Origin of the sequence: Nocardia sp. NPDC019323 (genome assembly GCF_044389845.1) — a bacterium.
Classification (GTDB): domain Bacteria; phylum Actinomycetota; class Actinomycetes; order Mycobacteriales; family Mycobacteriaceae; genus Nocardia; species Nocardia implantans.
In genome coordinates this window covers 169,274-216,132 of sequence record NZ_JBIRYN010000009.1, presented here as the reverse complement: position 1 = coordinate 216,132, position 46,859 = coordinate 169,274, and the positions used below count along the sequence as shown (strand labels likewise).

Below are 46,859 nucleotides of genomic sequence, written 5' to 3'. Positions count from 1 at the left end.
AGTCCGAAAACCCAGCAAAACAATCGCCAGCCGGAAATTAGCTGACTAAAAATGTCCGACCCTCCACACGGGGGTATGAAGAGCCGAAACCAAAAATAATTGGCACTGACATTCATCGACACACTATTGAGTTCTCAAAGAACACACGCACACACATCCGGGCCAGACTCGACCGGACCTTCTGTGAGGCAACTTTCCCAGCCTAACCAAGCAACCAACCGAAGTCAAGACTCGCGGTCGATCTGCGTCATACTGGGCTGACAGGCGCTCCTCGTCCTACCTCGTTTCCCGGTCCCGCTCGGCGTTTCCGCTTCGCTTCGGCTCCGGGTTGGTGTCCGTGTCGCTCTGACTTGGACTAAGTTACGCGGCGGAAAACGCTACGTCAAATCGCCTGGACAACTTGGCGTTTCCGCAGGTCGATGGCGTGCGATCGGTGTGATCGGCGGCCTGAATCACACGGATGTGATTCAAGCCACCGCGATCGTCATGCCCCTGCCCGCAGTACTCCCGCCAGGTTCTTCTTGCCACGCCGCAGCACGAGCCAGCGTCCGTGCAGGTAGTCGGTCTCGGCGGGGGTCCATTCGATATCGGAGACCTTCGTGTTGTTGACGGCGGCGCCGCCCTCGTTCACCGCACGCCGGGCGGCGCCGCGGCTCTCGCACAGCCCGGTCGCGACCAGCAGGTCCACGATGGTGTTCGGCTCGCCCGCCTCGATCTGCGCGACTTCGCCGTCGACAGCGGCTTCGCGCAGGGCCGCGCCGAGGGTCGCCTCGTCGAGATCGCGCAGTTCGCCCCGGCCGAAGAGGGCCTGGCTGGCCAGCTGCACCGCGCGGGTGTGGTCCTCGCCGTGCACCAAGCTGGTCATCTCCGCGGCCAGCCTGCGCTGCGCCTCCCTGGCGTGCGGACGTTCGGCGGTCGCCCGCTCGAGTTCGTCGAGTTCCTCACGGGACAGGAAGGTGAACCAGCGCAGGTAGCGCACCACGTCGGCGTCGGCCGTGTTCACGAAGTACTGGTACCAGGCGTAAGGGCTGGTCATCTCGGGATCGAGCCACAGGCTGCCGCCGCCGGTGGACTTGCCGAACTTCTTGCCGTCCGCGGAGGTCACCAGGGGAACGGTCAAGGCGTGCACGGCCGCGCCGTCCACCCGGCGGTTGAGTTCGACGCCCGCGATGATGTTGCCCCACTGGTCGGAGCCGCCCACCTGCAGCGTGCAGCCGTAGTCGCGGCGCAGCTGCAGGTAGTCGTTGGCCTGCAGGAGCATGTAGCTGAACTCGGTGTAGGAGATTCCTTCGCCGTCCAGGCGCCGTTTGATGGTGTCGCGCGCCAGCATCACGTTCACCGAGAAGTGCTTGCCGATGTCGCGCAGGAAGTCGACGGCGGTCAACTGGCCGGTCCAGTCCATGTTGTCGACGATGACGGCTCCGGTCGGCGAGTCGTTCAAGTCGACGAAGCGCTCCAGCTGGGAGCGGATCCGCTCGGCCCAGTTCGCGACGGTGTCGGTGGAGTTCATGGTCCGCTCGCCGACGTCGCGCGGGTCACCGATCAGTCCGGTGGCGCCGCCGGCCAGCACGATCGGGCGATGTCCTGCACGCTGGAAACGCTTCAGCGCGAGCAACGGCACCAAGTGGCCCGCGTGCAGGCTGGCGGCGGTGGGGTCGAAGCCGGCATACAGGGTCAGCGGCCCGGCGGCCGCCGCCGCACGCAAGGCATCCAGGTCGGTGGACTGCGCGATCAGACCGCGCCAGGTCAGTTCGTCGATGATGTCGCCGCTCACGATGTCCTATCTTTCCGCACGGAGTTCCGGCCCACGTGTGCACCTCGGTGTCCTGGCGTGCGACGGTGCGCGTCGAACGAATTCGGTTCACCCGGTCGAGGTGTCCCCCCGAATCGTGCGCGACTCGGACCGCGGCCCGAGTCTCGCGTCGTTCGGTGAACGACCACCGGCGAAGCACGGCCTGGTTGTCGGCCGGCGAAACCTGCATCGCGAGGAGGCCGTCGCGGTCCGGGCGCGCGGCGCTTCGTGGTGAGTGGTCGGTCGCGAATCCACGGCGCCGCGGCGAAGGCCTTTCGGTGATCCGTCAGGCCGACCGCGTCGTGGGCAGTGGAGCGCGCGGACTGCGCCGGTACACCGATACCGCGCGGGAATCCGGCAGCCAGAAACGCCACGGCACATCCGCCGCGCTGCTGACGCCGACCCTCGGGCCGGTGGCGATCGCGGCGTCGGCGACGGGGCTGTTCAGCTCCAGCCGGATCGGCGACGACGGATCGAGCAGCGGAGTTCCGTAGTCGCTCAGGGTGATTCCCAGCGCGCTGCCGAGATTGCCCGGCCCACGGGCCAGGTCGAGGTCGGATCGAGCGCTGGGACGCCGCTCACGTGCCGTCTGCAGTCCCGCGACGACCTCACCGGAGCGGATCAGCGCGGCGCTCGCGACGCCGTCCGGTCCGCTCGTCACGTTGATGCAGGTGTGCATGCCGTAGCTCAGGTAGACGTACAGCACACCGGCCGGGCCGAACATCACGTCGTTGCGCTTGGTGCGGCCGCGACCGGAATGCGACGCAGGATCGGGCCACGGTCCGGCCGGATCTCCCCCATAGGCCTCGACTTCGACGATGCGTACACCGACCGGGCCGGACCACAAGGTCGCCCCGAGCAGACGGCGGGCGGCGGCGGGGGGTTCGATGGCGAGTTCCTCGACAGACTGGGCACACACAGCCGCCATTGTCCTCGACGGGGATGACGACGGCCGGGTTCACCCAGTTGCCCGGCGGCCGTACCGTCCGCGCGAGCGATCGCAGCCGACGACGTGGCGGAGTGGCAGGTGAGGCGCTCGCCGATGCTCACGCGCCTGCCGAAACCCGCGACGACCGGCGGAAATCGCCGGCCAGGCCGATCGGACCACCGGCCGTGGCGCATTCAGAAATACGCGCTGTGCTCGCCGGACCGCAGTGTGAGCAAGTCGTCGGCGATCACCGCGGCGTAGCCGACGACCACGATCGCGGCCAATTGCGCCCAAGCGACCCAGTAGACGCCGATCGGAGTGGTGGCGGCCACGGCGAGCGCAGCGAGCAGGCGCGCTCGGGGTCGCGGCAGCCGCAGGGCCAGGCGGAAGAAGAACTGGCCGAGGAAATACAGCGTGACGCCGCCGGAGAGCGCGGCGGCCACGGCGACCGGACTCGCTTCGCCGCCGCGGGCGATGCTCATCTGGATCCCGGCCGCCGCCACGATGACTCCGACCAGCAGCGGATACAGGGCGTAGCCGTAGGCCAGCACGGCAGGCCGGGACCGTTCCCGGTCCGGCACCGCGGCCAGCGCGTGCTCACCGCGCTCGTCGTCGACGCCGAAGTACGCCCACCACAGCACATAGGCCAGGCAGAGGCCGAGGCCGACGGTGGCGATCAATCCCGGCGTGATCCGCTCGCCGGCGAGCCCGGCGCCGATCGCGACGATGGATTCGCCGATCGCGACGATCACGACCAGCCCGTGCCGCTCGCAGAAATGACTGGCTCGCACCACGAAGTCCCCCGTATCGACCAGGTAGGGACTGATCACCTGCACCGCGAACGCGGCTGCCCAGCAGGCGTATTGCGCCCAGTCGTGCACGAAGCCGCCCGCGAGCACGAGCGCGGCGGCCAAGGCGTTGAGCGGACCGATCCGCCGGATCGCGATCGCCGCCGATGCGCCGCCCGCCGAGGCGAACAGCGCGGTGTGCACAGCGGTGACCAGGACGTACCCGAACCCGAAGGCGATACCGGTGCCGTGGAAGGCGTCGGGGATCGCCAACGCGAGGACGAAGAAGGCGAACATGCCTACCAGCAGCCAGGTCCGGCGGGCGGAGCTGTTCGGCGCGACCTCGTTGGTGAGCCACACGTAGCCGGAGTACATCCACCAGATCACCCCGAACAGCAGCGCCACCTGCGCGAGCGCGGGCCAGCCGGGATGGTGCGTGTAGACATGCGACAGCTGGGTGATGGTGAGAACGAAGACGAGATCGAAGAACAGCTCGAGCGTCGAAGCCCGCACCTGCCCGCCATCGGCGGACAGGGCACTCTGGTTGGTCACGGCTGGAGCCTAGAACGGCAGGGCGTCATCCGAGCGCGTCGGTGCCCATGGACAGGCCCTTCAGCTTGTCCGGGTTGACCTGGAACCGCAGATTCTGGATTCGTCCGTCGGCGATGTCGTAGGTGAACGCGGCCACCGGGGTGCCGCCGATGGATACCAGCGCGCCGAGTTCACCGTTGATGCAGGCGGATTCGAATACGAACCCGGCGACGATCGGCTTGGCCAGCACGCCGAGAATCCAGCGGGCCACGTGATCGGGTCCGTACAGCGGGCGGCGCGCCGCGGTCACCACGCCGCCGCCGTCCGACCACGATGTGACGTCCGGAGCGAGCAGGTCCATCAGCGCGTTGAGATCGCCGCCGGAGCACGCGGCCATGAATCGGGCGGTGATGTGGTCGCGCTGCGCCTTGTCGGTGTCGAAACGCGGCCTGCGCGAGTGCACGTGACGTTTGGCGCGGTGGGCGATCTGCCGGATCGCCGGTTCCGGCCGGTCCAGGGTCTCGGCGATCTCGGCGTGCGTATAGCCGAAGACCTCGCGCAGCAGGAAAACCGCGCGTTCGACGGGACTGAGCGTTTCGAGCACCACCAGCATCGCGGTGGAGACGGTGTCGGCCAAGTCGGTCTCCTCGGCGATGTCGGGTGAGGTGAGCAACGGCTCGGGCAGCCAGGGCCCCACGTAGTTCTCGCGGGTGGCCCTGGCCGAGGTGAGCCGGTTGAGCGACAGGTTGGTGACCGTGCGCACGAGGTAGGACTTCGGCTGCCGCACCGTCGACCGGTCGGTGTCGTTCCACTTCAGCCAGGCGTCCTGCAGGACGTCTTCGGCGTCGGTGACGGTGCCCAGCATCCGGTACGCGGTGGCGAACAGCAGACGCCGATGCTGGAGAAACGGGTCCTGCCCGGTTGCGCGGTCGATCATGGCTGAATTCTCCTGGTGGCGCGGCCACCCTTCGACAGGGTGACCGACACCGTCATCCGCTTGCTCAGCGCGAAGACCGGAATCGGGCTGCTGCTGACGGTTTCCTTGTAGAAGACCGCGGCGCGGCCGGTCAGGTAGCCGCGGCGCGGGCTGTCGTCTGCCTTGGTGAACTGGATGACCGCGTCCTTGCGACCGAGGCTGACCGGCTGGTGGAAGTACCCGAAACGGAACGGGCGCACGCGCTTGCCGCGCAGTTGCCGCGCGATGAGATCCGCGGTGTAGGCGGCGGTCGGCATCCCGCTCTGGCAGGTGCCGTGGATCTGCCCCCAGGCTTGGCGGACCGCGGCGGCGTCGCCGACGGCGTGCACGGCCGGGTGCGACACCGACCTCAGGGTCGGGTCGACCACGATCAGCCCGTGCGCGTCGGTCTCGATGCCGGCCCTGGCGGCCAGCGGCGACACGCGAACGCCCGCCGTCCACAGCGTCAGGTCGGTGTGCACGAGTTCGCCGCCGGCCAGTTCGACCGCGTCGGGCAGCACCTTGACCACGGCCCGGCCGGTCTCGCGAGTGACGCCGAGGCGGTCGAGCGCCCGGTGCAGATAGGCGCGGGCTTTCGGCCCCATCATGGCCCCTGGCTCGCCGGTGCTGATCAGGGTGACGCGCGCGCCGGGATGGCTCTCGGCGATCTCCGCCGCCGCCTCGATGCCGGTCAGGCCGCCGCCGCAGACCGCGATGTCGCCGCCACGCGCCGCCACCTCGGCGAGGCGCTCGGCGAACCGGTGCGCGGTGGCGGGGTTGTCGAGGGTCAACGCGTGGTCGGCGGCGCCGGGCACGATGCTCGTGTCGGCGGTGCTGCCCAGCGCGTAGATCAATTCGTCATAGGGCAGGCGCGTCGTATCGTCGACGGTCACCTCTTGATTCCGCGGATCGATGGCCGTGGCCCAGCCCTGGACGAAGGTGATACCGGTGCCCTCCAGCAGCGCGGGAATCCGGTGGTCGGCGAGCTCCTGGCCGGCGGCCACCTGGTGCATGCGCAGCCGCTCTGTGAAGCGGGGCGAGGGGTTGACCAGCGTGATCCGGACGTCGAGCGCACGGGTGCGCCGGGCCAGCCGCACGGCGGCGAGCATGCCGGTGTAGCCGCCGCCCAGGACGACGATCCGATGTTCGGTGTTCATGGCAGTGCTCCAAAGGTCGGGTCACCGGGGCAGGAATGGCGGATGGTGACGACCATGGGACAACTGACCGTGCTCGAACGTGACACCACAATATGTGTTCTGGGTCACACGAGATGGGCGGCGCGTCAGCCGGCACCCTGAATATCCGTGCCACGCAGATCAGGGCCGGACCGGGGACGAAATAGGGACGGTCCCGGATGTGTTGGCACGCTCGCAATTTCTACCGTCGGTCCATGTCTTCGGATTTCCGGCCGCGCAAGCGGCGGTGGTTGCTCATCGTTCTGGTCTGCGTCGCGGCATTGCCGGTTCTCGTCGTCGGTGGCGTCGCGTGGGTCTACGCCCGGGCGGAGGTGTCCGCCGCCGGGAAAACGGAATTCCGGAACGAACTCGCCATTCCTCCGCTGGCGCCGTCACGGCTGAGCGCCGACGGCATACGGACGTTCGAACTCGAAATGCGGACAGGTCAGAGGGAATTCCGTCCCGGCCGGGCTACGCAGACGTGGGGTTTCAACGGCGATTACCTCGGGCCGACCCTGCGGGCGCGACGCGGGGAGAAAGTGGCGGTCACCGTGCGCAACGCGTTGCCCGAGGCCTCCACGGTGCACTGGCACGGCATGCACCTGCCCGCCGAGATGGATGGCGGCCCGCACCAGATGGTGGCGCCCGGCGCGGCGTGGACGCCCCGATGGACCATCGATCAACCGGCCGCGACGCTCTGGTATCACCCCCATCCGCACGGCGCGACCGAAGCTCACGTACGCCGGGGGCTGGCAGGGATGTTCCTGCTCGACGACGAGGTGTCCGCCGCCGCGTCCCTGCCCTCCGACTACGGCGTCAACGACCTGCCGCTGATCGTCCAAGACGTGCGGTTCGACGGCGCGGCGTTCGGCTCGACGCACGCGATGTTCCGCGATGTCGGATTCCTCGGCGACCGGACGATGGTCAACGGCACGCTCGCGCCGTACCGCGACGTCGGCGACGAACTGGTCCGGTTGCGCCTGCTCAACGCCTCGACCGCACGGATCTACACCTTCGTCTTCGCCGACGGACGGCCGTTCTCACTCGTCGCCACCGACGGCGGCCTGACGGAGCGGCCGAGCACCGTGGACCGGCTGCGGCTGTCGCCGGGCGAGCGGGCCGAGATCGTGGTGCGGATGCGGCCGGGCGAGCGCGCCGTACTGCGCGGCGGGAAACTCGACGCCGGGCTCGATTTCTGGACCCAGCGCTTCTCCGGCGGCGACGACACCTTCGACATTCTCGAACTGCGCGCGGCCGAGACCTTGCGGCGTGCGCCGGAACTTCCCGCCGTACTGGCCCCTCCCACCACCCCGGACGGCGGCGACTCGGTGCGGGAACGGCATTTCGATCTGAACCTCGCCGGGATCAACGGCACGCCGATGGCCATGGACCGGATCGATTTCGCGGTCACCCGCGGCACCGCCGAGACCTGGGTGGTACGCAACAACGACGGCATGCCGCACAACTTCCACGTCCACGACGTGCGATTCCGGGTGCTCGCGGTGGACGACGCCCCCGCGCCCGCGGCTTCGGACGGCCCGAAGGACACCGTCTTCCTGCCGCCCGGCAGCACGGCAAGGCTGGCCATGCGCTTCGACGGACCGGCCGATCCGGACGCGCCGTACATGTTCCACTGCCACCTGCTCTGGCACGAAGACCTCGGAATGATGGGCCAGTTCGTCGTCGTGGAACCGGGCCGGACGGCAGGGACGCCGCCGAGGCACCACGGTCACTGATGTCGCCCGGCGCTCTTGCCGGCGCCGCGCGGCCGCGCTAAATTCATCACATAGTGAATTCAACACTCGATGAATTGAGGCGACCGTGTCGCAAGCCATCCCCTCCCCCGCCGTCGAGGTCAGAGACCTGCGGGTGCACCGCGGCGGCCGCGAAGTCCTGCACGACGTCTCGTTGACCATCCCGCGCGGCACGATCACCGGGCTGCTCGGTCCGTCCGGGTGCGGCAAGACGACGCTGATGCGCAGCATCGTCGGCACACAGATCGTCGAATCAGGTGAGGTCACCGCGCTCGGCCACCCGGCGGGCTCGCCCGCGCTGCGCCACCTCATCGGGTACGTCACGCAGGCGCCGAGCATCTACAACGACATCAGCGTCCGGGAGAACGTCGCGTACTTCGCCGCGCTCTACGGCCGCGACCGGGCCGACGTGGACGACGCGATCACGGCGGTCGGCTTGGCCGACCACGCCCACCAGCGCGGCGACGAGCTGTCCGGAGGCCAGAAGACGCGGGCCTCGCTCGCCTGCGCGCTGGTCGCCCAGCCCCGCCTACTGGTGCTGGACGAGCCGACGGTCGGCCTGGATCCCGTACTGCGCGTCGAGCTGTGGAAGCAGTTCCACGAACTGGCCGCGAACGGGACGACGCTGCTGGTGTCCAGCCACGTCATGGACGAGGCCGAGCACTGCGACCGGCTGCTGCTGATGCGCGAGGGGCAGCTGCTCGCCCAGCTCAGTCCCGACGAACTGCGCACGCGGACCGGTGAGCAGAACCTGGAGACCGCCTTCCTCACCCTCATCACGATGGGACAGAACGCATGACCGCCGTATCCCGAGCCGCACCCCGGCGGACGCCGACACTGCGCCCCTACGCCGCGACCACCGGCCGCATCCTGCGGCAGCTGCGCAACGACCACCGCACCGTCGCCATGATCCTGGTGGTGCCCGCCCTGCTGATGGCGCTGCTGTATTTCATCTACAAGGACACTCCGACCAACCCGCTCGACCCCGTCTCGCTGTTCGACCGCGTCGGCATCAGCATGCTCGGCATCCTGCCGTTCATCGTGATGTTCCTGATCACGGCGATCGCCATGCAGCGCGAACGCACCTCGGGCACGCTGGAGCGGCTGCTGTCGACGCCGCTGACGAAACTCGATCTGCTCGCCGGATACGGCACCGCGTTCTCGCTGGCCGCCGCCGCGCAGGCGACCGTCGCCTGCCTGGTCTCCTTCGGTTTGCTCGGGCTCGGGTCGGCGGGCAGCCCGGCGTGGGTGGTGCTGATCGCGGTGGTGGACGCGGTGTGCGGAGTGGCACTCGGTCTGCTGGCCAGCGCGTTCGCCCGCACCGAATTCCAGGCCGTACAGTTCATGCCGGTCGTGGTCGCCCCGCAGATCTTCTTGTGCGGCTTGCTCGTTCCCCGCGGCCAGCTGCCGGATTGGCTGGAGGTGATCAGCAACGTGATGCCGTTGAGCTACGCGGTCGACGCGCTGCAACAGGTTTCGACGCATCCCGAGGTCACCGGCGCGATGTGGCGCGATCTGGCCATCGTGGCCGGGTTCGCGATCGTCGCCCTGTGCCTGGGCGCGGCCACGCTACGACGGCGGACCGCATGACGGCAGCCAACGGCTCCGGCGGCACCGAGCGACCCGCTCGCACCGGCCGCCGACCGGGGCAGTCGGGCGCCCGCGAGGCCATCCTCGCGGCCGCCCGCACCCGATTCGCCGACGCGGGGTTCGACAAGACCTCGGTGCGCGCCGTGGCCACCGACGCCGGGGTCGATCCGGCCCTGGTGCACCACTATTTCGGCACCAAACAACAGCTTTTCGCCGCGGTGGTGGAACTGCCGGTCGACCCGGAGACGACCCTGCGCGTCATCGAGGCCGCACCGCTGGACCGGTTGGGCGAGACCATTCTCCGCACGGTGGTCGCCGTCTGGGATTCTCCCGCGGGTGCCGGCGTGGTCGCGATGGTGCGCAGCATCCTGGCCGGCAGCCACGATCTGTCGCTGGCCAGGGCGTTCCTCTTGGAAGTCGTGCTGGAACGCGTGCGCAAGCGGATCGCCACTCCGGAGGACGACGGACGCGTCCGGATCGGTCTGGTCGCCTCGCAGATGATCGGCGTGCTGGTGGGCCGCAAGATCGTCGGAGTGGAACCGCTTGCCTCGATGCCCGCGGATGATCTGGTCGCCGCGGTGGGCCCGACGCTGCAGCGCTATCTGACCGGAGAAATCGGGCCGGGCCCGGCGTCCGGGTGACCGCGACGATCACCGCCGGACACCGGGGCCGTCACTCCACGACTTCGACGACGTCACCCGGCCACAAGTACTCGTAGAACGCCTTGGCCCCCTCGTAGGTCATCCGGACGCAGCCGTGCGACTGCTTCTCGATCGGGCCCACATGGAAGGCGATGTCACCGTTGAAGAAGGTCGCGTACTCCATGGGAGCGTTGTGCATGGTGCTCCAGTGGAACTCCTTCTTGAACGAGACGTGGAAGACTCCCGGCGGCGTCTCGTATCCCGGCATCCCGTGCGAAATCGGCGTCGGGCCGTAGACCACCTTGCCCCCGTCCATCAGCCAGGCTTCATTCGTCGACAACCGCATGCACGCACGGGCCGCTGTCGAACACGGCGCCACGACCGGCGCGGGCGGCGGGGGTGGAATAAGCGCTGGCATACCGGGGATATCCGGGCCGCCCGGCCACAGTGGCTCGGCCTGCGCCGGCGCCGCGGCGAATCCCGCCGCAGCCACCGCGCAGGCGATCGCGCATCGAGCCGTCCAGTTCCGTAAACGCGAATCGCTCATGACGTTCCCGACCTCTCTCTCATACGCCACCGGTGCGCTGATCAGGTCGGCCGCAACGCCCCTTGACTGGAGCGAGTTGACCGTCTCGAAGTGCAAATGATCATGGCGGACCCGGCTCAGAACGGTCAATGGACGCAAAACGACCGTGACGCATCCGTTGCCGCACGGCGGGCGAGTCGTGAGCGGAAGGGAATGTCGGTGCGGAGAGGGTCAGGCGTCGCCCTGGGCGATGAACGCTTCGTGCTCGGCGTCGGTGACGTCCCTGGCTTCGTCGACGAGCAGCACCGGGATGCCGTTCTCGATCGGGTATGCCCGGCGCAGGCGCGGGTTGTAGAGCGACTCGCTGCCGTCGGCGGCGCGAACCAGCCGCAGCGGGCCCTTGTCCTGCGGGCAGGCCAGCAGACTCAGCAGTGTGGCGTCCAGGGTGGTGTGCTCAGGCATACCAGGAACCTACCTTCCGGCCGGGCCGGAGCGAGAACCGTCCGCACCGGCAGCGGATGTCCGGCGGAACGAGATGTGGCGATGGCCGAAGAAGCTGGCCCCCGCCACCAGCGCCATCACCCCGACCGCCGACGGGATGCTCGGCAGATGCAGCACCGAGACGCCCAGTTGCAGCAGCACCATGTTCAGCACCAGTCCGCCGGAGTTCACCGCGACGAACGCGACGAAATCCCGCGCCGCGCGCCCCCGGACCCGGAACACCAGGGTCCGGTGCAGGACGAACGCCACGACCACGCTCACCGAGTAGGCCAGGGCGGGCGCGAGCGCGGCGGGCGCCCGGTCGCCGAGCACCGCCAGCCACAGCACCGTCAGCGCCATGCCGAGTCCCGTGTTCACCATGCCGACGACGGCGAAGGCGATCTCCTGGCGACGCACCAGGCGCAGCAGGGGGCCGGGGTCGGCGGCGGGCGTCACGCCGGGTCCCGGGCCCGTCGTCGCGCCCGCGGCATCGAAACGCCGCGCATCCGATTCCGGTGCGCCGACGCCGTCCGCCGCACCCGCGCTCATCGGGCGGCGTCGGCCAGGTCGGTTTCCGCGGGCACGCCCGCGTCGGGCGGGGACGACCCGGCTCCGGCCGCCGCGTCCGGCCGCCGCCTGCCCCGCAGGTACGCCCACTGCGACAGCCCGACGACGAGCAGGCCGAGCAGAGCCGCCGCGACGCCGATCCGCCAGCCCGGCGGCTGCCACGACACCACGAGCTCACCCGAGCTGCCGGCCGGGACATCCACGGCGACAAATGTTTTGGCCACCAGCGTGGAAGGAAGTTCGCGCCCGTCCAGCGTCACCCGGTAACCGGGCCAGCCCAGCCGCGCGAAGACGATTCGCCCGCCCTCCGGCGAACTGACCCGCACCCGGCTGGTCGTGTCCGACTCACCGACCGACGTGGCCGTCGCCCCCTGCGTGGCCGCGATCCGGCCGTCCCGCACCGAGATCAGCCCGTCGGTGCGCTCCAGCACCGAGATGTACTTCTCGTGCCCGGGGTAGTCGACCCATCGCCAGCCGGGCGGCGCGGGCTGGTCGCGCGCGTCCGGATACAAGGCGCGATGCAGCACCACCCGATCGACCTTCATCAGGTCGACGATGGTGCGGCCGGTGGTCGGCTCGGTGGCGAACGCGCGCCGGTAGGCATCGGGACAGACGCTGGTGTCCCAGCGCATGCACAACGTCTCGCCGAACCAGTAGTGCCCGTTGGGGGTGTATCCGCTGACGTAGGTCAGCTCCAGATTCTTGGCGTAGTTGCCGAAGACCAGCGATCCGTACGCGCCGGGCAGATTCCGCTCCTGCGGCGGGATGAGCATCCGGTCGCCGAGTTGCAGTGTGGTGCCGGGGAAATCGGGGAACGCGGCCTTCATCTCCGACCGATTCTCCGGCAGATTCCAGCCCATCGGGGTCGGTTGCGCACCCCACACCTGGAGGTAGGCGATGGGGAAGACGGAGACGACGATCAACGCGCACGCGGCGACCGCACCGCGGCGGCGCCCGAGCCACACCGCGGCGGCGCCGAGCGCGGCCACGCCGAGCGCCGCGACGATGTGCGGGATCACTTCGTGCGGCGCGGCGGAGAACGTGCGCACCCACAGCAGACCGATCAGCACCGTGGCGGCGATGCCGCGCCGCCGCCAGTCCTCGACGGTGGCGAAACGTCCGAGCAGCACGCACACCAGCACCAGCAGGCCGAGCGCGACCATCGGCAGCACCCGCGCGGGCCAGCGCAACGGTCCGACCGCGCCGGGACCGGCCGTCCACATCAGTGCCATCACCGCGAACAGCGCGGGCGCGACGAGCTCACGCGCCGCGCCGAGCGCCTTGCGCCAGTCGACGAAGGCCAGCGCCGGAACCAGGAACCAGGCGATGTAGACCACCGGCATCGGCTGCACGTAACCCCACCAGGAACTGAACGCGGGCAGCGTGCTGGGCAGGCTGGCGTTGAGCGACTCCGACCACGGCACCGTGAGGAACTGGTCGTTGTTGATCTGCGCGGTGCCGCGCCAGGTCACCTTCGCCGACAGCATGCTCGGCAGGTAGGTCGCCAGTCCGGCCAGCGCCGCGGCGGCGGCGACGATGAGCAGGCGCGCCGACGGCCGCCACGCCTTCTGGTACACCAGTTCGCCGATGGCGACGGCGCCCACCATCAGACCGGCCTCCACCGCGGGGAAGATGTACTGCACCGAGATGGCCAGATACAGGAACACGAAGGTCGGGATCGGCCCGCTGCGCCCGCGGGCATAGCGCACCCCGGACGCCCAGGCATGGGCCAGCCACGCGGTGCCGGTGAACGCGGTCATCCAACTGGACTCGTCGAAGAACAGCAGCCATCCGGTGAACGGAATCGCCGCGCCCGCCACCGCCGCCCACGGCGCTTTCGCCCCGTAGGCCAGGCAGATCCGGTACACACCGAGCGCGAGGACGATCGCGAAGATCAGTTTCACCACGCTGGCGTACAGCGCGAGGTTGTCGACCGAGGGCGCGATCAGATCGATCAGCAGTTGCGGCGGATTGAGCAGCCCGGCCTCTTCGATGGTGTAGTTGCCCGCCATCCAATGCTCGGGGATCATCGCGGGCAATCGTCCCTCGCGCAGGTACCGGCCGAGCATCACCCACAGCGGGGCGTACTGCGATTCGGTGTCGTCGGTGTAGAAATGCCGGGCGTTGGCGAGTAGCACCGCACCGTAACCCGCGATCACCCCGAGCGCCGTGATGACGCCCCATGTGCGGACTTCGCGCGAAGGATGAGTGCTACGTTCGGCCACGAGTCCCAGACCCTACCGTCACCGCGATGCGGCTCCGGCAAGCCAGTGCCGCCGATGACGTCCGGAACGGGTCATCCGGCCGCGTTCTCGGTCGGCGCCTGCGGGTTACGGCGGAACGAGATGTAACGATGGCCGAAGAAACTCGCGACCGCGACCAGGCCCATCACCACGACGGCCGAGGGAATCCGCGGCAGGCCAAGCACCGAGACCGCCAGCGACAGCAGCACCGTATTCATCAGCAAGCCACCGGAATTCACCACGACGAAGGCGGCGAAGTCGCGCAGCACCCGGCCGCGAACCCGGAACACGAGCGTCCGGTGCAGGACGAAAGCGACGACGATGCCGACGGCGTAGGCCAGCACGACCGCGACGGCGGGCGGCCACGCGTCACCGAGCACCGCGAGCCACGCCACGGTCAGCCCGATGCCGAGCAGGGTGTTGCACGCGCCGACCAGCGCGAAGGCGACCTCCTGCCGCCGGACCACTCGCATCAGCAGTCCCGCCGCGGGACCGTCGCCCACCGCGTCGGGACCCATGGCCACCGGAGGGGTGTTCGTCTTCACGAAACGGCGTCCGCCAGTTCGCGATCCGGCTCGGTGGGCGCGGGGTCGGCGCTGTCCTGCGGCTCATCGCGGCGCCGGGAACGGACGTACAGCCATTGCAGGACGCAGATGCCGAGCACCCCCGCCACCGCCGTGGCGATGCCGATCTTCCAGCCCGGCGGACGCCAGGTCAGCACCAGCTCGGCGTTCTGGGCGCCCGCGGGAACATCGACGGCGATGAAGGACTTGGCGACCGTGGTGATCGGAAGCGACTTGCCGTTCAGTGTGACCCGATATCCCGGCCAGCCCAGCCGCGCGAACACCACCTTGCCGCCCTCGGCCGAGGAGACGCGCACCCTGCTGGTGGTGTCGGTCTCGGAGATCGAGGTCGCGCTCACGTTCTTGGTCGCCGTCACGCGGCCGTTCGTGGTCGAGATCGGCCCGCCCACGCGTTCCAGCACGGCGATGTAGCGCTCGTGGCCCGGGTAGTCGACCCACTGCCAGCCCTCGGGCGCGGGCTGGCCGGGCGCGTCCGGGAACAGCGCCCGCTGCAGCACGACGCGGTCGAGGTTCATCAGGTCGACCAGCGGCCGTCCGGTGGCCGGCTCCGGCGCGAACATGCGGCGGTAGGCGTCCGGGCAGACGCTGCCGTCCCAGCGCATGCACAGCAGCTCACCGAAGTAGAAGTGGCCGCTGGGGGTGTAGCCGTTGACGTAGTTCAGTTCCAGTCCACGGGCGTAGTTGCCGAAGACGAGCGAGCCGTAGGCGGCCTCGATGCTCTTGTCCTGCGGTTGCAGCAGTCCGCGGTCGCCCAGCTGGATGGTGTTTCCCGCGAAGTCGGGGAACGCGTCCTTCGCCACCGAACGCTTCACCGGCAGGTTCCACGACATCGGCGTGGGTTGCGCGGCGTCGACCTGGAAATAGGCGATCGGGAACATCGCGACGATGGTCAAGGCGCACGCCGCCGCGGTGCCCTTGGTGCGCCCGAGCCACACCGCCGCCGCAACCAGCGCCGCCAGCGCCAGCGCCGCGATCACGTGCCAGATCGCGTCGTGCGGGTCGGCGGAGAACGAACGCACCCACAGCAGCAGGATCAGCACGCCCGCCGCGATGCCGCGGTTCTTCGGATCGCGGAACGTTCCGTAACGGCCCAGCAGCACGCACACCAGCACGAGCAGGCCGATGGCCAGCATCGGCAGCACGCGTGCGGGCCAGCGCAGCGGTCCGACGGAACCGGGACCCGCGGTCCACATCAGCATCATGATCGCGAAGATCGCGATCGCGCTCAGCTCCCGCCATGCTTCCTTGGCCCGCCGCCAGTCCACGAACGCCAGGGCGGGGATCAGGAACCAGGCGATATAGGTGACCGGTAGCGGCTGCACGTAGCCCCACCACGAGGTGAAGGCGGGCAGCGAGCTGGGCAGGCTGGCGTTGAGCGACTCCGACCACGGCACCGTGAGGAACTGGTCGTTGTTGATCTGCGCGGTGCCGCGCCAGGTCACCTTCGCCGACAGCATCGAGGGCAGGAAGGTCAGCAGGCCCGCGAGCCCGGCGCAGCCGGCCGCGAGCGCCAGCCGCAGCACCGGCTGCCATTTGCGCTGGTACACCAGCTCGCCCACGGCCACGGCCAGCAGCATCAGCACCGCTTCGACCGCGGGGAAGATGTACTGCGTCGAAATCGTCAGATACAGGTAGACGAAGACCGGAACGGGCCCGCCGAGACCTCGCGTGTAGCGCACCGATGCCGCCCAGGCGTGCACCATCCACGCCGTGCCGGTGAGCGCGGTCATCCAGCTGGCTTCGTCGAAGAACAGGAAGAAGCCCGACAGCGGCAGCGCGACACCCGCCACCGCCGACCACGCCGGCCGCCCGCCGTAGACGAGGCAGATCCGGTACACGCCGAGCGCGGCGATGATCGAGAAGATCAGCTTCACGACGGTGGCGTACAACGCGACGTTGTCCACCGAGGGCGCGATCAGATCGATCAGCAGCTGCGGCGGGTTGAACAGGCCCGCGTCGTCCATGGTGTTGTTGCCGGCCATCCAGTGCTCGGGGACCATGACCGGGAAATCGCCCGCGCGCAGCGCACGGCCCAAGCCGACCCACAGCGAGGTGTACTGGGACTCGGTGTCGTCGGTGAAGAAATGCCTGGCGTTGGCGAGCAGGACAGCGAGGTAACCCGCGACCACTCCGAGCGCGGTGATGACCCCCCACCGGTAGACATCTCGCCGCGAATAGGCATCCGGCGGCGAGTCGAGCACTGCACTGTCCGTCACGAGTTCCAAACCCTACAGGGCGGCTCCCGGCTTGGCATCGGTCGCGGACGCCGCCAAGATGAGGGCATGATCAGCTGCTCCGGTGGCCGCCGCGCCCACCGTGCTAGAGTCCACACCGGTTCGGGCTCCGCAGTTCTGCCACGAGTACCGGCACGCACCGTCATCGAAAGTCGATCCAGCTGATGCCGATCACCCCCGCCCGCACACTCCGTTCCGGCGCCCCGGCGACGAACGGTGACCCGGCACGGCCCGGCGTGGACCGGCCGCACACGGTGTCGGTGGTCGTGCCGGTGTACCGCGGCGAGGACACGATCGCCGGTCTGGTCGCCGAGCTGCACGAGCTCACCCGCGCCACCGAGACCGCGGGCGGCACCACGTTCACCGTCTCCGAGATCATCCTGGTGCACGACCACGGCCCGGACCGCTCCGACGTGGTACTGCAGGAACTGCAACAGACCTATCCCACCGTGCGCACCGTCTGGCTCAGCCGCAACTTCGGCCAGGATGCCGCGACGATCGCGGGGATGTCGGCCGCCGCCGGTGACTGGATCGTCACCATGGACGAGGACGGCCAGCACGATCCCCGCTTCATCAGCACGTTCCTGGACACGGCGCTGGCGCAGCGCGCCGATCTGGTCTACTCCAAGCCGAGCAACACCAGGCCGCACGGATTCCTGCGCAATCTGACCTCGCGCGGAGCCAAGCTGGTGCTCGCGACGCTGTTCGCGTTCCCGGATTCCACCCGGTTCGAAAGCTACCGGCTGATCCGCGGGGACATCGGCAGGCAACTGGCCGAGGTCGCGTCCAACGGCGTCTACCTCGACGTCGCGCTGACCTGGGTGGTCGGCGCCGTCGCGCAGGCGCCGGTGGTGCTGCGCGCCGAGGGCAGGGAGGAATCCGGCTACAACTACCGCAGGCTGTTCTCGCTGTTCTGGAAGATGGTGCTGTGCAGCGGAACCCGCGGGCTGCGGCTGGTCAGCCTGCTCGGCGTCACCTTGGCGCTGGCCGGCGGCGTGATGGCCGCCGTGGTGGTGTTCGAGGCGCTGACCACCGACGGCTGGGCGCCGGAAGGCTGGGCATCCACCATCGTGGTGCTGCTGCTGTGCTCCGGCGCCATCCTGTTCTCACTCGGGCTCATCGCCGAGTATCTGGGCGTGGCCCTGCACATCTTGGTGGGCAAACCCCTCTATCTCACCGTCGAGACGCCGACGCCGCGTCCGGCGGAAGCTTCGGAACTGACCGCGACCACCGCCAGCAGGGGGACCGACCGGGTTGAGCACTGACCGCGTCATCTTCAGCCGTCCGTACCGGGCGCGCCGGGAACTTGCGAATCTGGAGGCCGTGCTCGCCTCCGACCACAGCCACGGTGACGGGCAGTTCACCGCGTCGGCCACCGCGAAGCTGAAGGCGATCACGGGCGCGCCGCACGCCCTGCTCACCACCTCGTGCACGTCCGCGCTGGAGATGGCGGGCCTGCTGCTGGAACTGGGCCCGGACGACGAAGTGATCGTGCCCAGTTTCGCCTTCACCTCCACCGCCACCTCGATGGCGCTGCGCGGCGCCACCTGCGTGTTCGCCGACATCGATCCGGCCACCGGCAATCTGGACCCGGAATCGGTGGCCGCCGTGGTCACCGAGCGGACGAAGGCCGTGGTGGTCATCCACTACGGTGGCGTCGCCGCCGACATGGCCGGACTGCTCGACCTGGCGAACACCCACGGTTTCGCCGTCGTCGAGGACAACGCGCACGGGCTCGGCGGCGCCTGGCGCGGCCGCAAGCTCGGGACCATCGGCACGATGGGCACGCTCAGCTTCCACGACACCAAGAACGTGCACTGCGGCGAGGGCGGCGCGCTGCTGCTCACCGACGAGATCCTGATGGCGCGCGCCGAGATCATCCGGGAGAAGGGCACCGACCGGGCCCGGTTCCTGCGCGGCGCCGTGGACAAGTACTCCTGGCAGGACATCGGCTCCAGCTACTTGCCCAGCGAGCTGAACGCGGCCGTGCTCGACGCGCAACTGGACGAGTTCGACACCATCCAGGCCGGACGCCACCGGGTGTGGGACGCCTACGCCGCCGCGCTGCCGGATTGGGCCGCGCGCAACGACGTGCGCCTGATGTCCGTGCCCGCGGATCGCGAGCACACCGCGCACCTGTACTACCTGCGGACCCCGAACGAGCGCCGCCGCGACGACCTGATCGCCCACCTCGCCGCGCGAGGGATCTCCGCGCCGTTCCATTACATCCCGCTGGATTCCAGCCCGGCCGGATTCAAGCTGGGCCGCACGCCGCGCGCCTGCGTCCGCAGCGCGGAGTTCTCCGCGACCGTGGTGCGCCTGCCGCTCTGGCCGGATCTCACCGACGCGCAGGTGGCCCGCGTCGTGGACGCGGTCACCGCGTTCACCGTGTGAACCGGCCCGCGACGCCGGTTCACGGCCTCACGCGGTGAGCACATAGAGCTTCTCCCGCCCGCCCGCGATGAGGGTCTCCTTGGCCACGCGCGGTCGGTAGGCGGTGAAGAACTCGTCGAGCGTCCGCTCGGTGAAGCGGTGCGCCTGCTCGCCGTCGCCCGCGTCGGTGAACCGTTTGCCGATGGTGGCGAGGAACGGGTTGTCGCTGGTCGCCAAGTTGCGGACCGGTTCGGCGACGATCACCCGCTCGGTGGCGGCCGCGAGCATCCGGTCGAGCAGCGGGCGCGGCTCGGGCAGGAAGTGGTAGAGGCTGGCCTGCATGATGACGTAGTCGGCCGTGGGCAACGCGTCACCGGAACGCAGGTTCCACACTTTGCCCCGCCCGCCCGCCTCGTTCACCCGCGCCACGAAGCGCTCGTTGAGATCGAGCCCGGTGTAGTCGACCGACTTGTGGCGCAGGTAGCGGGTGTAGAGCGTCGCGGGGCCGCAGCACAGGTCGACCACGCTCGCCCCCTGCGGGACGAGTTCGGCGATAGCGCGATACCGAGCCGTGTAGTGCTTGCCGTACAACCCGCGCATCAGGACCTCGTAGACGGTCCCGCTGCGGTAAATGAGGCTCGTTCCCACAGGCACTCACTATGCCATCGGTCGGTGAATCCGGCTCTTCGGCAACATGTATCGCGTCAGCCGCCCAGCAGCGTGCGCGCCTGGTCCTCGGTGAGGATCTCGTAGGCGTCCGAGGCCCGGTTGTACCACCAGGTGTCCGGTCCCGGCTCCGGCCTGCCCGCCGCCTGCACCGCGCGGGCGGACGGACGATACGACGGGCTGCGCGGGATGTCGTCCACCACGTAGACCAGGTCGGGTCGCTGGTCGGGGTCGAGCACCCGCAACGCCTCGGTGACGTCCTCGGGGTCGAGACGGAAGCCTTCGCGCACGCTCACCGCGGCCACCGCGATGCAGTGGGAGTCGACGTTGAGGCCGTAGGTGACCTCCATGTCCACGGCGGTGATGTCGTTGAGCACGTCGACGATCGGCTGGCCGAAGACCGGTCCGCGCCGGGTATGGATCACCGTGTCCGTGCGGTCCATCAGCCAGTAGTCGCCGTCGCCGTCGCGGCGGAACAGATTCTCCGTCGGCATCCAGGAGTCGCCCGCCGTGAACACCCCGCGCAGTCCGCCCGCGGAGATGTCGACGCCGTCGGACGCCCTGCCGATCAGCAGGCCCACCTCGTTGTCCGCGCACCGGCGGGCGAAGCCGGATCCGTCTACCAGGATGCGCTGGGTGAGCGGATCGTAGGCGACCAGTTCCACCTTCGCGGTGCCGGGAACCGGCCTGCCCTTGCATCCGCGCTTCACCCCGGCCACGTTGGCCAGCACCACATCGCCCTCGATCGAGGCGTAGAACTCGAGTACCCGGGCGGGTTCGAATTGCTCCACGGTGCGCCGCCACAGCCCGGCGGGCATGCCGGAGCCGATGAACAAGCGGATCGGGTGGCTGTGGCCGTCCGGGAACACCTCCGCGTCGAGGATGTCGCGCAGCATGGTCCAGGTGTAGGTGACCACGGTGACGCCGTAGCGGTGCACCTCCCCGGCGAAGCGCTCCGGGTCCAGCGAGCGGGCCAGCGCGACCCGGCTTCCGCCCGCGACCGCACCGCCGAGACTGACCAGCAGCCCGGACGAATGGTGCAGCGGCGCCAGGCAGTACACCGTGTCCCTGCGATTGAGATCGGCCGTGGTCGCGGTGCCGAACGCCGACAGCGCCCAGCGGTGGTTGGTGATGTACTTCGTCTCCAGCCGCTCGCCGGTGCCGGTGACGAGCACGAAGGCCAGCTCACGGGCCAGGCCGGGGTCGGGCCGGTACCAGGCAGGCACCCGCACCCGCGCCGGGTCGATCTGCTCCAGGTCGATCAGGCGGTCGGATGTCGGCAGCGACAGCTCGCGCGTGGTACCGCCGCCGAGCACCAGCACCCTGGCGCCGGTCGCGGCGGCCTGGCGTAGATTCTCCGGATCGCAGATCAGGGTCTCCACGCCGGTGAGCTCGATTGCGCGACGCAGTTCGCTGTTGGGGGCCAGCAGCACCGCCACCGCGCCGAGCCGGGACAGCGCCGCGACCGAGGCCAGGGCGCTTGGCCTGGTCTCCATCACCACGCCGACCCGCATGGCAGGGCGCACGCCCACCGAGATGAGGCCGCGCACCACGTTGTCGATGCGCTCGTTGACCGCCGCGTTGGTGTGCACGCGATCGTCGAACAGGAACAGGTCCCGCTGCGGCGCGCGCCGCGCCTGCTCGGCCAGCAACCGGCCGAGCGAGATCCGGGTGTGCGGCTGGATCATGCCGAGGCGGGTCAGCCTCGGCAGCGCCCGCGCCGCCTCGCCCGCCAGTTCGATCGATCCGCGCACCGTGTTGTTCGCGATGCCTTCCAAGGCCTTGCCGACCCCGGTGCCCGCCTCGGCCAGCGTCGCGGCGGTGTGCACCACCCGGGTGGCCGCCGAGCGGGGGCGATTGCTGGGCACGTGCTCGGTCATCGGCACGATCTCCGGCGGCAGGGGCTTGTCGCCGTCCATCCATTCCACCCACTGCCGCACCAGCGGCCAGGTGTGCTTGCTGGCCATGCTTCCGGCCACCAGGCCGAAGTGGCCGGCGACCAGCGTCGCCTCGTAGACCTCCGCGTTCGGCGCGGCCCGCACGATGCCACGCACCGCGGCGGGCTGTCCGATGTCGTCGACCTCGCCGACGAACGCCAGGATCGGGCACTTCAGTTCGGCCAGCGAGATCGGGTGATCACGGATGACGAAGCCGCCGAGCATCAGCCGGTTGTGCGCGACGAACTGCTTGAGCAGATCCGCCGCCGCCGGGCCCGCGTAGCCGACCCAGCCTTCGCTGTTGAGGAAGCGGCGCTGGCGCTCCTTCGGCAGCAGCGCCTCGCGGTCGTGCAGCTGGCGGAGGAAATCGATCCTCGACTTGGCCGTCTTCACCGGATCGAGCAGCTGGAAGCCGATACGCACCATGGAGTCGGTGATCGGCAGCCGGGTGACCACGTGATCGGCCAGGAAGTCGGCGACGTCGGAGACCATGCCGTAGGGCAACCCGAACGGCATGCCCGCGACGATGTCGACCGGGCTGCCGAAGGTCACGATGCTGTCCACGCCCTTGCCGTCCCGGTAGGCGGCGGTCTGGTAGGCGAACATGCCGCCTTGGGAGTAGCCCATCAGGTGCACGCCGCTGCCGGTGGCCTCGTTGACGGTGTCGATCGCGCTGTTGACCGCCAGCACGTGGTCGGCGAGGTCGCGCTGCCAGCCGCCCTCCTCGCTGGCGGGCGAGCCGAAGTCGACCACCCAGCAGTCGACGCCGCCGCGGTGCAGGATGCCGACGGCGCCCTCCTCGGCGTTCACATCCCAGATGTCGGCGTTCACCATGAGCGGCGGCACCAGCACGGCCACCGGGCGGCCCGGGGTCGTGTCGTCGGGGAAGTAATGCCGCAGCCGGTACATGCGCCTGCGTTCCACGACCTCGAACGGCGAGGACGCGACGTCGGGAGTCAGCCCGCCGAAGCGGATGACCTCCAGGCCGTTCTGCGCGGTCGCCATCAATCGCTGTACCGAGCCCACCACAACCTTCGCATTCAACTTCACCATCGCTCCTGGCCTACCCTAGAACGTGACCCGCATCACATACCGCGACGTGTTCAGACGAGCTTCCCACACCACCTGTCCATTATGTGTCCGCTGTGACACGTCCCATGCCAGGTTGCCGCGGTCGGCTCTCCGGCGGTCACGTATCGACTCCGGGCACCCATGGCGGCGGCCCGGCCGCAGGCGCAGGTAGTTCAGCGCCATCGGCGTGCCCGCCGACCGGCTGTCACGCCACTCCGGGAGGCCGGCACCCAGCGGTCGAAAGATCGCGACCGGGTCCCGGCAGCACGCACGCGCCCGCCGGGGCAGTCTTCCATCCGGCGAGCACACCGGCTACGAACGTCGCCCGGCCGGATGCGCGGTCGGCCACGTTCGCTCCCGGTTACCGATCCACCCCGTCCGCGCCACCGCCGGACACGACACGCGGCTACCAGATAGCTAATTCTCCGCTATCAGAACGCATTCGGACTCGTCCGGATCGCGCAACCCGCCGTTACCGGAATCGACCGCGTGTCGTGACCATCCGGCGGGCGGCGGAACGATCTTCGAAATTTTTCTGCGCACAGCCGCTTTCGGCGTCTACCATCGATCTCGTCTGGAACGCCGTGGCGCGTAGGCAAATTCGTTCGATGAGCTCCCCGCGGGCACGCCCGCTGCTGTTTTGATGTGAACACCCGGCGACTCTGAACTATCGACGACCCTGCATTCCCCTGCCCCAAACCCGTCACCACGTCTCGGTGGCCGTCTCGAGGTGAGGACAACGCATGACCATTGAAATGCCAGTCCAAACGGAAAACAACGTGCGCAAGAGCTTGAGCACCAGCACGGCGGGCCTGCTCGCGCACACCACCAAATCCGAACCGCAGATGCAGGGCATCAGCTCGCGATGGCTCACTCGCGCCCTGCCGTGGACACAGGTCAACGGCGGTGTGTACCGGGTGAACCGCCGCCTGACCCACACCGTGGGCAACGGCGAAGTGGAATTCGTCGTCGACGGTTCCACCGCACGCGTCATTCCCTTGGAGTTGCAGGAGCTTCCGGCACTGCGCGGCTTCGACGACGAAGAGGTGCTGCGCGCCCTCGCGGACCGATTCGAACAGCGCGATCTCGAACCCGGCATTGTGGTAGCGGAATTCGGCAATCCGATGGATCAGGTTCTGCTCATCGTGCACGGCAAATTGAGCAAAATCGGTTCCGGTGAGTACGGCGAGCAGACCAAGCTCGGCATCCTCGGCGGCGGCGACTTCTTCGGCGACACGTTACTGACCGAGCCGTCGGCGATCTGGCCGGTCACCATCAAGACGGTCACGCGAACGACCGTGTTGGCCCTTCCCCGCCGAACGCTGACCGAATTCATCGACCGGACTCCCGCGTTGCGCGAGCAACTCTCGCGCGTGGCTTCCGCGCCCACTCGTCCGCAGAACAACAAAGGCGAAGCGGATATCACGATCGCCTCGGGCCATGCGGGAGAGCCCCTGCTGGAAGGCACGTTCGTCGACTACGACGCTGCGCCGCGCCAATACGAACTCAGCCTGGCGCAGAGCGTGCTGCGGGTGCACACCCGGGTCGCCGACCTGTTCAACGACCCGATGAATCAGGTCGAGCAGCAGCTGCGCCTGACCATCGAAGCGCTCTACGAGCGCCGCGAATACGACCTGGTCAACAATCCCGACTTCGGCTTGCTGCACAACTGCGATCTCAAACAGCGCATCTACTCCGAGTCCGGCGCGCCCACCCCGGACGACTTCGACGAACTGCTCAGCATGCGCCGCAGCACGAAGTTCTTCCTGGCGCATCCGAAGGCGATCGCCGCGTTCGGACGCGAATGCACCAAGCGCGGGCTTTATCCGGACCCGGTCGAAATGGACGGACATCGTGTTCCGGCGTGGCGCGGGGTTCCGATTCTCCCGTGCGGCAAGATCCCGATCAGCGACACCCAGACCACTTCTATCCTGGCCATGCGCACCGGGGAGAAGGACCAGGGTGTGATCGGCCTGCATCAGACCGGGATCCCGGACGAATACGAGCCGAGCCTCAACGTGCGTTTCAAGGGCATCGATGACCAGTCGATCATCTCCTACCTGATCAGCTGCTATTACTCGGCGGCCGTGCTGGTGCCCGACGCCCTCGGCGTGCTCGACAACGTCTCGGTCGCCCGGCAAGCCGACTGACCGGGGTGATGGGCATGTCGGTGCTCTCCCGCGCCGCGGCGGCGCACGCCACCGATGAGGTGGCCGCCACCGTCGTCGCGCTTCTCACCAATACCCGGACGACCGCTCCGGCCGACCTGTTGTCGACGGAAATTACTGAAGCGCAGGACGTTTCGCCCATAGCGGGACAGGCGGGTGCCGCTCCGCGCACGCTGCTCGGGCCATCCGGCTTGGGCGCCGCCGCGCTGTTGCTCCCCCGTTCCGGCGCGGGCCCTGCCACGGGGGCGGCGGCCTCCTCCGCCGCTGTCCGCACCAGCACTCCGCAGACCGCCCTCGAGGCAACGGCACCAGCCAACGCACCCGAGTCGTCCCCGATGACGGGACGAACATCGCTGCCCGAGGCACCCTGCATTCCCTCCGTGCCCACCGGGCTCGGCACGGCATCGGCATTGCTCGGAATACGCGGTCTCGCGGCGCCACCGCGCCCGGCGCACTCGAGAATCGGCTCGGGCGCCCCAGGTCCCGCGCGGGTGCCCCGGGGGGCCACCGGATACGACACCGCCGCGGCGGGCCGCGATGGGCAGGATCCGATTCCGCCGCTGTATTGCCCGCCGCCGGTGCGTGACGATCCGGCCCTCGCCGAGGCCGTCAATACCGGAATCGTCGACTGGGCCAGGGACATCGGGTTGTACGAGGGCAGGCTGGACGAGTTGCGCGACGCCGATTTCGGCCGGTTGATCATGCTCGCCCACCCGGACTGCGACGATGCCGATCTGCTGCTGGCGGCGGCGAAGTGCGCGGTCTCGGAATGGTCCGTGGACGACTACTACTGCGAGGAGGATGCCGACGACCGGGCTCCCGACGGCACCCCCTCCAGCGCCGAAGCGGAGCTGGGTCCCCGGCTCGAATTGGCGGCCGCCGCCATGGATCCGGTCCACCTTCCCGCGCGCTACGTCGCCCAACTCGAGGCGGCCCTGGAAGCCGATCCGATCCTGCGCGCGTTTCGCACCTCCTTCGAGCACCTGGCACGCTATGCGCGTCCGGCGCAACTGGCCCGGCTGCGCACCGAGATCGCGGGCTGGTTCATCGCGCTGGGGGCGGAGGCGGGCTGGCGCGCGGCGGGACGGATGCCGCCGGTATGGGAGTACCTCACCAACCGGCAACCGCACAGCTTCCTGCCGTGCATGGCGCCGACCGATGTGGTGGGCGGCTACGAGCTGGGGGCCGCCGAGTACACCGACCCCGCGGTGCGTCGTGTGGTCACCACGGCGGCGCTGGCCAGCCAGATGGTGAACGACCTGTACTCGATGGCGCGCGAGGACCTTTCCAACGGCAGGGAGTTCAATCTGCCGACCGTCCTCGCCGCCGAGGAGCGCTGCTCGCGCCGCGAAGCCGTGCTGCGCACCGCCGAGGTGCACGACGAGCTCGTGCACCGGTTCGAACGGGAAGCGGCTCCCCTGGCCGCCACGGGCTCGCCCGAACTACGCCGCTTCCTCGCCGGCCTATGGGCCTGGATGGGAGGCAACCGCGCCTGGCACGCCGACAGCAAACGCTATCGCGACCCGCACTGAAGCCACCCGTAAGAGAGCACTGAAGCAGTACCGCACCGAGAGAGGATGATCACGCATGACCATGCTCAACCCGGAGACCGGGACCGTTCTGCGTACCAGCTACCAGAAGTCCGTCGCCGCGTACTGGAACAACAACCCGAACGACGACCGGGTCAACACCAAACTCGGTGAGGTCGACGGGCTCTACCACCACCACTACGGCATCGGCGAGCCGGACCTGTCCGTGCTGACCGGCCCGGAGGACACCCGCGAGGAACGCATCGTCGCCGAACTGCACCGGCTGGAGACCGCGCAGGCGGATTTCCTGCTCGACCATCTCGGCGACGTCCGGCCCGGCGACCGGCTGATGGACGGCGGCTCCGGCCGCGGCGGCACCAGCTTCATGGCCAATCAGCGCTTCGGCTGCCAGGTCGACGGCGTCACCATCTCCGAGTACCAGGTCGGCTTCGCCAACGACCAGGCCGTGCACCGCGGCGTCGCGGACAAGGTGCGGTTCCACTTCCGCAATATGCTCGACACCGGCTTCGAGAGCGGTTCCATGCGCGGCATCTGGACCAACGAGACCACGATGTACGTGGACCTGTTCGATCTGTTCAGCGAATTCTCCCGCCTGCTCGAGCCGGGCGGACGCTACGTGTGCATCACCGGCTGCTCCAACGACGTCACCGGCGGCCGCTCGTCCTCGGTCAGCTGGATCGATGCGCACTACGGCTGCATGATTCATCCGCGCGGCGAGTACTTCCGCGCCATGGCCGAGAACAACCTGGTGCCGATCGCCGTGACCGAACTCACCGCGGCGACCATTCCGTACTGGGAGCTGCGCACGAAATCCGAGCTCGCCACGGGGGTCGAGAAGCCGTTCCTGACCGCGTACCGGGAGGGGAGCTTCCACTACCTGCTCATTGCCGCCGATAAGGTGGGCAGGTGACCGACACCCTCGCCCAGCCGTACACCGACCGCGAGGCCCTGCCCGTCGAGCTCGTCGACGACGCAGGCCGCGCGGTCGGCGCGTGCACGGTCGCGGAGGCACACCTGGCCCCGGGACGACTGCACCGCGCGTTCTCCGTCTTGCTGTTCGACTCGGCGGGCCGGGTGCTCTTGCAGCAGCGTGCGGCGGTCAAGACGAGGTTCCCGTCGCTGTGGGCCAACACCTGCTGCGGCCACCCCGCCCCCAGCGAACCGGTCGCTACCGCGGCGGGGTTGCGGCTGGCCGAGGAGATGGGCCTGACGATCGCGCTGACCGAGGCCGGGATCTACCGCTACCACGCGGCGGACCTGCGCACCGGTCGGGTCGAGTCCGAATGGGATCACGTGCTGATCGGGCAGCTCGACATCGGCGCGCCTCGGCCGGACCCGGCCGAGGTCGCCGACTTCGCCTGGATTCAACCGGACGCCCTACGCGACGCGCTGGCCGACAACCCCGAGGCCTACACCCCATGGCTGGCCGGAGTCCTCGACGTCGCGGAACGCGCGCGCGTAACGGGAACCTCGGCGGACTGATCCACTTCTCCTGGGCCGAGGCAGCCGAACGCATCCGTCGACTATGCGACGACGCGGCTGCCTCGATCCAGCTCACGATGTCGGCTTTCCCGCCCGAGGTCATAGCTCGACACGTGACCGCTCGTCGCGACAGGGTCGATTACATCGATAGATGCGCATATCCCTGTAACGACATGGACCGAAACTGAGAGAACTCATAGGAACGGCACAGGCTGCGACCAGGACCGTTCTGCATGGTTGAAGAGGTACGAGTTCGCGTGAAGTGAGGTGCGTGATGGTCGAATTCGAGGTCACCGGAACGACGGTGACGGTGCACGTGCTCGGCGCGCATCAACTGCTGGCGCTGCGCGACCACCTGACCTTCGATCTGTCCGACATCACCGCGCTCGGCCTCGCCGGGGTCGACCGCCGCCCGCCGTGGGTGCGCGCGCCCGGCACGTTCTTCCCCGGCGTGATCGCGGCGGGAACGTTCCGCGGCAAGGGCCGTAAGGAATTCTGGGACACCCGATTCGACGGACACGCCATTCGTATCGACTTGGCGGGCGCCGATGTCACACGGCTCGTGGTCGACGTGGCGGATCCCGACACCGAGTTGCGCAAGCTCGTCACCGCCGTGGCCGCCTGACCTGCGTTCACGCGCCGAAGGACCGCAGCGCGCCGGTGTACGGCTTGGGCGGCGGTGCGGCGAATTCGCCCCGACCCGACTTGCGTAAACCCAGCGTGAGCAGCGATTGGACGGTCAACGTCGCCGCTGCCACACCGTCCACCACCGGCACGCCGACCTCGGCGCGCACCTGGGCACACAGATCGGCCATCCCCGCGCAGCCCAGCACGATCACGTCGGACCCGTCCGCCTCGACCGCTTCCCGGCACGCTTCGATGACGATCTTGCGTGCGTCCGGATCGGTGTCGAGAGCCAGTACCGGGATCTCGCAGGCATGGATGCCACGGCAGAAGCGCCGCATCCCGTAGCGCTCCGCCAGATCGACCGCGCGGCCGACGGTCCGGGCCAGCGTGGTGACCACGCTGAACCCGCGACCGACGTGGGCGGCGGTATGCATGGCGGCCTCGGCGATCCCGATCACCGGCCCCCCGGCCAGTTCGCGCGCGGCGTCCAGACCGGGGTCGCCGAAGCAGGCCAGCACGTAGCCGTCGACCCCATCGGCCTCGCCTCGCCGGATCGCGGCGAGCAGGCCGGGGACGCTCAGCGCTTCGTCGTAGTGGCTCTCGATCGAAGCCGGTCCCATCTCCGAGGTCACCGCGTCGAGCAGGGTGTCAGGACCCGCGACGGCCCTGGCACACTGCTCGATCGTGTCGGTCATCGCCGGGGTGGTGTTCGGATTGACCACACGGATGTGCATCAGGCCGCGCTCTCTCGCACCGCCCGGCGGGTGGCCAGCGGGTAGTACGCCGCGAAGCCGAGACCGCAGCCGATGAACCAGCTGTACTGCGCCGCCGTGTACATCCCGGTGACGTCCTTCGCCAGCACCGGCACGACGGCGACCAGCGCACCGATCGCCGTCGCGATCACCGCCGCCGGGTTGTATCCCCCGCGGTACCAATAGCGTCCGCCGCTGGACATGGTGAACAGCTCGTCCACCGCCACGCGCTGCTTGCGCACCAGGTAGTAGTCGGCGATGAGCACGCCGAACAGCGGGCCGATGAAGGCGCCGAGCACCTCCAGCGTGTAGTGGATGACCTCCGGGTTGTTGTAGAGGTTCCACGGCGTGATCAGCACCGAGCCCACCGCGGCGATCATGCCGCCTGCGCGCCAGCTGATGCGCTGCGGACTCACGTGCGAGAAGTCGAAGGCGGGCGAGATGAAGTTGGCGACGATGTTGATGCCGATGGTGGCTACGGTGAAGGTGAGCGCGCCGAGCACGATCGCGAAGGTGCTGTCGATCCGCGCCACCGTGGCGACCGGATCGGTGATCAGCTCACCGTAGACCGGCACGGTCAGCGAGGCGGTGATCACCACCAGCAACGAGAACAACAGGAAGTTCAGCGGGAGACCGAGCAGGTTGCCCCGGCGCACCGCGGCGAAGGACTTGCCGTACCGGGAGAAGTCCCCGAAGTTCAGCATCGGCCCGGAGAAGTAGGACACCACGAGTGCGATGGCGCCGAGCATCACCGGCACCGAGTCCCATCCGGTGTATCGCACGGCGCTGAGGTTCAGATCTATGGCGTCCCAACCGGCTTTCGCGATGAGGTAACCGCACAGCACGAACATCACCACGTACACCGCGGGTCCGCAGAAGTCGATGAATCGGCGGATGGACTCCATTCCCCGCCAGAAGACGCAGGCTTGCACCACCCACAGCGTCAGATAGCTACCCCAGCCGAGCAGCGACAGGCCGAGGAATCCGTAATCGCTCGCCACCGCGTAGGGCGCGAGCGACGGGAACAACTTCACCAGTACGACATCCAGTGCCGCCGAGGCGAGGAACGTCTGAATGCCGTACCAGGCCACCGCGATCAGCCCGCGGATGATCGCCGGGATGTTGGCCCCCAGCACGCCGAACGCGCTGCGGCAGATGACCGGATACGGCACGCCGGTCATCTGACTGGGCTTGGCGACCAGATTGCAGAAGAAATAGACCAGGGTGATGCCGATCAGCAGGGCCACCAGCACCTGCCAGCCGGCCAGACCGAGCGCGAACAGGCTGCCCGCGGTGACATAGCCGCCGACGCTGTGCACGTCGGACATCCAGAAGGCGAAGATGTTGTAGGAGCCCCAGTTCTGTTTGCGCAGCGGCGCGAGGTCGTCGTTGGTGAGTCGCGGGTCGTAATCGACAACGGCGGTGGTCCGCACGGGCGCGGGTGCGGCGATGGTTTCGGTCATGGCGTTTCCCATCCGAAGGGCGAAACTGTGATCGAAACGACGGTAGGAATCGGCTATTGCCCGTCCATTGCGCGGTTATTGCCCGGCTATTGCGCGGCAGATATATCTTCCGGCGCGAGCAGCCCGGTATCCGTGGGCAAGGTCGCGATCACCGATTCCAGCCTGCGATGGTGCTGTTCGGCGACGAGCAGCAGGCGCTCGACGTCCCGGGCCAGGAAAGCGTCCAGCATCAACGCGTGATCGGTGTGCAGCCGCACCCGGTCGGCCCGGCCGATGTGCACCATCGACTGCACGGGCTCGGTGACGTTCCATGCCGATTCGAGCATGTGCAGCAGCCGGAACATGCGCGACGGGCGGGTCAGCGCCACATGGAAGGTTCGCGACCTGCGATGGTAGGCGGCGGGGTCGTCCTCGCGAATCGCCTCCTCCAGGCTCGCGTTCACCTCCAGCAGCGCCGCCCGGTCGGCGGCGGAGTGGTTCATGGCGGCCGCGGCGAGCGACGCCGTCTCCAAGGTCTCGCGCACGATGTACATTTCGCGCAATTCGGCGGCGGTCAGTTGCGCCACCGTGTATCCGGCGTGCGGCTCGTGCGTCACCAGCCCTTCCCCGATCAGCGTCTTGAGCGCCTCGCGCACCGGAATGTGACTCACCCCGAACAGTTCCGCCACCTCGCGCAGCGGGATCACGGTGCGGGGCGGCACCGCTCCGTCGAGGATCACCCGGCGTAATTCGCCGAGGATGATCTGTGGGCGACCGGGTGAGTCGACGACCAACCTCGCGAGCAGCGCCGAACGTCGTCTCGGGGGCATGACAACACGCTAGGAGAAGCGTGTTGCGTTTCCGGTCCACTGTGTGACGGCCAGGAAACGTCTTCTCACAGAACCGACCGGTCGCGTGGTGGGAGCAGTCCCGGCCACCGGTCTAGAGGCAGACCGGACCTAGCATTGGATTGTTCGCGACGCCGTAGGCGCTGAGAGACAGACACGGGGGTTCCGATGACAGTTTCGGCAGAACAGTACGTAGATCGCCGCTTCGTGCGCTTGGTGGCGGAGTTCGACCGGTTGTTCCGGCGTCCGTCCGACGGCGGCGGCGCGCTGGCGGTCTACTTGCACGGCGAGCCGGTGGTCGACGTCTGGGCCGGATACGCGCATCCCGACGTCGCGTGGGCGCACGACACCGTCGCGATGGCGTTCTCCACCGGCAAGGGGATCGCCAGCACGCTGGTGCATCGTCTGGCGGAGCGCGGCCTGATCGACTACGACGAGCCGCTGGCGACCTACTGGCCGGAGTTCGCGGCGGCGGGCAAGGAACACATCAGCGTGCGGGCCATGCTGACCCACCGAGCCGGGTTGCATCGTTTGCGCGGGCTGCTGCCGGGGCCGGTCGAGCGATTCTTCGACGATGCCGCGGTCACCGCGGCGCTCGCGGCCGCCGCGCCCGACCCGCGGCACAAGGTGACCAGCGGCTACCACGGCATCACCTACGGGCACCTCGCCGCGGAGCTGGTGCGGCGGGTGACCGGAGCGGGATTCACCGATGCGCTGCGCGCCGAGATCGCAGGACCGCTCGCCGCCGACGAACTCTGGTTCCGGGTCCCGGAATCCGAACGGGGGCGTATCGCCACGAATTTTCCGCGCCTGACGGTCGCGGGCATGAGCTGGGAACGTAGCTCGCGGCTGCTCGCCCGTACCCGTTTCGCGGCCGCCGCCGACACGACCCCGGTGGGGTTCGCCGAGTTGGTGGCCGATCCGCGCCTGCACGACTCGGTGATGCCCGGCCTCAACGGCGTCTTCTCCGCCCGCGCGCTGGCGCGGGTGTACGGCGCGCTCGCCAACGGCGGACAGCTGGACGGTTACCAGCTGCTGCGCCAGGAAACCATCGAGCAGATCACCCGGCGGCAGGTCTTCACTCCCGATTATGTACTGGCCTTCCGCATCCCCTGGGCGCTCGGTTACCACGGCGTGCCGATGAAGCCGTCGAAAGCCGAACCCATCTCCGCCTTCGGCCATTTCGGCCTCGGCGGCTCCGGTGGTTTCGCCGACCCCGCGACCGGGATGTCGCTCGGCTTCGTCACCAATCGCCTCGGCAGCCGGATCACCCCGCTGGGCGACGCGCGACTGTCGCGATTGGGCGCGTTGGCCCACAACCTCGCCAGAGCCGCCTGAACTCGGCTGACCAAGTGGCAGCATGACGCTATGGAGACGGTCGACCTGCCGCGGATCGCGGCGGCCGCGCGGCTGCTGGATCCGGTGATCCGGCGCACGCCACTGCTGGCCTCGCGGGTGTTGTCCGAGCGCGTCGGCGCGCAAGTGTGGCTGAAGTGCGAGAACCTGCAGCGCACCGGGTCGTTCAAGCCGCGCGGAGCCTACAACCGGATCGCGAATCTGCCGCCCGAGGCCCGGGAGCGCGGCGTCGTGGCCGCGAGCGCGGGCAACCACGCGCAAGGCGTCGCGTGGTCGGCGGCCTCGCTCGGCATCGCGTCGACGGTGTTCATGCCGATCGGCGCCGCGCTGCCCAAAGTGACGGCGACCAAGGCCTACGGCGCGCGAGTCCGCCAGGTCGGCGAGACCATCGACGAGTCGCTGGACGCCGCGCTGGATTTCGCCGACCGGTTCGGTGCGACGCTGATCCATCCGTTCGACCATCCCGATATCGTGGCCGGTCAGGCCACTGTCGGCGTGGAGATCGCCGAGCAGTCGCCTGAGGTCGGCACGGTGCTCGTGCCCACCGGCGGCGGCGGGCTTCTGGCGGGCGTCGCCATCGCGCTGCGGCAGCTGGCGCCGGACGTGCGCGTCATCGGGGTGCAGGCGGCGGAAGCGGCCGCTTGGCCGGACTCGCTGGCGGCGGGCCACCCGATCCGGGTCGAGCGGATGTCGACGATGGCCGACGGCATCGCGGTCGGACAGCCCGGTGTGGTGCCGTTCGACTATGTGGCCCAGCATGTTTCGCGGATCGTGACGGTGGACGAGGAAGCGCTGTCGCAGGCGCTGCTGCTGTGCCTGGAACGCGCGAAGCTGATCGTCGAGCCCGCGGGGGCCGCGGCCGTGGCCGCCCTGATGAGTCACGTGCCGGAGGAACTCGGCCTGCGCGGACCGGTCTGCGCGATCCTCTCCGGCGGCAATATCGACCCGTTGCTGCTGACCCGGGTGATCGGGCACGGGCTGAGCGCGGCAGGTCGCTATCTCGCCGTGCGGGTGACGATTTCCGATCGCCCCGGTGCGCTGGGAGCGTTGCTCGCGGTGGTGGGCGAGACGGGCGCCAGTGTGGTCGACGTGGCGCATTCCCGCACCGGCACGTGGCTGGCGGTGGACGAGGTCGAAGTGGCGCTCACCCTCGAGACACGAGGGTCCGGCCATCGCGACGACGTGCTCGCCGCCCTCGCGAACGCGGGATACGCGGTGCGCGACTCGGATTGACCGGAGGCCGTTCTCGGAACTTCGTCGAGTGGCACACCACCGCGGGACCTACTCGCGAAATGCCACGACCATGTGCCACTCGTGCGAGGAGGTTAGTGCGCGCCGCCGAGTTCCAGGGCGAGTACGCCGAGGATTACCAGTCCGATGCCGCCTACCTGCACCAGCGTCAGCCGCTCGTTCAGGAACAGCACGCCGATCAGCGCGATCGCGGCCACGCCGACCGCCGACCAGATGCCGTAGGCCACCCCGATCGGCATCCCACGTTTCAATGCCTGGGCCAGGAAGAAGAACGCCGCGCAATAGCCGACGACCACCACGATCGAGGGGACGAGTTTGGCGAATCCGTCGGACAGTTTCAGTGAAACGGTCGCGGTCACCTCGGAGGCGATGGCCAAGGCGAGCAGCAACAAGGTCATCTTCGCAGCCTAGTCACCGCCGGGGCGCGGCACCGGCCCTGCGGCGGGCACGGGTGCTCCCAGCGGCGGGGATGCGCGGCCCCGGCCGGGGCCGAGGCGTCGATACGATCGGCCGATGCGTAGCTCGGATGTTGCGGTAACCGGCTTCCCGTTCGAGGAAGTGACTTGTAACGAGTTGCCGTATGCCGAGCGCGACGAGCGGTACCGGCGGTTGCACGAGTGGCCGGAAACAAGTTACGCGCACCGGTCCGGGCTGCGGATGATCTGGAAGTACGACGACGTGCGCGAGGTGCTGGACGCGACGAAGCCGGGTATCTCCAACGCGAATTCGCTGGATCCGCTGGTCGGTTACGCGCGTATCGCGGCGACGCCACGCGCCATCCCGCCTTTCGTCCGGCACCTGGTTCCGCCGCCTGCGAAAGCGACCGCCAACCTGTCCGACGATCTGCTGCACAAGCGGGTATGGAACACCATGGCGGGGCCTTCCGGCCATTTCACCATCTCCCCCTCCGATCGTCCCGCCCGGACCGCCGAGATGGCCGAGCACTTCCATGCGGCACTGCACGACCTTGGTTTCCGGCGCGGATCACCGTTGGACGTGACCGCGTTGTCGATCGGTTACGCCGCCAGGACCGTCGGCGCTGCGGTCGGGTTGCCCGCGGCGGACTGGCCGAACGTGGCCGCATGGAGCGGAGCGCAATCGGGACTGCTCGGCCGGGTGATGCGGGGCCGCGAACTGGCCGACGCGGTGAGCGCGCTCGGCTGGTTGTTCACCGTGAGCGGCGCGGCGGTGCGGGCGGGCCGGGGCAGCGAAGCGACCGGGTTCGCCCGCAGGCTTCGCGACGCCGGGCTCTCCCATCGGATCGCGGTGTCGGCCATGGCGAATTCGCTGGCCGCCGGAGTGCACACGGTGAGCGGCAGCGTCCAGCAAGGCGTGCAGCGCCTGCTCGGCGACCCGCAGCGCGTCTGGTGGGATCTGCTCGCCGAGCCGGAGGGCGGCGCCCGGGTCGCGGCGAAGATCCTGCAACTCGACCCGGGGCTGGTGGCGTGGAAGCGCCGGGCCAGGACACCGGTCGTGCTGTCCAGCGGCACGCGCCTGCCCGCGGGACCGTTGCTCGTCTTGTTCGCCGCGGCGAATCGCGACCCGGAGGCGTTCCCCGACTGCCTGGCACTGGACGGCGCCGGCAAGCTGCCGTTGACCTTCGGGTTCGGCAGACATGTCTGTCCCGGTAAAAGCATGGCCACGCTGGCCGTTGAGGTGTTTCTCCGGCAATTGCGCGAGCTGATGCCGGAGGCCGGAACAGTTTCGGAACCGGGCAGCCGACGCCGCAGCGATCTGCTGTTCAGCGGCGCCGACATCACCGTCGCCGGATAGGCCGGTCGCGGCGCAGCGCGAGGTTCAGTCCAGCCAGGCCCGCGCCGCGGCCGCCGCCTCGCGCACCTCCGCGAGCTGCGCCGCGACCTGGACGCCGGCCGTGCCGCCGCGGGCATTGCGGGACGCGATGGACCCCTGCACGGTGAGCACCTCGCGCACCTTCCCGGTCAGCGCCGGGTCGATGGCGGCGAATTCCTCGTCGGTGAGTTCGTCCAGGCCGACGCCGCGCGATTCGGCGGCGCGCACGCACGCGCCCGCCGCCTCGTGCGCGACCCGGAACGGAACACCCTGGCGCACAAGCCATTCGGCGATATCCGTGGCCAGCGTGAAACCGGCGGGCGCGAGTTCGGCCATGCGATCGGTGTGGAACGTCAATGTCGAGACCAGGCCCGCGATGGCCGGGAGCAGCAATTCCAGTTGCGCGACCGAATCGAACAGCGGTTCCTTGTCCTCTTGCAGATCGCGGTTGTAGGCCAGCGGTTGCGCCTTGAGCGTTGCCAGCAGGCCGGTGAGGTTGCCGATCAGCCTGCCCGCCTTGCCGCGGGTCAGCTCGGAGACGTCCGGGTTCTTCTTCTGCGGCATGATCGACGAACCGGTGGACCACGCGTCGGCCAGCGTCACATAGCCGAATTCCGGTGTGCTCCAGATGATCACCTCTTCGGCCATCCGGCTCAGATCCACACCGATCATGGCAAGTACGAACGCGGCCTCGGCGGCGAAGTCGCGCGCCGAGGTGGCGTCGATCGAGTTGGCGGCGGCCGCGTCGAACTCCAGCTCCGCGGCGATGGCCTCCGGATCGAGTCCGAGCGAGGAGCCCGCCAGCGCGCCGGAACCGTAGGGCGACACCGCCGCGCGGCGATCGAAATCGCGCAGCCGGTCGATATCGCGCAGCAGCGGGTGTGCGTGCGCGAGCAGATGATGGGCCAGCAACACCGGCTGCGCCGCCTGCAGGTGGGTCTTGCCCGGCATCACCGCGTCCGGATGCGCGGCGGCCTGCTCCACCAGCGCGTCGACCACCGCCAGCACGCCCGCGGCCACCCGGCGCACACCGTCACGCAGCCACATCCGGAACAGCGTGGCCACCTGGTCGTTGCGCGAACGTCCCGCCCGCAACCGGCCACCGAGCTCCGCGCCGACCCGTTCGATCAGACCGCGTTCCAGCGCGCCGTGCACGTCCTCGTCCGACTCGGCGGGACCGAACGCGCCGGACGCCACGTCTGCCGCGAGTCGATCCAGGCCGTCCAGCATGCCCGACAGATCGGCGTCGGACAGCAGCCCGGCCTTGTGCAGCACCCGCGCGTGCGCCTTCGACGCGCGGATGTCGTAGGGGGCCAACGCCCAGTCGAAGTGGGTCGACTTGCTCAGCGCGGCCATGGCCTCGGCCGGTCCGGAGGCGAATCGCCCGCCCCAGAGCGCACCTTGGTTCGTGCTCATGCTTGTCCGCCTCTCCGAGTATTCAGGCTCCCCCGCCTCTCCGGGCCTTCAGGCCGTACAAGTCGGGGACGGGGTCGATTTACGTTCAGGTCCTGCGTTGGGTGTCGGTCGGGTTTTGGGCGTACCCGGTGAGTTACCCATGTTCTTGCGAAATCAGTTGGTGCGTTGATCCGCGAGATCAATTGGCGCGTTGATCCCGAGATCGGGTGGTCCGTTGATTCGCGAGATCAGTTGTACGTGGTGTGCGGGATCAATTGGTGTGTCGGGTTGCGACTCAGTCGTTCCGTCGGCGCGAGGAACCAGTGAGCGGCGGCGCGCGAGATGGAGCAGTTCCTGCTCGACGCAGCTGGGCCGTTCGATGGTTGCTCGACACCATCTGCCGAGAGCGGCCTCGCGCGCGGGGCGAAGGCGTTCGCAGGTTGCTTTCGGGGTGCACTGCTGCCCTGTCAGCACCCTCAGAACGCCGATTCGAGACTACGGGAAGCCATGCTCCTGCCTACCCGACCGCCGCCGAAGTCGAGGCGTGCAGCGCGAATTCTGGTTCGGGGCCCCTCGCGGGAGCTGCCGGCGTGCCGGTGCTAGTTCGGCACCGGCACGCCGAGTGCCTACTTCTGGTTCAGGTCGCGGCGGGCGGCGACCTTGGAGGACAGGCCGTGGATCTGGACGAAGCCCTTGGCCAGGGACTGGTCGAAGGTGTCGCCCTCGTCGTAGGTGGCCAGGTTGAAGTCGTAGAGCGACTGCTCCGAGCGGCGGCCGTTCACCACGGCGGAGCCGCCGTGCAGCACCATCCTGATGTCGCCGGAGACGTGCTGCTGGGTGTCGGTGATGAAGGCGTCCAGCGCGCGCTTGAGCGGGGAGAACCACAGGCCGTCGTAGGCCAGCTCGCCCCAGCGCTGCTCGACCTGCCGCTTGTAGCGGCCCAGCTCGCGCTCGATGGTGACGTGCTCGAGGGCCTGATGCGCGGTGATCAGGGCGATGGCGCCGGGCGCCTCGTAGATCTCCCGGCTCTTGATGCCGACCAGGCGGTCCTCGACCATGTCCAGCCGGCCGATGCCCTGGCGGCCCGCGCGGTGGTTCAGCTCGACGATCGCCTCCAGCACGCTGACCTGGCGGCCGTCGATGGCGACCGGCACACCCTTGTCGAAGGTGACGATCAGTTCGTCCGGAGCCTCGAAGTTGACGGTCGGGTCGGAGGTGTAGTCGTAGACGTCCTTGGTCGGGGCGTTCCACAGGTCCTCGAGGAACCCGGTCTCCACCGCGCGGCCCCACACGTTCTGGTCGATGGAGAACGGCGACTTCTTGGTGACGTTGATCGGCAGCGAGTTCTCCTCGGCGAAGGCGATGGCCTTCTCCCGGGTCCACGCGTAGTCACGCACCGGGGCGATCACGTTCAGGTCGGGCGCGAGCGCGCCGATGCCGACCTCGAAGCGGACCTGGTCGTTGCCCTTGCCGGTGCAGCCGTGCGCGACGGTGCTGGCGCCGTGGAACTTGGCGGCCTCCACCAGGTGCTTGACGATCAGCGGCCGGCTGATCGCCGACACCAGCGGGTACTGGCCCATGTACAGCGCGTTGGCCTGGATGGTGGGCAGGCAGTACTGGTCGGCGAACTCGTCGCGGGCGTCGATCACGATCGCCTCGACGGCGCCGCAGTCCAGCGCGCGCTGGCGCACCACGTTCATGTCCTCGCCGCCCTGGCCGAGGTCGATGGCCACCGCCACCACTTCGGCGCCGGTCTCCTTGCCGATCCAGCTGATCGCGACGGAGGTGTCCAGCCCACCGGAGTAGGCGAGTACGACGCGCTCGGACATGTTCTGTGTGCTCCTCGATGGTTCGGTAGGTGTATCAGCAGTATGGCGGGTGTCCGAGCAGTGGGAACGGCCCGGCCCCGACGCCTCGCGACCAGCCTGGGCGGGCCCGCGTCGTTCTGCAAATGATTATGCACGACGATGCAAGCCCATTCATAATTGGGGTCGCGTCCGCACCCCTCGACTCCGCTGCTTCGCAGTGAGCCACACCGGCGTCGACCTGACACACCGAGAGTAGGATTCGACGGTGGCGGTCGGGTGATACCGCGCGGTCATCAGGTGTATGGCCATGACCCTGCGCTTGACCGACGAACAGACCGAGGCCCTCCGCCGCAGGGCAGAGGTCGAGCACCGGTCGATGCAGCAGGTCGCCTTGGCCGCGATCGATTCGTATGTGAATCAAGCGCCCACACCCGCGCGGCGGCGAGCCGTACCGGTGGACGAGTTGCTCGAGGCGTTCGCGGACCTGCCGCCGATGGATATCCAACGATTCCGGGCCGATCAAGCCGAGCACATCGACGATACGGCTCACTTCGATGCTTATCTTCGACCGCACCGCGCCGAGGAATCGGAATGACCTCGCGGTATCTGCGCGGTCTCGGTGACACGAACATCCTGATTCACCTCGGGCAACTATCCCGAGAAACACTTCCTGGTGAGCTTCTGACGAGTGCGGTGACTCTTGCCGAGCTGTCTGCCGGTGTTCATCAAACGGATGATGCCGTCGAGCGGGGACGTCGAATCGCGCGTCTGCAACGGGTCGAGGCCACGTTCGACCCTCTACCGTTCGATGCTGCCGCAGCGCGTCAGTACGGTCTGATTGCGGCGGGCGTCATCGCCATGGGGCGCGAGCCACGGCGTCGGGAAGCCGACCTGATGATCGCGGCGGTGGCAGCCGCCAACCGGCTGCCACTGTTCACAACGAACCCGGATGACTTCCAGGGGACCGATGCCGTGCTCACCGTGGTTCCAGTACCCCGTCCAGAGACGTAGCTCACCCCCGATCACGGGCACTGCGCACTCAGGCGAGTTGTTCGATCTTCGCGGCCACTTCCGCTCCGGTCAGCGGCTCTCGCGCGATGACGGCGATGGTGTCGTCGCCGGCGATGGTGCCGACGATGTACGGGAGGGCGGCGCGGTCGAGGGCGCTGGCCAGGTAGTGGGCCGCGCCGGGGGGGGTGCGCAGCACGGCGATGTTGCCGCTGGCGTCGGTGGAGACCAATAGGTCGCCGAGCAGTTTGGACAGGCGGTCGGTGCCGCCGGTGACGCCGCGGACGGGGCTGCCGTCCTCGGGGACGACGTAGACGCCCGCGCCGCCGTCGGCGGCGCGCAGTTTCACCGCGCCCAGTTCGTCCAGGTCGCGCGAGAGCGTCGCCTGCGTGGTCTCGATGCCCTCGGCCGCCAGCAGCGCCGCCAGTTCGGTCTGGCTGCGGACCGCGTGCGCCGACAACAGTTCGACGATGCGCGACTGCCGCCCGGCGCGGGTGCGTGCGATGGCGGGACCGCTTCTGACCTCGGTCACGCCCCTCCCCCGAATCGTCGCTCCAGCAGCCAGACCAGCAGCGCCTTCTGCGCGTGCAGACGGTTCTCCGCCTCGTCCCACACCACGCTGTGCGGCCCGTCGAGCACCTCGTCGGTGACCTCTTCGCCGCGGTGCGCGGGCAGGCAGTGCAGCACCACCGCGTCCGGCTTGGCGTGGGCGAGCAGTTCGGCGTTGAGCTGGAACGGGCGGAACGGGCCCACCCGGTCCAGACCGTCGTTCTCCTGCCCCATGGACGTCCAGGTGTCGGTGACCAGCGCGTCGGCGCCCCACGCGGCGGCGACCGGGTCGCCGGTCACCGTGACGGTGGCGCCGGTCTCGGCGGCGCGTTTGCGCGCGGCCTCCACCACCCACGGCTGCGGCTCGAAACCGGCGGGCGCGGCGATGGTCACGTTCAGACCCGCCGTGACGCCGCCGAGCAGCAGCGAGTGCGCCATGTTGTTGGCGCCGTCGCCGAAGTAGGCCAGTTCCCGGCCGGTCAGCTCGCCCTTGTGCTCGGCGAGGGTTTGCAGGTCGGCCAGCACCTGGCAGGGGTGGAACTCGTCGGACAGCGCGTTGACCACCGGCACCGTCGCGGTGGCGGCCATCTCGTCGAGCCGGGACTGCTCGAAGGTGCGCCACACGATCGCGTCCACGTACCGCGACAGCACCCGGCCGGTGTCGCCGAGGGTCTCCTCCCGGCCCAATTGGGTGTCGCGACCGTCTACGACCACCGCGTGCCCGCCGAGCTGGGCGATGCCCATCTCGAAGGAGAACCGGGTGCGGGTGGAGTTCTTCTCGAAGATCACGCCGACGCCGCGCGGGCCCTCCAGCGGGCGCCGCGCGAACGGCGACTTCTTCAATTCGGCCGCGAGGGCGAGGATCTCGGCCTGCTCGGCCGGGCTGACGTCGTCGTCACGCAGGAAATGCCGTACCGAAGTCATTGTGCCGCAGCCCCTTTCACGTCCGCGAGCGCCGCGTCGAGGATGCCGGGCAGATCGGCGACGAAATTGTCGGCTTGGGTCTCGGTGAGCACCAGCGGCGGCGCCAGCCGGATCACGTCGGGCTTGGCCGGGTTGACCAGATAGCCCGCCTCCCGCGCCCGCGTCTCGACACGGGCGGACACGTCGTCGGTGAGCACGATGCCCAGCAGCAGGCCCGCACCGCGCACCCGATCGATCAGCGGGTGCTCGAGCAGTTCGATACCGTCGCTGAGCCGCTTGCCGACCGACTCGACGTGCGAGAGCAGATCGGTCTCGTCGATAGTGCGCAGCACCGCGAGCGCCGCCGCGGCGCACACCGGATTGCCGCCGAAGGTGGTGCCGTGCATGCCGGGGGTGAGCAGATCGGCCGCCCGGCCGGTGGCGAGCACCGCGCCGATCGGCAACCCGCCGCCGAGACCCTTGGCCAGGGTGATCACGTCCGGCACGATGCCGACGGCCTGGTGGGCGTAGAACTTCCCGGTGCGGCCGATGCCGGTCTGCACTTCGTCCAGCACCAGCAGCGCACCCTTGCGCGCGGTGATCTCCCGCGCCTTGGCCAGGTAGTCGAACGGCGGCACCACCACACCGCTCTCGCCCATCATCGGTTCGAGGAAGACCGCGGCGGTGTCCTCGTCCACCGCGGCATCCAGCGCCGCGGCGTCACCGTAGGGCACGTGCACGACGCCGGGCGGCATCGGCTCGAACGGGGTCCGCTTGGACGGCTGCCCGGTGAGGGCGAGCGCGCCCATGGTGCGGCCGTGGAACGCCTCCTCGCAGGCGACGATCTTGGGCCGCCCGGTGAGGCGGGCGATCTTGAACGCCGCCTCGACGGCCTCGGTGCCTGAGTTGCAGAAGAACGCTCGGCCCTCGCCGTCGCCGAAATGCGCGAGCAACCGCTCGGCCAGCTCGATGACCGGCTCGCTGGCATACAGATTCGACACGTGCCCGAGCGTGCCGAGCTGCTGGGTGACCGCCTCCAGGATCGCCGGATGGGCGTGGCCGAGGCTGTTGACCGCGATGCCGCCGAGGAAATCGACGTAGCGCTTGCCGTCCGCGTCGTAGACCACGGCCCCCGCGCCGCGGACCAGCGCGACCTTCGGCGTTCCGTAGTTGTTCATCAGCGCGGCGGACCACCGCTGCTGCAGTTCAGCTGTGCTCATTGTTTCGTTCCGTTCGATGCGCCGGACCCGTTCGAGACGACCGGGGCGGCCGTCACCATCGTTCCGATTCCTTCTCCGGTGAACAGTTCCAGCAGGACGGCGTGCGGGACCCGGCCGTCGATGACATGCGCGGTGGGCACCCCGGCCGTCACGGCGCGCAGGCAGGCTTCCATCTTGGGCACCATGCCCGCATCGAGGCGCGGGAGCAACTCGGCCAGTGCCGTCGTATCGATGCTCGAGGTGAGCGACGACCGGTCCGGCCAGTTCGTGTACAGGCCCTCGACGTCGGTGAGCATCACCAGTTTCTCGGCGCCGATGCCCTCGGCGAGCGCGGCGGCTGCGGTGTCGGCGTTGATGTTGTGCACCACGCCCTCGGCGTCGGGCGCGATGGTCGACACCACGGGGATGCGGCCCGCGCCGATCAGGTCCAGCACGGCGTCCGGATTCACCTCGGTGACGTCGCCGACCAAGCCGATGTCGGTGGGTTCGCCGTCCACCTCCACGGTGCGGCGGGTGGCGGTGAACAGCCCGGCGTCCTCGCCGGAGATGCCGACCGCGTACGGGCCGTGCGAGTTGATCAGGCCGACGAGCTCGCGGCCGACCTGGCCGAACAGCACCATCCGCACCACGTCCATCACCTCGGGCGTGGTCACCCGGAAGCCGCCGCGGAATTCCCCTTGCAGGCCCAGCTTCTTCAGCATCGCGCTGATCTGCGGGCCGCCGCCGTGCACCACCACCGGGTGCACGCCGACCGTGCGCAGGAACGCCATGTCGGCGGCGAAGGCCTGCTTGAGGTCGTCATCGATCATGGCGTTGCCGCCGTACTTCACGACGACGATCTTGTCCCGGAACTTCTGCAACCACGGCAGGGCGCCGGCCAGGACGTGCGCCTTGTCCAGCGCCGAAAGCGCGTGCAGCACCTCGCTGGTCATGAGCTGTAGGCCGAGTTCTCTTCGACGTAACCGTGCGAGAGGTCGGTGGTGCGGATGGTCGCTCGCGCGGAGCCGACGTTCAGGTCGATCAGCACCTCGATGTCGGCGCCGGACAGATCGACCTCGCGCGCGCCGGGCGCGCCGACGCCATCGATGCACACCGGTTTGCCGTTGAACGACACCGAGATCCGGTTCGGGTCCAGCGTCACCGGCGCCATGCCGACCGCCGCGAGCACCCGGCCCCAGTTCGGATCGGAGCCGAACAGCGCCGTCTTGACCAGGCTGTCGCGGGCGACGGTGCGCGCCGCGGCGACGGCCTCGTCCTCGGTGGCCGCGCCGGCGACGGTGACCAGCACCCGCTTGGTGACGCCCTCGGCGTCGGCCATCAGCTGCGCGGCCAGATCGTCGCAGACCGCGAGCACGGCGGCGTCCAGTTCCTCCTGGCTCGGGCTGACCTCGCTGGCGCCGTTGGCCAGCAGCAGCACGGTGTCGTTGGTGGAGCAGGAGCCGTCCACGTCGAGCCGGTCGAAGGTGCGCGCGGTGGCGTTGCGCAGCGCGTGGTCGAGCTGATCGGCGGTCACCGCCGCGTCGGTGGTGAGCACCACCAGCATGGTCGCCAGCGACGGGGCCAGCATGCCCGCGCCCTTCGCCATGCCGCCGACGTTCCACTTGTCGCGGTGGTGGAACGCCGCCTCCTTGGGCACGGTGTCGGTGGTCATGATGGCCCACGCGGCGTCCGAGCCGCCGGACAGGCCGCCGCCCATCTCGTGCACGATCTCGGTGACGGCGGGGATCAGCTTGTCCATCGGAAGCCGGTCGCCGATCAGGCCGGTGGAGCAGACCGCGATCTCCCCCGCCCCCGTCTCGGTGCCCCAATTGCTCAGCGCGGCGGCGAGTTCTTCGGCGGTCTTGTGCGTGTCCTGGAATCCGCCCGGACCGGTGCAGGCGTTGGCGCCGCCGGAGTTGAGGATCACCGCGCGCAGCCGCTTGCCGGTCAGCACCTGCTGCGACCACAGCACCGGAGCCGCCTTCACCTTGTTGCGGGTGAACACGCCCGCGGCCGGGTATTCCGGCCCCTCGTTGAACACCAGCGCCAGGTCGGGCTTGCCGCTGGCCTTGATGCCCGCGGCGATGCCGGCCGCGCGGAACCCGAGCGGCGCGGTCACGCCCTGGGTGCGGACCAGCTTGCCGCTGGCGATGTCGGTCGATGTCACGGTGCCACTCCTACGGTGGAAAGTCCTGCGGTCTCCTCGAGACCGAGGGCCAGGTTCATCGATTGCACCGCGGCGCCCGCGGTGCCCTTGGTCAAGTTGTCGATCGCGCCGATCACCACGAGCAGGCCCGCGTCGGCGTCGACGGCCACCTGCAGGGTGACCGCGTTGGAGCCGAGCACCGTACCGGTCTGCGGCAGCGCGCCTTCCGGCAGCAGATGCACGAAAGGCTCGTCGGCGTAGGCCTTTTCGTAGACCGCGCGCGCCTGGGCCGCGTCGACGCGGGTGGGCGCGGTGCAGGTGGCGAGGATGCCGCGCGGCATGGGCGCGAGGACCGGCGTGAACGACACCGTGACGTCCGTGCCGCCTGCCGCCGTGAGGTTCTGCGCGATCTCCGGCGTGTGCCGGTGCGCGCCCGCGATGCCGTAGGCACGCGCCGAACCCATCACCTCCGAGCCCAGCAGACCGATGTCCGGCTTGCGACCCGCACCCGAGGTGCCGCTCACCGCGACCACGTGCACGGTGGGCTCCACGATGCCCGCGGCCACGGCGGGAGCCAGTGCGAGGCTGGCGACGGTGGGATAGCAGCCCGGAACCGCGATCCGCGTCGCCGCGCGCAGCTTCTCCCGGCCGCCGGGCAGCTCCGGCAAACCATAGGGCCAGCTGCCCGCGTGCGGGCTGCCGTAGTATTTCTCCCAGGCCTGAGGGTCGGTGAGCCGGAAGTCGGCGCCGCAGTCGATGATCACGGTGGACTCGGGCAACTCGGCGGCGATGGCCGCGGACTGACCGTGGGGCAGCCCGAGGAAGACCACGTCGTGCCCGGCCAGTTCGGCGGCCGTGGTCGGCGCGAGCACCCGATCGGCCAGCGGCAGCAGATGCGGCTGCAACTCCCCCAGCGTGGTGCCCGCGTTGGAGCCCGCGGTCAGCGCCCCGATGACGAGGCGCCCGGTTCGGTAGGCCGGATGCCCCAGCAGCAGACGCAACACTTCGCCGCCCGCGTACCCGCTGGCACCGGCTACCGCGACCCGCACGACGGGCCCGCCCGAGGAATCAACCATGTGATGATTATGCATGACTATGCAAGCTCATTCACAGCCTGGTCGCCGGGCGCGGTCACGACCAGCAGATACCCGCCGCGTCGTCACCCGAAACGGCGGACTCGCTGTATCGGTCGCGCATGCTGCGCGGCGAGGGCCCGCCGCAGGTCAGCGCAGCAGGTCGGCGTCGATGCCGAGAGCGTCGGACAGCCCGGCCTCCCCCGAAGCCGTCACCCGGACGGCGCGTCCGCTGCCGACGCGCTCCAGCCACGCCAGCTCGATCATGCGGCGGCAGAGCTGCGCGCCCGCCGCGCCGCCCAGATGGACACGGCGTTCAGTCCAGTCCAGACACGGCCGGACGATCGCCCGCCGTGTGGCCCGCAGCGCCACCGGGTCGATGCCCATCGATTCGGTGAGCCAGGCAGAACCGGACTCGGTCAGCGCGAAGCCGTCCTCGGCGCGCAACAGGCCGCGCGCGTTCATGGCATCGGTGACCGCCACACCCAACCGGCCCGCGAGATGGTCGTAGCAGGTGCGGCCACGCCAGCGCGGCGGCGACGGTCGCGGTGCGCAGCCCGGTGACCGGGGCAACCTGCGGGCCGAGGTGGGCGACCATGGCCTCGAGCAGGTCCGCGACCTGCGGCCCGGCCAGCCGCACATAGCGGTGCCTGCCCTGCCGGTGCTCGACCACCAG

Annotated in this window: 42 protein-coding genes and 1 pseudogene (1 of these 43 cut by a window edge); 16 read left to right on the top strand and 27 right to left on the bottom strand. The window is 69.2% G+C overall.

The features are described from left to right. Positions 1-484: 484 nt before the first annotated feature. The 5 genes from tyrS to ACH49X_RS28395 form a co-directional block, all read right to left on the bottom strand. The gene (tyrS, locus tag ACH49X_RS28415) at positions 485-1,774 is read right to left on the bottom strand and encodes a tyrosine--tRNA ligase (RefSeq protein ID WP_357209179.1); all 1,290 of its coding nucleotides are present in this window, start codon (positions 1,772-1,774) and stop codon (positions 485-487) included. Between the two features lie 304 nt (positions 1,775-2,078). After that, positions 2,079-2,720, bottom strand: coding sequence for a DNA-3-methyladenine glycosylase (locus ACH49X_RS28410; protein ID WP_195082833.1), 642 nt, complete (start codon positions 2,718-2,720; stop codon positions 2,079-2,081). A 194-nt stretch (positions 2,721-2,914) separates the two neighbouring features. Continuing rightward, positions 2,915-4,060 (bottom strand): low temperature requirement protein A, encoded by a 1,146-nt coding sequence (locus tag ACH49X_RS28405; protein WP_195082832.1) that lies wholly within the window; start codon positions 4,058-4,060, stop codon positions 2,915-2,917. 25 nt (positions 4,061-4,085) lie between these two features. Continuing rightward, positions 4,086-4,976: an RNA polymerase sigma-70 factor gene (locus tag ACH49X_RS28400; protein ID WP_357209180.1), complete on the bottom strand. Its 891-nt coding sequence runs from the start codon at positions 4,974-4,976 to the stop codon at positions 4,086-4,088. Continuing rightward, positions 4,973-6,151 carry an FAD-dependent oxidoreductase gene (locus tag ACH49X_RS28395; protein WP_357209182.1) on the bottom strand — a complete coding sequence of 393 codons (1,179 nt, stop codon included), beginning with the start codon at positions 6,149-6,151 and terminating at the stop codon, positions 4,973-4,975. The genes ACH49X_RS28400 and ACH49X_RS28395 overlap by 4 nt, the downstream gene beginning before the upstream one ends. A 233-nt stretch (positions 6,152-6,384) precedes the next feature. Here ACH49X_RS28395 and ACH49X_RS28390 point away from each other — a divergent pair, with 233 nt between their 5' ends. The 4 genes from ACH49X_RS28390 to ACH49X_RS28375 all read left to right on the top strand — a co-directional run bounded on the left by ACH49X_RS28390 (position 6,385) and on the right by ACH49X_RS28375 (position 10,154). Next, the gene (locus ACH49X_RS28390) at positions 6,385-7,905 is read left to right on the top strand and encodes a multicopper oxidase domain-containing protein (protein WP_357209184.1); all 1,521 of its coding nucleotides are present in this window, start codon (positions 6,385-6,387) and stop codon (positions 7,903-7,905) included. An 85-nt stretch (positions 7,906-7,990) separates the two neighbouring features. After that, positions 7,991-8,722 carry an ABC transporter ATP-binding protein gene (locus ACH49X_RS28385; RefSeq protein ID WP_357209186.1) on the top strand — a complete coding sequence of 244 codons (732 nt, stop codon included), beginning with the start codon at positions 7,991-7,993 and terminating at the stop codon, positions 8,720-8,722. Further along, the gene (locus tag ACH49X_RS28380) at positions 8,719-9,513 is read left to right on the top strand and encodes an ABC transporter permease (RefSeq protein ID WP_195082827.1); all 795 of its coding nucleotides are present in this window, start codon (positions 8,719-8,721) and stop codon (positions 9,511-9,513) included. Before ACH49X_RS28385 ends, ACH49X_RS28380 begins: the two co-directional genes overlap by 4 nt. Then, positions 9,510-10,154 (top strand): TetR family transcriptional regulator, encoded by a 645-nt coding sequence (locus tag ACH49X_RS28375; RefSeq protein ID WP_357209188.1) that lies wholly within the window; start codon positions 9,510-9,512, stop codon positions 10,152-10,154. Before ACH49X_RS28380 ends, ACH49X_RS28375 begins: the two co-directional genes overlap by 4 nt. 31 nt (positions 10,155-10,185) lie before the next feature. Here ACH49X_RS28375 and ACH49X_RS28370 read toward each other — a convergent pair whose 3' ends face one another. From ACH49X_RS28370 to ACH49X_RS28345, 6 genes are all read right to left on the bottom strand, one after another. After that, the gene (locus ACH49X_RS28370) at positions 10,186-10,500 is read right to left on the bottom strand and encodes a L,D-transpeptidase (protein WP_324722481.1); all 315 of its coding nucleotides are present in this window, start codon (positions 10,498-10,500) and stop codon (positions 10,186-10,188) included. 411 nt (positions 10,501-10,911) lie between these two features. Then, complete coding sequence (locus tag ACH49X_RS28365) at positions 10,912-11,142, bottom strand: Trm112 family protein (RefSeq protein ID WP_357111251.1); 231 nt, start codon at positions 11,140-11,142, stop codon at positions 10,912-10,914. A 9-nt stretch (positions 11,143-11,151) separates the two neighbouring features. Continuing rightward, positions 11,152-11,709, bottom strand: a complete 558-nt coding sequence (locus ACH49X_RS28360) for a GtrA family protein (protein ID WP_357209190.1) — start codon at positions 11,707-11,709, stop codon at positions 11,152-11,154. Continuing rightward, positions 11,706-13,952 carry a hypothetical protein gene (locus ACH49X_RS28355; protein ID WP_357209192.1) on the bottom strand — a complete coding sequence of 749 codons (2,247 nt, stop codon included), beginning with the start codon at positions 13,950-13,952 and terminating at the stop codon, positions 11,706-11,708. Before ACH49X_RS28355 ends, ACH49X_RS28360 begins: the two co-directional genes overlap by 4 nt. A 71-nt stretch (positions 13,953-14,023) precedes the next feature. Then, positions 14,024-14,515 (bottom strand): GtrA family protein, encoded by a 492-nt coding sequence (locus ACH49X_RS28350; protein WP_397071309.1) that lies wholly within the window; start codon positions 14,513-14,515, stop codon positions 14,024-14,026. Further along, positions 14,512-16,683 (bottom strand): hypothetical protein, encoded by a 2,172-nt coding sequence (locus tag ACH49X_RS28345; protein WP_357209220.1) that lies wholly within the window; start codon positions 16,681-16,683, stop codon positions 14,512-14,514. Before ACH49X_RS28345 ends, ACH49X_RS28350 begins: the two co-directional genes overlap by 4 nt. 269 nt (positions 16,684-16,952) lie before the next feature. On the opposite strand from ACH49X_RS28345, the gene ACH49X_RS28340 reads away from it, so the two are divergent. Continuing rightward, entirely contained in the window at positions 16,953-18,053 is a 1,101-nt protein-coding gene (locus ACH49X_RS28340; protein WP_195082821.1) for a glycosyltransferase family 2 protein, read from the top strand. After that, positions 18,043-19,182, top strand: coding sequence for a dTDP-4-amino-4,6-dideoxygalactose transaminase (gene rffA, locus ACH49X_RS28335; protein ID WP_357209194.1), 1,140 nt, complete (start codon positions 18,043-18,045; stop codon positions 19,180-19,182). The genes ACH49X_RS28340 and rffA overlap by 11 nt, the downstream gene beginning before the upstream one ends. Before the next feature lie 27 nt (positions 19,183-19,209). Here rffA and ACH49X_RS28330 read toward each other — a convergent pair whose 3' ends face one another. Further along, positions 19,210-19,809, bottom strand: coding sequence for a class I SAM-dependent methyltransferase (locus tag ACH49X_RS28330; RefSeq protein ID WP_357111263.1), 600 nt, complete (start codon positions 19,807-19,809; stop codon positions 19,210-19,212). A 56-nt stretch (positions 19,810-19,865) separates the two neighbouring features. Beyond that, on the bottom strand, positions 19,866-22,817 hold the full coding sequence (locus tag ACH49X_RS28325; protein ID WP_195082818.1) for an acyl-CoA synthetase: 2,952 nt from the start codon (positions 22,815-22,817) through the stop codon (positions 19,866-19,868). A 797-nt stretch (positions 22,818-23,614) separates the two neighbouring features. Here ACH49X_RS28325 and ACH49X_RS28320 point away from each other — a divergent pair. The 5 genes from ACH49X_RS28320 (at position 23,615) to ACH49X_RS28300 (ending at position 28,660) form a co-directional block, all read left to right on the top strand. Further along, a complete protein-coding gene (locus tag ACH49X_RS28320; RefSeq protein ID WP_357209196.1) occupies positions 23,615-24,985 on the top strand; it encodes a family 2B encapsulin nanocompartment shell protein in 1,371 nt (456 codons plus the stop codon). A 14-nt stretch (positions 24,986-24,999) separates the two neighbouring features. Continuing rightward, on the top strand, positions 25,000-26,535 hold the full coding sequence (locus ACH49X_RS28315; RefSeq protein WP_357209198.1) for a family 2 encapsulin nanocompartment cargo protein terpene cyclase: 1,536 nt from the start codon (positions 25,000-25,002) through the stop codon (positions 26,533-26,535). A 55-nt stretch (positions 26,536-26,590) separates the two neighbouring features. Next, the gene (locus ACH49X_RS28310) at positions 26,591-27,463 is read left to right on the top strand and encodes a geranyl diphosphate 2-C-methyltransferase (protein ID WP_195082815.1); all 873 of its coding nucleotides are present in this window, start codon (positions 26,591-26,593) and stop codon (positions 27,461-27,463) included. Beyond that, positions 27,460-28,035 (top strand): isopentenyl-diphosphate Delta-isomerase, encoded by a 576-nt coding sequence (idi, locus tag ACH49X_RS28305; protein ID WP_357111271.1) that lies wholly within the window; start codon positions 27,460-27,462, stop codon positions 28,033-28,035. Before ACH49X_RS28310 ends, idi begins: the two co-directional genes overlap by 4 nt. Before the next feature lie 274 nt (positions 28,036-28,309). Then, positions 28,310-28,660, top strand: a complete 351-nt coding sequence (locus ACH49X_RS28300; RefSeq protein WP_195082813.1) for a hypothetical protein — start codon at positions 28,310-28,312, stop codon at positions 28,658-28,660. Between the two features lie 7 nt (positions 28,661-28,667). Here ACH49X_RS28300 and ACH49X_RS28295 read toward each other — a convergent pair whose 3' ends face one another. The 3 genes from ACH49X_RS28295 to ACH49X_RS28285 form a co-directional block, all read right to left on the bottom strand. Beyond that, positions 28,668-29,396, bottom strand: coding sequence for an aspartate/glutamate racemase family protein (locus ACH49X_RS28295; RefSeq protein ID WP_357209199.1), 729 nt, complete (start codon positions 29,394-29,396; stop codon positions 28,668-28,670). After that, positions 29,396-30,877, bottom strand: coding sequence for an NCS1 family nucleobase:cation symporter-1 (locus tag ACH49X_RS28290; protein ID WP_357209200.1), 1,482 nt, complete (start codon positions 30,875-30,877; stop codon positions 29,396-29,398). Before ACH49X_RS28290 ends, ACH49X_RS28295 begins: the two co-directional genes overlap by 1 nt. An 86-nt stretch (positions 30,878-30,963) precedes the next feature. Then, positions 30,964-31,686, bottom strand: a complete 723-nt coding sequence (locus ACH49X_RS28285; protein WP_195082810.1) for a GntR family transcriptional regulator — start codon at positions 31,684-31,686, stop codon at positions 30,964-30,966. Positions 31,687-31,872: 186 nt separating this feature from the next. Between ACH49X_RS28285 and ACH49X_RS28280 the strand changes: the two genes are divergently transcribed. Next, positions 31,873-33,042, top strand: coding sequence for a serine hydrolase domain-containing protein (locus ACH49X_RS28280; protein ID WP_357209202.1), 1,170 nt, complete (start codon positions 31,873-31,875; stop codon positions 33,040-33,042). A gap of 30 nt (positions 33,043-33,072) precedes the next feature. After that, positions 33,073-34,293 carry a threonine ammonia-lyase gene (gene ilvA / locus ACH49X_RS28275; RefSeq protein ID WP_357209204.1) on the top strand — a complete coding sequence of 407 codons (1,221 nt, stop codon included), beginning with the start codon at positions 33,073-33,075 and terminating at the stop codon, positions 34,291-34,293. Positions 34,294-34,385: 92 nt separating this feature from the next. Here ilvA and ACH49X_RS28270 read toward each other — a convergent pair whose 3' ends face one another. Beyond that, a complete protein-coding gene (locus tag ACH49X_RS28270; RefSeq protein WP_195082807.1) occupies positions 34,386-34,709 on the bottom strand; it encodes a multidrug efflux SMR transporter in 324 nt (107 codons plus the stop codon). Positions 34,710-34,824: 115 nt separating this feature from the next. On the opposite strand from ACH49X_RS28270, the gene ACH49X_RS28265 reads away from it, so the two are divergent. Beyond that, positions 34,825-36,084: a hypothetical protein gene (locus ACH49X_RS28265; RefSeq protein WP_357209205.1), complete on the top strand. Its 1,260-nt coding sequence runs from the start codon at positions 34,825-34,827 to the stop codon at positions 36,082-36,084. A gap of 24 nt (positions 36,085-36,108) precedes the next feature. On the opposite strand, the gene argH is transcribed toward ACH49X_RS28265, so the two are convergent. Together argH and ACH49X_RS28255 are read right to left on the bottom strand one after the other, a co-directional pair. Further along, positions 36,109-37,518 (bottom strand): argininosuccinate lyase, encoded by a 1,410-nt coding sequence (gene argH, locus ACH49X_RS28260; protein ID WP_195082805.1) that lies wholly within the window; start codon positions 37,516-37,518, stop codon positions 36,109-36,111. A 605-nt stretch (positions 37,519-38,123) separates the two neighbouring features. Further along, positions 38,124-39,326, bottom strand: a complete 1,203-nt coding sequence (locus ACH49X_RS28255; protein ID WP_067808206.1) for an argininosuccinate synthase — start codon at positions 39,324-39,326, stop codon at positions 38,124-38,126. Between the two features lie 286 nt (positions 39,327-39,612). On the opposite strand from ACH49X_RS28255, the gene ACH49X_RS28250 reads away from it, so the two are divergent. Together ACH49X_RS28250 and ACH49X_RS28245 are read left to right on the top strand one after the other, a co-directional pair. Beyond that, a complete protein-coding gene (locus tag ACH49X_RS28250; protein ID WP_397071299.1) occupies positions 39,613-39,900 on the top strand; it encodes a hypothetical protein in 288 nt (95 codons plus the stop codon). Beyond that, positions 39,897-40,316 carry a type II toxin-antitoxin system VapC family toxin gene (locus tag ACH49X_RS28245; RefSeq protein WP_357209206.1) on the top strand — a complete coding sequence of 140 codons (420 nt, stop codon included), beginning with the start codon at positions 39,897-39,899 and terminating at the stop codon, positions 40,314-40,316. Before ACH49X_RS28250 ends, ACH49X_RS28245 begins: the two co-directional genes overlap by 4 nt. A gap of 28 nt (positions 40,317-40,344) precedes the next feature. On the opposite strand, the gene ACH49X_RS28240 is transcribed toward ACH49X_RS28245, so the two are convergent. The 8 genes and pseudogenes from ACH49X_RS28240 to ACH49X_RS28205 all read right to left on the bottom strand — a co-directional run. Beyond that, positions 40,345-40,845 carry an arginine repressor gene (locus ACH49X_RS28240; RefSeq protein WP_067808221.1) on the bottom strand — a complete coding sequence of 167 codons (501 nt, stop codon included), beginning with the start codon at positions 40,843-40,845 and terminating at the stop codon, positions 40,345-40,347. Then, positions 40,842-41,786 carry an ornithine carbamoyltransferase gene (gene argF, locus ACH49X_RS28235; protein ID WP_357209207.1) on the bottom strand — a complete coding sequence of 315 codons (945 nt, stop codon included), beginning with the start codon at positions 41,784-41,786 and terminating at the stop codon, positions 40,842-40,844. Before argF ends, ACH49X_RS28240 begins: the two co-directional genes overlap by 4 nt. Next, positions 41,783-42,985, bottom strand: a complete 1,203-nt coding sequence (locus ACH49X_RS28230; protein WP_357209208.1) for an acetylornithine transaminase — start codon at positions 42,983-42,985, stop codon at positions 41,783-41,785. Before ACH49X_RS28230 ends, argF begins: the two co-directional genes overlap by 4 nt. Continuing rightward, a complete protein-coding gene (gene argB / locus ACH49X_RS28225) occupies positions 42,982-43,917 on the bottom strand; it encodes an acetylglutamate kinase (RefSeq protein ID WP_195082800.1) in 936 nt (311 codons plus the stop codon). Before argB ends, ACH49X_RS28230 begins: the two co-directional genes overlap by 4 nt. Beyond that, positions 43,914-45,131 carry a bifunctional glutamate N-acetyltransferase/amino-acid acetyltransferase ArgJ gene (argJ, locus tag ACH49X_RS28220; protein WP_195082799.1) on the bottom strand — a complete coding sequence of 406 codons (1,218 nt, stop codon included), beginning with the start codon at positions 45,129-45,131 and terminating at the stop codon, positions 43,914-43,916. Before argJ ends, argB begins: the two co-directional genes overlap by 4 nt. Then, the gene (argC, locus tag ACH49X_RS28215) at positions 45,128-46,186 is read right to left on the bottom strand and encodes an N-acetyl-gamma-glutamyl-phosphate reductase (RefSeq protein WP_357209210.1); all 1,059 of its coding nucleotides are present in this window, start codon (positions 46,184-46,186) and stop codon (positions 45,128-45,130) included. Before argC ends, argJ begins: the two co-directional genes overlap by 4 nt. A 147-nt stretch (positions 46,187-46,333) precedes the next feature. Then, the gene (locus ACH49X_RS28210) at positions 46,334-46,666 is read right to left on the bottom strand and encodes a hypothetical protein (RefSeq protein ID WP_357209225.1); all 333 of its coding nucleotides are present in this window, start codon (positions 46,664-46,666) and stop codon (positions 46,334-46,336) included. Positions 46,667-46,847: 181 nt separating this feature from the next. Next, a pseudogene (locus tag ACH49X_RS28205) lies at positions 46,848-46,859 on the bottom strand (winged helix-turn-helix domain-containing protein); its annotated part runs 180 nt beyond the window's last position; the annotation flags it as partial.

What these genes read in the sequence shown, in the direction of transcription:
- ACH49X_RS28410 (WP_195082833.1), bottom strand. Translation starts at nt 2,720, where the DNA reads ATGGCGGCTGTGTGTGCCCAGTCTGTCGAGGAACTCGCCATCGAACCC.
- ACH49X_RS28400 (WP_357209180.1), bottom strand. Translation starts at nt 4,976, where the DNA reads ATGATCGACCGCGCAACCGGGCAGGACCCGTTTCTCCAGCATCGGCGT.
- ACH49X_RS28395 (WP_357209182.1), bottom strand. Translation starts at nt 6,151, where the DNA reads ATGAACACCGAACATCGGATCGTCGTCCTGGGCGGCGGCTACACCGGC.
- ACH49X_RS28390 (WP_357209184.1), top strand. Translation starts at nt 6,385, where the DNA reads ATGTCTTCGGATTTCCGGCCGCGCAAGCGGCGGTGGTTGCTCATCGTT.
- ACH49X_RS28380 (WP_195082827.1), top strand. Translation starts at nt 8,719, where the DNA reads ATGACCGCCGTATCCCGAGCCGCACCCCGGCGGACGCCGACACTGCGC.
- ACH49X_RS28375 (WP_357209188.1), top strand. Translation starts at nt 9,510, where the DNA reads ATGACGGCAGCCAACGGCTCCGGCGGCACCGAGCGACCCGCTCGCACC.
- ACH49X_RS28370 (WP_324722481.1), bottom strand. Translation starts at nt 10,500, where the DNA reads ATGCGGTTGTCGACGAATGAAGCCTGGCTGATGGACGGGGGCAAGGTG.
- ACH49X_RS28365 (WP_357111251.1), bottom strand. Translation starts at nt 11,142, where the DNA reads ATGCCTGAGCACACCACCCTGGACGCCACACTGCTGAGTCTGCTGGCC.
- ACH49X_RS28360 (WP_357209190.1), bottom strand. Translation starts at nt 11,709, where the DNA reads ATGAGCGCGGGTGCGGCGGACGGCGTCGGCGCACCGGAATCGGATGCG.
- ACH49X_RS28340 (WP_195082821.1), top strand. Translation starts at nt 16,953, where the DNA reads ATGCCGATCACCCCCGCCCGCACACTCCGTTCCGGCGCCCCGGCGACG.
- ACH49X_RS28325 (WP_195082818.1), bottom strand. Translation starts at nt 22,817, where the DNA reads ATGGTGAAGTTGAATGCGAAGGTTGTGGTGGGCTCGGTACAGCGATTG.
- ACH49X_RS28315 (WP_357209198.1), top strand. Translation starts at nt 25,000, where the DNA reads ATGTCGGTGCTCTCCCGCGCCGCGGCGGCGCACGCCACCGATGAGGTG.
- ACH49X_RS28310 (WP_195082815.1), top strand. Translation starts at nt 26,591, where the DNA reads ATGACCATGCTCAACCCGGAGACCGGGACCGTTCTGCGTACCAGCTAC.
- ACH49X_RS28300 (WP_195082813.1), top strand. Translation starts at nt 28,310, where the DNA reads ATGGTCGAATTCGAGGTCACCGGAACGACGGTGACGGTGCACGTGCTC.
- ACH49X_RS28295 (WP_357209199.1), bottom strand. Translation starts at nt 29,396, where the DNA reads ATGCACATCCGTGTGGTCAATCCGAACACCACCCCGGCGATGACCGAC.
- ACH49X_RS28290 (WP_357209200.1), bottom strand. Translation starts at nt 30,877, where the DNA reads ATGACCGAAACCATCGCCGCACCCGCGCCCGTGCGGACCACCGCCGTT.
- ACH49X_RS28285 (WP_195082810.1), bottom strand. Translation starts at nt 31,686, where the DNA reads ATGCCCCCGAGACGACGTTCGGCGCTGCTCGCGAGGTTGGTCGTCGAC.
- ACH49X_RS28280 (WP_357209202.1), top strand. Translation starts at nt 31,873, where the DNA reads ATGACAGTTTCGGCAGAACAGTACGTAGATCGCCGCTTCGTGCGCTTG.
- ilvA (WP_357209204.1), top strand. Translation starts at nt 33,073, where the DNA reads ATGGAGACGGTCGACCTGCCGCGGATCGCGGCGGCCGCGCGGCTGCTG.
- ACH49X_RS28270 (WP_195082807.1), bottom strand. Translation starts at nt 34,709, where the DNA reads ATGACCTTGTTGCTGCTCGCCTTGGCCATCGCCTCCGAGGTGACCGCG.
- ACH49X_RS28265 (WP_357209205.1), top strand. Translation starts at nt 34,825, where the DNA reads ATGCGTAGCTCGGATGTTGCGGTAACCGGCTTCCCGTTCGAGGAAGTG.
- argH (WP_195082805.1), bottom strand. Translation starts at nt 37,518, where the DNA reads ATGAGCACGAACCAAGGTGCGCTCTGGGGCGGGCGATTCGCCTCCGGA.
- ACH49X_RS28255 (WP_067808206.1), bottom strand. Translation starts at nt 39,326, where the DNA reads ATGTCCGAGCGCGTCGTACTCGCCTACTCCGGTGGGCTGGACACCTCC.
- ACH49X_RS28250 (WP_397071299.1), top strand. Translation starts at nt 39,613, where the DNA reads ATGACCCTGCGCTTGACCGACGAACAGACCGAGGCCCTCCGCCGCAGG.
- ACH49X_RS28245 (WP_357209206.1), top strand. Translation starts at nt 39,897, where the DNA reads ATGACCTCGCGGTATCTGCGCGGTCTCGGTGACACGAACATCCTGATT.
- argF (WP_357209207.1), bottom strand. Translation starts at nt 41,786, where the DNA reads ATGACTTCGGTACGGCATTTCCTGCGTGACGACGACGTCAGCCCGGCC.
- ACH49X_RS28230 (WP_357209208.1), bottom strand. Translation starts at nt 42,985, where the DNA reads ATGAGCACAGCTGAACTGCAGCAGCGGTGGTCCGCCGCGCTGATGAAC.
- argB (WP_195082800.1), bottom strand. Translation starts at nt 43,917, where the DNA reads ATGACCAGCGAGGTGCTGCACGCGCTTTCGGCGCTGGACAAGGCGCAC.
- argC (WP_357209210.1), bottom strand. Translation starts at nt 46,186, where the DNA reads ATGGTTGATTCCTCGGGCGGGCCCGTCGTGCGGGTCGCGGTAGCCGGT.